Genomic DNA, 45,935 nt, shown 5'->3' on the forward strand with positions numbered 1-45,935 from the left:
CCTGACCAACCGAGGTTGCGCGAGTATGTTCTTCTGATGGCATAACAGGTCGGACCGACGCCCCGAATCCCTGCCAAGCCGCTAGGCCCGATTGAGGCCGCGTAGGAGATAAGCATCGGGGGGGGCAGATACCATCAAGGCTGGGCACAAACGCCCGTTGCAAAGCCGGATATAAGGAAGCAGTCCTTCGCCTGTTGTACAAAGGAAACGTGCTTGCCAACACGGGTGGGTCCATATAAGGGGCTTTAGCCGCGACCTTCTCACCCGAAAGCCGCGGCCCATAAGGCTCATCAAGCGTATCTCCGACGCTTCTCCCGGATCGATCGCCGCTCAATTGGCAGAAAAACAAACTCAGCCCGGATGCTGGATGGCACCCTTCTTGTAGTGGCGGGTTTCGTCAATCAGGAATTTCAGCCATTTCAGGTAAGGCGTGCCGCCGGTGCCCTGCGGGTCGCTGCTGCGGCGGGCGATATACTTGATCGCCCAGTGATAGTGCAGCTCGCGGAACAGCGCCATCTGCTCCAGCGCATTATCGAACGCGTCCTCCGAGGCCAGCTCACGAAAATCGGGCAACTGGTCGACCCACTCCAGCCACTGGCGGTGGCTGGCCGGCATATAGTTGCGCATATCCAGCAGGTGGCGGGTCAGCTTGTTCTGCTCATGGGGGATTTTCAGCAGCGAGGTCAGCACCGGCATAAAGGTACTCTGGGCACCGGTCTCGCCGCGGTAGCTGATCGGCGGCTGATGGGTCCCCTCGTAACGAACGTCGTGGAACTGACTGATATAGGGGCGGAAGCGGCTGTAGTAGAGTTCATCGGACATCCGCTCGGGGATCCGCTCCAGCGAGTCGATCATCCGCTCCATCACTTCGGCGATGGTCAACAGCAGCGCGTCGACCTGGCCGGCATCGTCAAATCCCTGCCGCTGATCGAGCTGGATGATCTCGTCGAAGATTTTTGCCGCCAGCGCCTCGATCTCGACATGCACCAGGATGAACCAGTGCTCGTCATACAGATGGACGAAATTCTGCAGGGTATCGATATTGCCCAGTGCGATCGGCCCGGCCGGATCGAACCGCTTCCAGTTATAAAGGGTGTAACCGTCATAACTGAGCATCGGTGGCCGCTCCAGCAGGCCGGCGATCTTACACAGCGGCACCGCCAGGTTGACCGGCAGCAGATGGCAGGGCGGCTGGCTGATCTGGTTGATATAACCGGACGCCAGGAAGCCGAGCCGCACGTAATACAATCGGGCCTGCGGCTCCAGCCCCTCGGGAATATTGTCGTAGGGCCAGTCGGGCAGCGTCTGCTGCCGCATGAAATCGCGGAAACCTGGTTCCAGCAGCAGGCTGGGCAGATCATGGCCAAGCTGATCCAGCAACCGGAACGGCTCACCCAGCGTCAATTCGGTCGCTGGATCCTCACCGGGCAGGAACCCCCGGGTGGCAAAACAATCCTTCATTTTCAAACCTCCGCAGAGCGTTTCTCAGGCCGGCGCCGTCAGTCAACGAGCGGCGGCCGGCTTCGCGTCCTGCGATCTCTGTTCCTTTAAACCTAGGCGAGATTTGAAATTGGGCTAGCAGCCGGTCCCCTTCTCCAGCTACATTCCAGCCCTCGAAAACGCTATACTTCCGCGATTACGCGATTTGCATTACAAAGCCAATCCAGACCGAATTTCAGCCTTAAAGAATCAGAGCGAAATGGATAAGACCTACCAGCCGCACGCGATCGAGAAATCCTGGTACCAGACCTGGGAACAGAACAACTACTTCGCCCCGTCCGGCGAAGGCGATTCCTACTGCATCATGATCCCGCCGCCGAACGTCACCGGCAGCCTGCACATGGGGCACGCTTTCCAGCACACCATCATGGACGCTCTGACCCGCTACAAGCGCATGCAGGGCAAGAACACCCTGTGGCAGGTGGGCACCGACCATGCCGGCATCGCCACCCAGATGGTGGTTGAGCGCAAACTGGCCGCCGAAGAGCAGAAATCCCGCCACGACCTGGGCCGCGACGCCTTTATCGAGAAGATCTGGGAGTGGAAGGAGCAGTCCGGCGGTACCATCACCGGCCAGATGCGCCGGCTGGGCAACTCGGTCGACTGGCCGACCGAGCGCTTCACCATGGATTCCGGCTTCTACAGCGCGGTGCAGGAGGTCTTTATCCGCCTGTACGACCAGGGGCTGATCTACCGCGGCAAGCGGCTGGTCAACTGGGACCCGAAACTGCACACCGCGATCTCCGACCTGGAGGTGGAAAACCGCGAAGTCAAAGGCAAGATGTGGTACCTGCGCTACCCGCTGGCCGACGGCGTTAAAACCGCTGCCGGTGAAGACCACATCGTGGTCGGCACCACCCGGCCGGAAACCATGCTGGGCGACACCGGCGTGGCGGTGAACCCGGAAGACGAACGCTACAAGGACCTGATCGGCAAGGAGATTATCCTGCCGCTGGTTGGCCGTCGCATCCCGATCGTCGGCGACGAGCACGCCGATATGGAGAAAGGCACCGGCTGCGTGAAGATCACCCCGGCGCACGACTTCAACGACAACGAGGTCGGCAAGCGCTGCAACCTGCCGATGATCAACGTGCTGACCCTGAACGCCGATATCCGTCAGCAGGCGGAAGCGTTCAACAGCGACGGCAGCCCGAACAGCGAGATCGACACCAGCATCCCGGAAAAATACCGTGGTATGGAGCGCTTCGCGGCGCGTAAGGCGATCGTCGCCGACTTCGAAGAGGCCGGCCTGCTGGTCAAGATCGATGAGAACGACATGACCGTGCCGTACGGTGACCGTGGCGGCGTGGTGATTGAGCCGATGCTGACCGACCAGTGGTTCTGCGACGCCAAGACCCTGGCCAAGCCGGCGGTCGAAGCAGTTGAAAACGGCGACATCAAGTTCGTGCCCAAGCAGTATGAGAACATGTACTTCGCCTGGATGCGCGACATCCAGGACTGGTGTATCTCCCGTCAGCTGTGGTGGGGCCACCGTATCCCGGCGTTCTACGACAACGACGGCAACGTCTATGTAGCCGCCGACAAGGACTCCGCGCGCGAAAAGTACGGCCTGGACCTGGAAACCGAACTGCGCCAGGACGACGACGTGCTGGACACCTGGTTCAGCTCCGCGCTCTGGACCTTCGGCACCCTGGGCTGGCCGGAAGCCACCGAGCGGCTGAAGACCTTCCACCCGACCGACGTGCTGGTAACCGGTTTCGACATCATCTTCTTCTGGGTGGCGCGCATGATCATGATGACCATGCACTTCATGAAGGATGACGATGGCAAACCTCAGGTACCGTTCAAGACGGTCTACGTCACTGGCCTGATCCGCGACGAGAGCGGCGACAAGATGTCCAAGTCCAAGGGCAACGTACTCGACCCGCTCGACATGATCGACGGCATCAGCCTGCCGGAGCTGCTGGAGAAGCGCACCGGCAACATGATGCAGCCGCAGCTGGCCGAGAAGATCGGCAAGCGCACCGAGAAGCAGTTCCCGGAAGGGATCTCGGCGCACGGCACCGACGCGCTGCGCTTCACGCTGGCGGCGCTGGCCACCACCGGCCGCGATATCAACTGGGATATGAAGCGACTGGAAGGCTACCGTAACTTCTGTAACAAGATCTGGAACGCCGCCCGCTACGTGCTGATGAACACCGAAGGCGAGGATTGCGGCCAGAGCGGCGGCGAGGTCGAGCTGTCGCTGGCCGACCGCTGGATCATCGGCGGGCTGCAGAAGGTCGAGAAAGAGGTCACCAAACACCTGGACGAGTACCGCTTCGACATGGCCTCCTCGGCGCTGTACGACTTCATCTGGAACGAGTACTGCAGCTGGTACCTGGAACTGTCCAAGCCGGTATTGTGGGACGACAACGCGTCAGCGGAAGCCAAGCGCGGCACCCGCCGCACCCTGGTACGGGTGCTGGAAGCGCTGCTGCGGCTGGCCCACCCGATCATGCCGTACATCACCGAGGAGATCTGGCAGTCGATCAAGGGCCTGGCCGGCACCGAAGGCGATACCATCATGCTGCAGCCGTACCCGGAAGCCGACGACAGCAAGCTGGACGAAGCCGCTGCCGCCGATATCGAATGGCTGAAAGGGGTGATCACCGGTATCCGCAACATCCGCGGCGAGATGGGCATCTCCCCGGCCAAGGAGCTGGAAGTGCTGTTCAACAACGGCAGCGAAGCCGACAAGGCCCGCCTGGACGCCAACCGCACCTTCCTGTGCAAGCTGGCCTCCGTCGAGTCGATCACCTGGCTGAACCCGGGCGACGAGGTACCGATGGCCGCCACCCAGCTGGTCGGCAAGATGGAAGTACTGGTACCGATGGCCGGCCTGATCGACAAGGACGCCGAGCTGAGCCGCCTGCAGAAATCCCTCGAAAAGCTGCAGAAAGAGATCGGCCGCTTCGAAGGCAAGCTGAGCAACGAGAAGTTCGTCGCCAACGCGCCGGAAGAGGTGATCGCCAAAGAGCGCGAGAAGCTGGAAGACGCCAAGTCTGCCCACGCCAAGCTGGCGGAGCAGTACGCGAAAATTGAAGCCCTCTAAGGGCTTCAATTTAGCGGCAAGCTAAAAGCGTTAAGCTGCAAGAACAAGAAAGCCCGGCAAACTCTGCCGGGCTTTTTTAGTCTTAATCCGTAGGTTTGGGCGGGGCGCGCAGCTCGAGCGAAACGAATCTCAAGCTACGCGCGGTAAAGGCTTCGAACCTTTTGTAGAAGGGGCTTCAGCCGCGACCGACGTAGCACTGCACTATCTTTTCGCCGCGGGGTGCGCCTTCCACACCGCAAACCTAAAGCAAACCCGACTTAATCCGATTGAACGGCTCCAGAAGCCGAGGTGCGATTCCAGCTATGTCTTGATCTGGGAAAGCTTGCCCGCTTTCTCTCGCCGTTTACTCAGCCAACCGTGGCTGCTAACCAGCAGGATGCCGGCAATAATCAGACCTGAGCCTACGACAAAGTTGGCTTCTATGCGCTCACCCAAAAGCCAATTGCCCAGCAGCACGCCAAACAGCGGGGTCATAAAGGAGAGGATACCCAGCTGGGAGGCTTTGTATCTGGTTAGCAACCAGAACCAGACCAGAAAGCTGAGGAAAGCGACACCGATGCCGTGGAAAGCCAGGCTGGACCAGACCTCCGGCGTGGGATTAATCTCGGTCTGATCGGTTGCCAACGACCAGAGAGTAAGAAGGATAAAAGCCCCCAGCAGTTGATAGAGCAGCGTCTGCCGGGCTGGCAACGCACTCAAGCCGGTAGCACGGACAACCACGGTGGTTAGCCCCCAGGAGGCACCGGCCAACAGCGCGAGCAGATCGCCCCACAGCACAGCGCTGCTGAGTGTGTCCGACGAATTACCGCCCAGAAAGGCCAGCACAACACCCGCGAATGCCGCCAATATACCCAACCACTGCATCCGACTCATACGCTCATTGGGGATTTTCAGGTGCAACCCGATGGCAGCAAAGATCGGTGACGTATAGAGGAACACGGTCGCATGCCCGGCGGTGGTATGGTTCAGCGCCTCCCCCAGAAACAGGTACTCCAGCGTGAATAACAGGCCGATCAGGATCGCCGGGATACGATTCTCCGGCGCCAGCGGCATCTTCTGGCGCTGCAGCAGGATCAGCATGATCAGCAACGCAGCCGCGATACCTGAACGCAGCGCGATCTGAAATACGGGCACGATATCCTCGGCAACGGCTTTCAGCACCACCTGCTGTGACGCCATGACCATGCAAAAGATAACCATGCAGCCAAAGGCAAATAGATCCAGCGGTTGTCGAGTACCCATGGCCCCCTCCTGAATTTCGATGAACTGAAAGGGGATTATCATTTTGTCTGCATTTCCATATATAGCTAGAATCAGACAAACGATAGTGCAGATCAGCCAGCCGTCCATGAGCCCAAAGCCGTTTATCCACCAGCCCATTGTCTTCGAGCAGCTGCCGGAGCCGGTGTTTTACCTGTCGCGAACGATGCCTTGCGATACGATCTATCCGCCGCACATTCACCGGTGGGGGGAGTTTGTCTACTCCTTCTGCGGCGTGCTTGAGCTTCAGGCAGAAGGCTCGCTTTTCCGGGTGCCGCCCAACTACGGCTTATGGCTACCGCCCGAAACAGAACATAAGGGCCTCAATCGCCACGCCTCAATTCACTGCTCGCTTTACATCGAGCCTGACCTCGCGGCGTATAAAGGTTTACCAACGGTCACTTGCGCCCTCACCATCAACGCGATGGTCCGGGCGATGCTGAATCATCTGTGCCTACAGCCGCCACAGACACCCTATACGGCGGATGAAAGTCGCTTGCTGGAGGTGATTGTGGATCAACTGGCGGTGGCGCCCTGCGCGGGTAGCTACCTGCCCACATCCGATGATCCGGCCCTGTCGAAGGTGCTGGCCTATCTGGAGGATCATCCCGGCAACAACAGCCCGGTCCGGCAGCTGGCGGAACGCTTCGGCACCACGGAGCGCACCCTGGCCCGCAAAGCCCAGCGCGATCTGGGTATGCCGTTAAGCGAATGGCGACAACGATTGAAGGTGGTGCAGGCTATGCCAATGCTGCAAGCAGGCGCAACCGTCGAAAGCGTGGCATTAGATCTGGGCTACAGTACGGCATCGGCATTTATTGCCATGTTCCGCAGGCTGTTGGAAATGACGCCGGACGAGTACCGCAAGAATGCGGAATAAACGGCTTCACCTGCCTTGGCAGACATGAGGAAGAAAAAATAATTGTGGCCGGAGAAAAATTTAGTTGAATTGATTCAGGCCCGGCAGAGTCTGCCGGGCTGTTGATTTCAACAGCTGTAGCAAGCCAGCTCGCGGCTCACTCCTCCACCAGCTTCTTCAACTCCTTATCGATCCCCGCCTCATTGAGCAGGCTATCGACCAGCGGTGCCATGGCGCGATGACGCAGGGCGCTGTTGACCAGCGCTTCCGGCAGGCTTTCGCTCTGGCCGTTCGCTTTTCGGTCGCCCGAGTGTCCGTTGACCGGCGCGCCATTATTGAGCCCTTCAACGCTGATGATCTTCATGCCGTCGATCTTCTCCACCGGTTTGACGCTTTCGCGGATGATGTGCGGCAGGTTTTCATACAGGCTGATCACCCGCTTGAGGCTGATCTGCGCCTGCTGTTCCGCTTCACGGATCTTCAGCTCGCGTTGCTGTTCGATCTCCGAGTAGCGCTGCTGCTTCTCGATCTCCCACTGCTCCTGAGCGGTGCGCAGGTACTTGCGTTCGATATCCAGCAGGGCGTCCTGCTCTATGTCGTTGACCTCCTTGCAGCGGGTCTCGATCGCCATGGTCATCTTGGCCAGACCTTCGGCGTCGAACACATTGTCGGCGGGAAGAACGCCTTGTCGGTCTGGTCCAGCCCGGTCAGCGAGACGCTCTCCAGCTCCAGACCGTTTTTCAGCAGGTCCTCCGACACCACCTGCTGCACTTTCTGGACGAAACTGGAACGCTGCTCGTGTAACTCGTCCATCGCCATCTCGGCGGCCACCGAACGTAGCGCATCGACGAACTTACCTTCGATCACCTCCTTCAGCGCTTCCGGGTCCAGCGTACGCCGGCCCAGCGTCTGGGCGGCATTGGCGATCGCATCGGAATCCAACTTACCCGCAGGTAGAACTCCGCCAGCACATCGACCCGCATAAGGCGGTGGCCGTTACCAGCGATCAGCGCCGATTTGTAAGCCTGACTCGATAGCTATCCTGTTTCGTCAAGCATGGGGCGGCCTCTGATCCAGAGGCACAACAGCTTTCTTCCGTGACCTGATTGCAGGTCGGACTGCCTCGCCGCGGGCCGGCTCCACACTGCAGATATCCCGAAACCTGCCGCGGACCTCATCCGCCGAGAATACGGCTTGAACCGGAAAACGAAGCAGTATCAAGCCGACCGCCCGGCAGGTTTCATCGAGAAAGCGATCCCGCTCCTGCCGCTTCGGACTACGGTGACTGCTGTCATCCAATTCGACAGCACAGACTACGCTCAAATCATCACGGCGACAGACCACATAGTCGAAATGCTTGGCCTTGATCCGGCCAAAGGCACTGGCCCAAGCGGAGCGCTTGGCCATCGGCTTCACCTCGATCAGGTCGGCAACCCGCACCTTGCCGAACACCCGGTAATCGTCGCCGGCCGCTTGATCGAGTATCGACAGGAATTCCCGCTCGGCCGGTGAAAACAGCAGCGGCTTCAGCCGGTAGCTATCGCTGGCTGTATCGGTCGACTCGGCTGAATCAGCCTCTTTATCACCGCTGGTAACGGGCTTGCTGAACGACAGCGCCGCCTTTAAAACCAGTAGGCTGACCAGCGTGACCGCCAGCAGTAACAGCGTCCACTCCATGGCTTATTCCCCCACCGCAACAGGCGCTGAGTTGACCAGCAGGGATACGCCAACGGGGCTGAAAGAGCCTTGGGGGCATGAGAGTCCGACAAGAGGGTTGGCGAAGACGTAGCAGAAAGGATGCATCCGTTGCATTGTTCCTGTCCTTGTAAAATCCATTTTAGGACATCCGTTAAAACCCGAGTGTGCCGCGTATCGGCAGCCGGAGCAAGGGAACAGTTCTGGACTTTTGGCCCAGATCACGCGGACCGTTACCGCAAATACTCCTCCCTTTTTATAGACGACAAAGCCCTGGACTGGCCAGGGCTTTGTGGTCGTGCTGGAGGCGCCGGTAGCGGCGCACCAATTAGTGGCTACCGAAGTAGAGATCGTCGGTGTAGTACAGATCCGCCGCTGCATCGTCGCGGCTCTCGAACTGGGCACTATCGGCACGCAGCTCAACCTGTTCCTTATCGATATAGCGGGTAGTGGTCTGAAACTCGGTACCGGCACCGATCCGGGCCTCGACGCCCAGGCTCGGTTCCAATGTGGCGGCGGAGGCCGCACCAGCGATCAGGGTGGCACCTAGGACAGCGGTTGTCAGTAGTGTTTTCATCGGTAATTCCTCTTTATTCAATCAAAGGGCGCAGCCGGTCAAAATGAAATAAAACTGAAAATTAGACCTCGACCTTGTTTATAGCTACGCTTTATCAATTAATTTTTTACAATCACTTTCAGAAACAGTTCGTTGCTTTTTTAATAAGTAACTGAACACATTTCTGGTTAATTATTCAGCGGCTTCGCTTAACGGCTACCGATGTAAAGGTTATCGCTGTATCCGGCTGCATCGCTGTGCAGCTGTGACCCGGCGTTGGCGTTCAGAACAACACGTTCCTGGTCGACATAGGTCGTGGCACTCTGGAACGCAAGGCCTGCGCCCATGTGTGCTTCGGCCCCCTGCAGCGGCTCCTGGAAACCGGCAGAAGCGACACCGGCAGTCAGGGAGCTGGTCAGTACGATTGCAGTCATCAGGGTTTTCATAATCTTTTCCTCGTTCCAATTCGTCTTGATGAGTGCAAATTTACAGAATAAAACTGAAACGAAACTGAAAATATTAGAAGACATTAATACAGGATGGGTGACAGACTGTTGCGATATCTTAAACAACTAGGTCATCAATCACTAAGTCCAATATCTGGCATTTAGAATCCACCAGCGCGCATAAATATTAAACAGTTATTTATTGAACACTTTTATTTACCAAAAAGCATGGGGGCTCTATGGCTCTCTGCCAGCGATCGCTGGTACACAGGGTAACGGGAGGAAACAGGGCGAGCAGCAGGCAACAGGAACCATACCGCATGGGCCACTCACAGCGGCGAGGTGGCTAACCGAGCAGGGCTGTCTGATGGCTGTCAGGAAGAAGTAGGGCGAACGAAACAGGGGCTGCATCACTGCAGCCCCTGTTGGAAGACAATCGGCAGAGAGATCCGCTTACTTCTTGGGATCTTCGTTGATCAGCTTTTTGATCTTGAAGAACGCCCAGACCATCACGGTGGACATTGCCGCAACCATTACCAAGCTCGGCAGCAAAGTTTCCGCAGTATAAGCATCAACGCCAAACATAATCAGCACCTCGAAGCATGTTCATCAGAGTTGCTGTGAGGTTACCTCCGAACACATTAGGGGATATTGATATAGCTCAAGAGATCAGAAGTTGAGCAGTCACAGGGAGCGGCCTGAATGCTTGCAAAAATCCCAGCCCTGAACCATACATAACAGGACCCAGTATCAGCAGGAGCAGACCGATGCCCCACCGACAGAAGATCTGGACACGCGAGCAGCTATGCAAGATGAACGAGGAAAACTTCCTGGTTGAACTGCTCGATATGCTGAAATTCTCCCCCGAGATCAGTGACTCGGACAGCGACGTCGAATCGATGAAATCCAAGCTGGAGGCGATCGAAGAGAATATCAAAGGGCGTCTCGATTCCATCTGAGCTGACAAGCGCACAGCAGACAGGCGCGGCTTGCGAGTCGCGCCCGAGAACCCGAAATCCCGATATATAGAAACAGCATACTGCAGCTCTGGTGACCGGGTTGCCGATTATTCCGGCGGCTGATCATCCCGCCAGCTGAAGCCGACCTCCACGGCAGCCCCGCCATGGCTGTACTCAATCGATTCACAGAGCGCCACCACCAGACGAATCCCCCGCCCCGCCAGACCATCACCGTAACCGGCTTCGGTGCGGTCCGCCTCCGCCAGCCAACGCTGAAAATCGAAACCCTTGCCGCTGTCATGCATACGGACCAGCAGACGCCCTCCACCCTCCAGTGCGGTATAGGTCAACTGAATACGGATGAAGCCTTCGGTAAGGTGATTCAGCTTCGCCTCTCGTGACGAGAAGTAACGGGCAAAGCCCTGCGGCGTCGATTTCATCTCCGACTTCAACTGCAATACGCCATGGTCCAGCGCATTGACGTACAGCTCGGTCAGGATCGTAAAGAGACTCTGCCAGTGGGCGGCATTGCCTTGCATCTCCTGCAGCTGGCTCAGCATCATCGGCACCGGATTGACCCGCTGCAGGCTGGCGCCACGCAACTCAAGCGACCACAGCCAGCTATCCCGGTCAAAGACCAACTCGGGGCTATCCTGATTGACGACTACCCGGCCCTGGTTGCCGCCCTTCGCGCGTATATTGCAGGGGATCTCCAGCAGCGAGACATCGTCATCCTGCAGGCAGCCGTCCATGAAATCGTCCAATGCCTGCATCAGGTGGGCGGCCAACTCCCCCGAGTGCGCCGCTTTGACGACGGTTTCAATCAGCCGGTCATCGCCGAACATCTCTCCGACAGGATTACGCGCTTCCACCAATCCATCGCTGTACAGCAGAATCCGATCGCTGGATGCGACCGGCAGCACATCGACGCCGGTCGGTTCGAAATCGGTCATGATCCCCAGCGGCGGATCGGCCGAACTGATGCGGTGACGAATATCCCCATCGCGGGGCGAGATCACCAGCACCTCCGGCATGCCGCAGTTCCAGACATACAACTGCCCCGCCTCGGCATCCAGGGTCACCAACGTGGCGGCCAGGAACTTGCCGGTCGGCAGCAATTTCATCAACTTCAGGTTTATCTGACGGAGTATCTCATCACCGCTGAACCCCTTTTGAGTCATCGCCCGGAAGGTTTCCGATAGCGGTAGCGCCCCCACCACCGACGCCAGACCATGGCCGGTAAAGTCGCCCAGCAAGACATTCAAGTTGCCGTTCGGCCGAAAAGCGCTGAGCTGTACATCGCCACAAAAGGTTTCCGCCGGCCGTTTCAGCGAGCGGATCCGGTTCAATGCACTGTTGTCGCCCTCGATCGCGCCGCGCAACAGCTGCTCGGCGATCTCCTCGTCCCGCTGCAGCAGGCTGTGCAGCTGCTGTACCCGTGAATACAACCGACGGATCCGCTGCATCGACAGCAGCTTCGCCTTCAGCGCTCCCAGGCTGATCGGCCGCCGGAAAAAATCATCGGCCCCCGCCTCGATGCAACGCTCCATCAATTGCTCATCATCTGAACTGGTAACGAACAGAATCGGCACGAACCGGTCGCCGCACATTGCCCGGATCTGCTTGGCCGTCTCGATACCATCCATCACCGGCATCAATACATCGATGAGAACGATCCAGGGCGAATGCTGCCGGAACAGCGCCACGCCACGCGCGCCGTTGTCCGCCAGCAGCACCTCGAACCCCAGATGCTGCAGCATTCCCTTTAGCAACAGCCGGTTGGTTTCCAGATCATCCACCACCAGTACCGTATCATTGACCTGCTCCGGTCGCGTTCCGGTCAGTTCCACCCGCTTACCCCTCGATGGTGATAAAGCGTTCGAACTTGGCGATATCGAGGATCTTGCGGATGGTCTGGTTGGGATGGCGGATCACCAGATTCCCCCCCAGGGTTTCGGCGTGCTCCTTGAGCAACAGGATCATCCCCAGCGCCGAACTGTCCATATAATCCGCATCCTGCAGATCCAGTGCGAAGCTGGTCCCCGGCGCTTGCTCGCTCTGGTAGCTGTCCCGAAAATCCTGGTGCAACGAAAAATCGAACCGGTCACTGACACGGATGATGATGCTGTTTCCTTCATCGGATCTGCTGGTTGAAATCGCCATGTTCCCTCTCCTTGATATACGTAATCGGCCAAGCCGGCGCTGTCCGATTGTCCACCTGTTCGTTTGCTTATCCTGCCGGTACGCACCGCAGCCAACCCGGCCGGTAGAACTACCTGCGCTCAGCATACCGCCGCCACAGCCGGAAACGCCATAAGAAAGCGGATGAAACCCGCCTGATTCAGCAGCCGGGTGCACCGTCTTACACCGACTGCGGGCTGCACAGGCCGCGGGCCTCCAGCCGGAAAACGGTCGGACAGTGCTGATAAGTAATAGCAGCCGTTCGGCAATACGCCACTGCCGGCCTGCTGAATCGGCTCCGCTTTCCGCTATCACAACGTAGTGGTTTCCTATCGTTCATAGATTTCAAGCAATCAAAAAACACTTATCGAGATATCAAAAATAAATTTACGATCAATCAAAAGTTATAAAAAACATCCCTTAACAACAAATCGATATAAAAACAGGAAAATAAAAACCCTTAAGAATCAAATAGTTATAACGACAGTTTCTCTTCTGACAGAATCCCGCCATTCTTTTGAAAAACCCTTTAAGTTCAAACAGTTACAGCTACAGATGAGAAACAACCGACTTTTGATTGATCATTTTTTGATATAAAATCATCAATACAAATAGGAGATAACTCAGAACTGGATATTCGATATGCAAGAAAGGGAGATAAAACTGCTGTTCAAAGCGGGCGTATTCGACTCCTGTCAGGCGATTCCGGTATCGATGGCACGTGGCTGGACGTTGAAGTTCGTTACCAAGCAGGACGAAGTCATTACGCTGAACCTGCAGCGCAGCAAGGAGGAGCGGGAGTTCAAGAGCCTGGATGGCGCAGCGGCGGTCGCACGGCGGATCGGCTTCGAATGGCTGAATGTACAGATCGGCGATCTGAAATGGCGTGAGAAGGTCTGATCAACTGAGCAGTGTCAGCGGGTGCCGGCAAATCCCGAGATCTGCCGGCGATAGTCGTGAGCGGCCAAGAGAACCGCAGGCCCGGACGGGATGGGCGAAAGCTTAAAGCGCGGTACGGCCCTGTGCCAGCTCGTCGGTAGTGGCGTCGCGCACGCTGACCACTTCGATATCGTAGGTCAGGGTATGGCCGGCCAGCGGATGATTGCCGTCGACGGTCACCTCATCATCGCTGAGCTCGACGATCTCGACCAGCTGTTGTTGGCCCTCTTCATCCTGCACCTGGTAGTGCATCCCGACGGCCAGCTCGGCATCGCCGAACTCGCTGCGCTTGATGGTCTGCACCAGGCCGTTATCGCGGCGGCCGTAGCCTTGATCCGGATGGATTTCGACACGGAAGCTGTCACCCGCTTCCCGCCCCTCCAGCGCGTTCTCCAGCCCGGGAATAATATTGCGGTGGCCATGCAGATAGGGCAATGGCTCGCCATCATGGGAATCGTCCAGTACCTGTTGCTGGGCATCGGACAGGGTGTAGTGGAACGCCACCACTTTATCGGCGGAAATCTTCATCGGTATTCCTCTAAAGCTGGTTCGGGTCAAGCCGGGCGTTTATCCACAGCCCGAGATCGGTTATTTCATCCGCACAGACCTCATGGGCCATCGGATAGCTCTGCCACTGAGGACTGAAGCCCAGAGATTGCAGACGCTGCAGTGCGTTTTCCCCAAGTGCGTAAGGGACCACATCATCCACAAGACCGTGCGCTATCCACAGCGAAAAATCCACCTCACGTCGCAGTTTCGGCGCCGGATCGGTCGCCAGGTAGGTGGACAACGCGGCCACACCGGCCAGTCCTTGTGGGTAACTCAAGCCGAGCTGATAGGCCACCGCACCACCTTGAGAGAACCCCACCAGCAGGATCCGCTCAGGCGCGATTCCGCCGGCAATCTGCTCGGCGACCAGCGCACCGATCTGCTCGACCGACTGCTGCAGGCTGGCCTCGTCGATCTCCCGCCCCTGGCCCATCGACAGGATGTCGTACCAGGCACGCATCGGCCAGCCGTTGTTGACGGTTACCGGCCGTACCGGCGCCTGTGGAAAGATAAACCGTACCGCCAGCTGTGGCGGCAGCTTCAACCAGGGCACCACCGGCACGAAATCATGGCCGTCGGCACCGAGGCCGTGCAGCCAGATCACCACCGCATCGGCTTGACCGGGCGGCTCCAGGCAGACCGCCTGTTCGCTTTCGATCAGCTTCATGGCTGCAACCGGTCGATCTGCCAGCCCTGTTCGGTCAGGGTATAGCGGAAACGATCGTGCAGCCGGTTTTCCCGCCCCTGCCAAAACTCGAACTTGCTGGGCACCAGCCGATAGCCGCCCCAGCGTTGCGGCCGTGGCAGGTTTTCGTCCGGGTGCCGCTGCTTCAGCTGCTCAACCTGACGCTCCAGCGTTGCACGGCTATCGACCACCTGGCTTTGATGGGAGGCAGCGGCGCTGAGTCGACTACCGAACGGCCGCTCGTTGAAATACTGCTCGGCCTGCGCCGGTGACAACCGCTCCACCCGGCCCTGGACACGCACCTGGCGCTCCAGTCCGTACCAGTAAAACATCAGTTCCGCCTGCGGGTTCTCCGCCAGTTCACGGCCCTTCTGGCTTTCATAGTCGGTGTACCAGGCGAAACCTTCCTGATCGAAATGCTTCAGCAACACGATGCGGGCCGACGGCATGCCGCTGGCACTGGCGGTCGCCAGGGTCATCGAGGTGGCATCATCCGGCGATACCTCGGTGGCCTGCTGCAGCCAGTGGGCGAACTGGGCGACCGGATCATCCTGCAGGGTTTCACGCTGCAGGGGTTCGGCCAGGTATTCCCGCCGCAGCGCTTTGTAATCGTGACTGTTGCTCATCGGATGCACTCTCTAGTCAGTCGTTTGATGGCGCCATCATACCACTAGCGCACGCCACACCCGAGCCCCGTCGATAAGGCAAAACTATCAACGACAGATAAACAATTAATTATATATAAAGAAATATTTTGCCTAGTATCGTCTCCATCGAAAGCAAACACTTCCCGACGAATTTCCAAAGGAGCTGAACCATGTTCAACGATATGACCGGCAACCGCGTTCCCCAGGTTACCTTCCGTACCCGCGCCAACAACGACTGGCATGAGATCACCAGCAACGAGCTGTTCGACGGTAAAACCGTGGCGGTATTCGCCCTGCCGGGTGCTTTCACACCCACCTGTTCCTCCACCCATGTGCCACGCTACAACGAGCTGGCCGGCGTGCTGAAGCAGAACGGTGTCGACGATATCCTCTGTGTTTCGGTCAACGATCCGTTCGTCATGGAAGCCTGGCAGCAGGATCAGAACGCCGAAAACATCCGCTTCATCCCGGATGGCAATGGCGAATTTACCGATAAGATGGGGCTGCTGGTCGACAAGAGCGAGCTGGGCTTCGGCAAGCGCTCCTGGCGCTACTCGATGCTGGTCCGCGACGGGGTGATCGAGCAGATGTTTATCGAACCGAACAAGCCGGGCGACCCGTTCGAAGTATCCGATGCCGACACCATGCTGAACTACCTGAACCCGCAGGCCAAGGAGCCGGAGTTCGTAACCCTGTTCAGCAAACCGGGCTGCCCGCACTGCGCCCGCGCCAAGGCACTGTTGAGCGACCGCGGTATGCCATATGAGGCGATCGAACTGAGCGACCGGGTGACCTCCCGTTCCCTGCGCGCCGTCACCGGTCAGGGCACCTGGCCGCAGGTCTACATCAGCGGCAATCTGATCGGTAGCGCCGACGACCTGGAAGCCTACCTGGCGGCCCGCTAAGCCGCCCTCGCCAATCCTTTACGCGTTCGCCCGGCCCCGTGCCGGGCTTTTTTATTTTTGCGGTAACGACCACCTACCCGCTTGTAGCTTGTAGCTTGTGGCTTGTGGCTTGTGGCTTGTGGCTTGTGGCTTGTGGCTTAGGGCTTATGGCTTGTGGCTTGTGGCTTATGGCGTGAGGCTTATGGCTTGAAGCTTGAAACAAGCAAAACCTTCCCTTGTTCGTCCGGATCGGGCAGCATGACGAGAAAGCCGCAGTGGGAGGTGTAGATGCGCAGTCTGACAATCATGATGCTGGCGCTGCTTTTGACAGCCTGTGCCAGCCAGCCCGATAAACCCTTCCACTTCAAGAACCTGGCCAAGTCCGATATCGATATGGTGGCGGACCGCCATCACCAGGCGATCAGCGGGCTGACCCGTCAACTGGCGATAAAACTGTACAAGCGCAACCCCCGCGAACTGGCCAAGGCCAACGGCGTTACCCTGGAACGACGCTTGAAACTACTATTCCCGATCAATCGCGCCAGCCGCAAGCATGCCGAACTGGCAAAACGCGACAGCGTCGCGGCGGTGCAGTTGGCGTTCGATCCCGAGTTCAACGGCGATCGGGTATTCGCGTTGATGGTCGGTGTCACCGGAATGCTGAATGCCGCCTACAACGGCCAACGGGAGTTCTTCCTGACCGACGAACTGGACCAGCAGAAGCTGTACCACAGCGCCCGCAACCTGGAGGTGATCGCCTGGCAGCTACGTAATAAGCGCGGCGAAGACGGTAAGCTGCTGATCCTCAGCAACGGCAGCACACCGGAAGGGATTGAGAACCTCAGCTACGAGCGGCTGTTCGGTAAAATGATCGCACTGCAGGATATGCTGGCCCAGGTGGTGGCCGACAAATCGAGCCGCGCCATCAACCGGGTGGTGCACAGCGCCGCCTCAATGACCCTGCTGCCGATCTGAGTGTTTCGGCAACCTCCTGATCCGGCTGTTGGAAGCAAAAAACAAGTCGCCCGCGGAGCGGGCTACGGACCACAGGAACCCTGTAGGGCGTCACCCGGGGCGCCACCGCCGCTGGCGGTTAAAACGCCTATCGGCGTTTGGCCGGCCAGGCCTACCCGGCCGGGTCCGGCCCTACATTGGCGTGGTGAAGAACCCGCGGGAGTTCCAGCCTAAAACCTACTGCCGGTTCTCCAGGGTCTGGATAAAACGGTCAGACTCTGCAATGGCCTGCTGCATATCGCGCACCAGCAGGTCGATATTCTGTTTGATACCGGCGAACTCGCCCTTCAACGCGCCAATCGCCCGGGCATTGAGGTTGTGCTTCAGGTACAGCACGTTGTCCTGCAACGACGCCAGCACCGGCGCCATACGCCGCTCGGCCCGCTGCATTGAGGCCAGCAGCTGGCGGTAACGTGCCTGGGTGCTGCGTAGCTGACGGGCGCTCTGACTCCGCAGCTTGGCGTTGCTGTACAGCTCCAGCTCCTGCTGCCACTCCTCGAACAGCGCCTCGGCCACATCCTCCACCTTGTCGATCCGCTCGCTCACCGCGTCGGCCGCCGCCTTGCTGTCGTCGTACTCCGCCTGCAGTCGATCGTACAGGTTCTCCAGTTCGCCACCGTCGAACTGTACCACCGAGCGGAACTGGCTGAGCGCGTCGCGGAACTGCTGCTGCGCCTCCTGCTGGGCATCGCGCGCCTCGCCGACCCGGTCGACCAGGATCTCCCGCTTATGCACACCGACCTGTTCCATTGCCGAGTAGTAGGCACTCTGGCAACCACTGAGCAGTACCGCCAGCGACAGCGCCGCCAACACCTTTTTCATTAACATCTGATCGTTTTCCCCAGGGCCTATTCGCACTCTGTTCGATAGCCGCGTTACCGCCGCGGTCATCGAATTTAGTGTGAACAGGTCCTATTTACAATCGGCCAGGGGTGCGTTGATACGGATATCGCACACCTTGTGGTTTTCGTTCAGGCAGAGGGTAATATCGGCCCGCTGCGGCATCTCCTCCAACATATGGCGGGTCAGCCGCTCATAATGCTGGATAAAGCGCTTGATCTGCTGTTCGTCCATGATCCGCAGGTGGTCGGTCGGCTGCTGGGTGTCGTAGATATACTTGACCCGCTCGGCCAGCTTCATCTCCTGCAACGAGCGCCACTCGAACACCGCATCCATGCTCGGCACCTTCAGCATCAGCAGCACGTCCAGCATGCTGAACAGCTCCTGATAAACGCCCTTGAGCTGCTCGTTGGCATGGCGGCGCCAGGCACCGTCGGCATCCTCCTGCGACTCCAGCTCGTTGATCGGCCCGGCCAATGCCTTATCCGGCTGCGGCACGGCGCCGACGCACCAGCCCTCCATCACGATGATGTCGGCCGGCCCGACCCACTCCTGCCAGACCGCCGACTGGCAACGGTCGTCGATCGACTTGTCGAATACCGGGATCTTGGTGACGCTGTTGTCGTCGCTGGTCCTCAGCGACTGCAGAATCGAGATCCCCAGATCGACGTCGTGGGTACCGGGTACCCCGCGGGTCTGCAGCAGCGGATGAACGCTATGCGCCAGGCGGGTGCGTTCCTCATAGGTCTTGTAGAGATCGTCGATCGAGAAACCGACCACCCGCAGGCCGAAGCCCTCGGTCAGGATCACCTCCAGCAGGTTGAACAGGGTCGACTTGCCGGCTCCCTGGGCACCGTTGATACCGACCACCAGCGGCCCCGGCTGTTGCTGCTTGCGGCAAGCCAGCCAGGCGCCCAGCGGCACATAGATATGCTCGAGCAGCTCTACCAGGCCGATATCGACCTTCAGCGACTCCAGCGTCGAAGCAAACGCCTGCTCCACCGAGCGCACCGCCTGGCGGCGGGTCTGGAAATCAAGACAAAGCTGGTCCTTGGGCCAGCTGATCAATAGGCTCATGAAGGTCCTTATATGTAAATAATCAGGGCTGCCGGTGACGGCGTAACCAGTCCTGTACCCACTGGATATGTTCCGGCTCCATCAGCGAAGGCGCATGCTCTATACCGCACAGCTGCAACACTTCCAGCTCGGGATTCTCCCGCTGCATCTGCGCCACCGTGTCGGCATCGAGCACGTCGGAACGATCGCCCCACAACAGCGCCTGCGGACAACGGACCGAGCGCCACACCGGCCACAGGTCGATATCCTGATCGGCAGCGGCGGCGGTCGCCGCCGAGATCGCCGGGTCGTAGTGCAACGCCAGCGAACCGTCCGGTTGTTCACGACTGCCATGGCGGGCCAGGTGGCGCCACTGGTGGTCCTCGAGATTGCGTAGCGCCAGGTAGTTGCGGCGCATGAACTGCTCCACCTCGGTTAACGATTCAAAGCGGAAGTCGCCGAGGTAACCGGTGATCCGCTTGAGCGAGCGACTGGGGATAAAGGCGCCGATATCATTCAACACCAACGCCCGCACCGGCGAATTGGCCATCGATGCCAATGCCATGCCAAGAATACCGCCCATCGAGGTGCCCACCCAGTCGACCTGCTCAACATTGAGCCGACCGACCAACACCATCAGATCCTGCAGGTACTGGCTGATCTCGTAGCCGCTGCCGTTGGGCAGCCAGTCGCTGTGGCCGCGGCCGACAATATCGGGACAGATCACCCGGTAGTCGCGCGACAACGCCCGCGCCAGGTCATCGAAATCCCGACTGTTACGCGCCAGTCCGTGCACGCACAGCAGCACCCGGCTGTTATCGGCGCTGCCCCATTCGTGGTACACCATCCGGTGCACCCCCTGCGGGTTCAGGCAAAGCACAGAATCGGTACGCATCGGCCACCTCCTGCTCCATCAGTCTGTCGATACCCTAGCAGCCTGTCGGACTTAACACTAATCTACTCGGCTCTGGCTTCCTGCTTCGCCCTAACTCCTGCATCCATGCAGTCGTGCGGAAAAGCGGGATTGGTCATCTTTTCCGATCGATTTCGTTAAATAGCGTGCTATTCGCCTCAATCGTTCGAAAAATCTGCCTCATTCAATCGCCGGGAGCGATTGAACGTGCAAACCCCGAAGGGGTGAAGCACATGGATGTGCTGAACAATCCCTCTTTCCCTCGCTACGATCGGTCAAGCCCGAAAGGCTGCTGGCATGAGCCGCCATTCGCTGCCCAATTTGAACCTGTTAACGACAATAAACTCAACAGGTTAAGAAATGTAAATTTGCCCGACCGGCCGGCTAAAAGCCGATATGATTAAATGACTCGAAAACGAATGGAATTCGCCCCCGATCCCGAGGACCCCGGCCCCGTATGAATACTCCAGTGGACCCCCAGATGACTTCAGAGCGTACCCGTACCGGCAGCAAGCTGCTGCGCTGGATAGTGCCGATCCTGTTGCTGCTGGCCGGTGTGGCGGTGTATTCGGCGCTCAAGGCCAGCAAACCAAGCGCCCCCGCCCGGCCGGCCCAGGAGAAGGTCTGGACCGTCCACGCCATCAACGCCGAACTGACTAGCCACCGACCGGAGCTTACCCTGTACGGCAAGGTGGAGTCGCCACGCCGCACGACGCTCAGCGCCGCGGTAACCGCCTTCGTCAGCAAGGTGCAGACGGACGAGGGCCGGGTAGTTTCCGCCGGCGATCCGCTGATCCAATTGGACCCGCGTGATGCGGAACTGCTGGTGCAGGAACGGGAAGCAGAGCAGAAAGCAATCGAAGCCCAGATCAAGGCCGAACAGGTGCGCCACCAGGCCAACCTGAAAGCACTGCAGATCGAACGCGAGCTGCTGGCGCTGTCCGAACGCACCGTACAGCGTTACCAGAACCTGGCTTCGCGCAAGGTCGGCAGCGAAGACCAGCTCGACAGCGCCCGGCGCACCTACCAGCAGCAGGCCCTCTCTCTAAACACCCTGCAGCAGGAGCTACAGGATCACCCCAACCGACTGGCCCAATTGGAAGCCAACCGGCAGCGCGCCGAAGCCCAGCTGGCCAGCGCCCGGCTGGATCTCGAACGCACCCTGGTCAGTGCCCCCTTCACCGCCCGCATCGCCAAGCTTTCGGTGGCGCCGGGCGACCGGGTGACCAGCGGCAGCACACTGCTGATCCTGTATGCATTGGACAATATCGAGGTACGCGCCCAGATCCCGTCGCGCCACCTGGCGATCGTCCGCCAGGCGCTGGCCGAGCAGGGTTCGATGAGCGCCGAGGCGCGGCTGGACGGTCAATCGATCCAGCTGCAGCTGGACCGTCTGGCCGGCGAAGTCGATGGCGGTCGGGCCGGCATCGATGCGCTGTTCCGGGTTGGCGGCCAACAACCGCTGGAGCCGGGCCGGGCCCTGCAACTGAGCCTGACCCTGCCGGCCCAGCCGGGCAGCGCCGCACTGCCGCCGCAGGCGCTCTACGGCCTGGACCGGATCTACCGGATCAGCGACGGCCGGCTGGAAGCGCTGCAGGTTGAGCGGCTCGGGGATATCAGTGGCAGCGACGGCCGGCCCTACGTGCTGGTCCGCGCTGACAACCTGCGCGATGGCGACCGGATCATCACCACCCAGTTGCCCAACGCCATCTCCGGCCTGAAAGTGAACGAGGCCGGCGCCCGATGAATAGCCTGATCGCCCTGTTCACCGGCCACCGGGTGGCCGCCAACCTGCTGATGATGCTGATGATCCTGGCCGGCATCTGGGGGGTGAAGACGCTCAATACCCAGTTCTTTCCAACCTTCGAACTGGACGTGATCACCATCCAGGTGACCTGGTCCGGCGCCGCCGCCGAGGATGTCGAGCGCTCGGTGATCCTGCCGATCGAGGAGGAGCTGAAATCACTCAGCGATATCGACACCCTCTATGCCACCGCCAACCAGGGCATGGCCTCGCTGCGGCTGGAGTTGAAGGAGGATGCCGATCTCGACTACCTGCTGGACGAGGTCAAGCAGAAGATCGACAGCATCCGCAGTGACCTGCCCAGCGATGCCGAGGAGCCACTGGTACAGAAGGTGATCCGCTACGAGAGCATCGCCAGTCTGCTGCTGACCGCCCGCAACGGCAGTCTGGAGGAGCTGCGCCCGCTGGCCTACCAGTATGAACGGGAGCTGCTCGACCTGGGGATCAGCAAGATCGACTACGAAGGACTGCCCGACCAGGAGATCTCGATCCAGATCCCCGCCGCCCAGCTGCATGAGCTGGGCATGACGATGGGCCAGATCGCCGACACCGTGCGGCTGCGCAGCCTCGATCTGCCGGCCGGCACCGCCGCCAAGGGCGACGGCTCGCGGCAGATCCGCAGCCTTAGCCAGCAGCGCGACGTGGAGGGCTTCCGCCAACTGCCGCTGATCACCGAACAACAGGGCCGGCTGGTGCGCCTCGGTGACGTGGCCGATATCCGGTGGCAGGCCAAAGAGGGTCAGACCTACCTGACCTACCGCGGCCAGCCGGCGCTGATCATGGCGCTCAAGCGCACCGAAAATGACGACACCCTGACGGCCGCCGGTATTCTCAACGACTGGCTGTTCAAGACCCGTCAGACCCTGCCGCCGGGCATCGAGCTGGTGCCCTATGACGAACGCTGGCAGCCGATCCGCGACCGTATCAACCTGTTGCTGAAAAACGGTCTCAGCGGCCTGGTGCTGGTGATCTGTATCCTGTTCCTGTTCCTCAACGCCCGGGTGGCGTTCTGGGTCACCGTCGGCATCCCGGTCTCCTTCCTGGCCACCCTGGCGGTGCTGTACGGCATCGGCGGTTCGATCAACATGATCAGCCTGTTCGGCCTGATTATGGCGCTGGGGATCATCGTCGACGACGCCATCGTAGTCGGCGAGGACACCCTGACCCACCTGCAGATGGGCGAACCCGGCCTGGAAGCGGCGGTCGGCGGCGCATTGCGGATGCTACCACCAGTCACCGCGTCGTCGCTGACCACTATCGCCGCCTTCCTGCCGCTGCTGCTGGTCGGCGGTGTCATCGGCAATATCCTGATCGATATCCCGACGGTGGTGATCTGCGTAATCGTCGCCTCGTTGGTGGAGTGCTTCCTGATCCTGCCGGGCCACCTGCACCACAGCCTGCACCGCGCCGCCGACCTGCATCCGAGCAAGACCCGGCTGCGGCTGGACGCCGCCTTCAACCGGTTCCGCGACGGGCCGTTCCGCCGGCTGGTAAGCAACGCGATCAGTTTCCGCTGGATCACCCTGGCGGCGGCCCTGATGATGCTGATCGTCGTTATCGGCCTGCTGGCCGGCGGGCGGGTCAAGTTCACCTTCTTCCCGGTGGTCGAGCGCGAATCGCTGACCGCCAACGTACAGTTCGTCGCCGGCTCACCGCCGGAGCAGGTCAGCCACTTCCTGGCCCACCTGGAAGAAACCCTGCAGCAGGCCGACAGCCAATTGCAGGAAAAGCTGGTCAAGGTCAGTTACCGCCAGCACGGCAGTGCCAATTTCTCGCGTAGCAGCGCCACCAGCGGCAATGGCGACGAGTTCGGCAGCCTGATCGTCGAACTGACCCCGCTGGACGACCGCGAGACCCGCAATGCCGAACTGATCCGCCGCTGGCGACCGCTGATTCAGCTGCCGGCCGGCATCGAGAAATTCACCATCGATATCGACCAGGCCGGTCCGCCGGGCAAGCCGATCGAGGTCAAATTGACCGGCGCCGATATCGTCACCCTGAAAGCGGCGTCGATGGAAGTGCAGACGCTGCTGAAAGGCTATCAGGGGCTCAGCAACGTCGACGACGACCTGCCATTCGGCAAATCGCAGCTGATCTACCAACTGACCCCGGCCGGCAAAGCCAGCGGGCTGACCCTGTCCAGCGTCGGCCGCCAGCTGCGGGCCGCCTTCGACGGTCTGGAGATCCAGTCGTTCTATCAAAGCCAGGACGAGGTGGAAGTGCGCCTGCAGCTCCCGAAAGCCGAGCGTGACCGGCTCAGCGCGCTGGAGCAGCTGCCGATCATCCTGCCGGACGGCAGCAGCACGCCTTTGGCCAACGTGGTTCAATTCGATGCCCAGCGCGGACTGGACACCCTGGCGCGGATCAACGGCCAGCTGGCGATCAACGTCTCCGCCGACCTGGACGACCTGCAGACCAATGCCAACGAGGTGATCGAATCGCTGCGCGCCGGCCAGCTCGATGCGATCGGCGCCCGCTACGGTGTGAATTTCAGTTTTGAGGGCAAGAACAAGAACCAACGCGAAACCCTGGCCGATATGCGCAACGGCCTGCTGCTCGCATTGGCGCTGATCTACATCATTCTGGCCTGGGTATTCAGCTCCTACAGCTGGCCGCTGGCAGTGATGTTGGCAATTCCGATGGGGCTGACCGGAGCGGTGCTGGGCCATTTCCTGCTGGGCCAGAACCTGACCATCCTGTCGCTGTTCGGATTGTTCGGCCTGTCGGGGATCGTGATCAACGACTCGATCGTGTTGATCACCTTCTACCGCAAGTTGCGCCAACAGGGCCAGACAGTGGAAGAGGCGATCGTCAACGCCGCCTGCCAGCGGCTGCGGGCGGTATTGCTGACCTCGCTGACCACCATCGCCGGGCTGACGCCGATCCTGTTCGAGACCTCGATGCAGGCGCAGTTCCTGATCCCGATGGCGATCTCGATCGTATTCGGGTTGGCCTACGGTACGGTGCTGATCCTGCTGGTGGTACCGGCTCTGCTGACCCTGGTGGAGGGACTTCGCGCCCGACTGGGGCTGAAATCCAGCTCGGCCACGCTGCTGACCGAGCCGGCCGGCCCAGCCGGAGAGATCAAAACATCTTGAAATGAATCGTGACGCCTGAGTTGCGCGTGTTCAGTTGATACGCCCTGGCTAATTTGGGTTGATTACGGAAAATGTTACCGGTAAAGTGCAATTGTTACCGGTAACAAGTCGTGTTTTTGCAAAGCGGACCACCTGTGCCGGATCCACTCTCAAAATAACAACAGGAAGAGAAAGATGCGCATTTTCAGCAAACTCTTGACCGCCGTCTTTTCAGGTGCCCTCTCCATTTCCGCGTTCGCCGCCGACTTCACCTTCAAGGTGCAGTCATCGGACCCGTCAGGAGACAAGAACTTCCAGATTCAACAGCAGTGGGCCGAGCGTGTCGGCAAGATGTCCGGCGGCCGGCTGGAGATCAAACTGATGCCGGTTGGCAGTGTGGTGAAGCACACCGAGACCCTGGATGCTATCAAGATGGGTATCCTGGACGGTCATGTCACCGCTACCGGCTACTTCTCCGGCAAGGACCCCGGGTTCGGCCTGATCGGCAATACGGTCGGAGCCTGGTCCTCCACCTCCCAACTGCTGCAATACATCAACTACGGCGGCGGCTATGAGCTGATGAGCGAGTTGTACGCCCCCTACGGCGTCAAGTTCATCGGCGGTTCGACCACCGGCGTCGAGTCCTTCGTATCCAAGGTGCCCCTTGACGGTGTCGACGACCTCAAGGGGCTGAAACTGCGTGCGCCAGAGGGGCTGGTACAGAAGGTGTTTGCCGCCGCCGGCGCCGCGCCCGTCAACCTGCCAGGTTCAGAAGTGTTTACCTCGTTGAGCAAGGGCGTTATCGATGCCGCCGACTACACCGTGTTCTCCACCAACCAGAAAGCGGGTATGAACGACATCGCGCAGCACCCGGTACAGCCCGGCTTCCACTCGCTACCGCTGATCGATATCTCGGTCAGCCAGAAAAAGTGGGACAAGCTGCCTGAGGATCTGCAGGAGATCCTGACCGTGTCGGTGCGTGACTTTGCTCAGGATATCACCACGCAGCTGCGTATCGCCGACCAACAAGCGGTGAAGGAAGCGCGTAATAACGCAGATATCACCATTCACGATTGGAGCGCCGAGGAGCGCAAGAAATTCCGTGCGATCGCCCGTTCCCAGTGGGAGGAGTTCGCCAAGGAGTCCGATAACGCGATGAAGGTGTATCAGTCGGTCACCGCCTACCTTGAAGAGAACGGCCTGCTCTAAGGTCCGCTCGCATCTCTCGCCGATAGACCCGGTGGAGCGTTCTGCTCCACCACACTCCCTGGATTAGTGTCATGAAAGCTCAAGACCGCATTCACGAAGCGGAGACTCATGAGGTGGAGGCGCATGGTCGGACCCACCTTGATCGCGCGATCATTCGGATCGGCAATCTACTGAGCCTGCTGTTCATCTTTACCGTGGCGATCTCGTTTTTCGAGATTCTGATGCGCTACCTGTTCAACGCCCCCACGATCTGGGTGCACGAGTCGGCGGCGTTTATCGGTGGATCGCTGTTCGTCATTGGTGGTGCCTATGCACTGGCCAACAATAAGCATGTACGGGTGGTGCTGATCTACGATCAGGTGTCCCCCCGTGTGCGCTGCTATCTGGATTTATTCCATGGGTTGGCCGGCTTACTGTTTACCGGCATGCTGGCCTACGGCGCCTGGATGATGACCAGCAACGCCTGGTTGTCGCCGCTGGGCGACCTGCGCCTGGAAACCTCGGGTTCTGCCTGGAACCCGCCATTCCCCGCGCTGTTGAAGGCGCTGATCCTGCTGGTTTTCTGTGTAATGTTTGTTCAGTTTCTGTTCCATCTGGCAGCGGATTTCCGTCTGCTCAGGCGGTTGAAGCGCGGAGGTAGCGCTCATGTTTGATCTCTCCGCGATCGGTATCGCCTATGGCAGCCTACTGATGCTGGGGCTGTTGATCCTGCTGCTATTGACCGGCATGCAGTTGGCGTTTGCCACCGGCTTGGTGGCACTGGCCTTTACCATTGGCTGGTTCGGCGTCGATGCGCTGCCTTTGATCACCAGCCGTATGTACAGTTTCGTCAACGGTTACGTGTTCCTTGCGGTGCCGATGTTCGTATTAATGGCCGCCCTGCTGGACCGCTCCGGTATCGCCGTAGACCTGTTCGACGCAATGAAGAAGCTGGCCCGCAAGCTGCGTGGCGGGGTGGCGGTACAAACCCTGGTCGTGGCTGTGATTCTGGCCTCCATGTCCGGCGTCATTGGCGGTGAAACCGTATTGCTGGGCATCCTCGCACTGCCGCAGATGCTACGCCTGGGCTACAACCGCAAGCTGGCGATCGGCACTACCTGTGCCGGGGGTGCGTTGGGCACCATGATGCCGCCCAGTATCGTGCTGATCATCTACGGAATGACCGCCAGCGTGTCGATCGGCGACCTGTTCAAGGCGGCGTTCCTGCCGGCGGCGATCCTGGCTTCGTTCTACGTCGCCTATGTTCTGATCCGCTGCTATATGAACCCTTCGCTGGCGCCGCTGCCCACCGCCGAAGAGCTGGCAGCGGACGACGAACGTGACATCAACTACCTGAAGGCGCTGTTCTTCCCGGGCCTGACCGTAGCGATCGTGCTTGGCAGCATCTACACCGGCGTTGCGTCGGTGACCGAAGCCTCGGCGTTGGGCGTAGTCGGCATTCTGCTGAGCGCACTGATCCGCGGCGAGATTAACCTCGAGATGATCCGTGACAGTGCCAAGGCAACGATGCAGACCTGCGGCATGATCATCTGGATCGGCATCGGCGCCAGCGCCTTGGTCGGCGTCTACAACCTGATGGGCGGTATCGACTTCGTCGAATCGCTGATCCTGTCGCTTAGCGACGGCCATGCCATGACCACGGTGCTGATCATGATGCTGATCCTGCTGGTGCTCGGGATGTTTCTGGACTGGGTCGGTGTAGCTCTGCTGACCATGCCGATCTTCGTGCCGATCATCACCAACCTCGGGCTGGATCCGATCTGGTTCGGCGTAGTGTTCTGTCTGAACATGCAGGTCTCCTTCCTGTCTCCGCCGTTCGGCCCCGCTGCTTTCTATCTGAAATCGGTGGCGCCTAAAGAGATCAGCCTCGGTGAGATCTTCTCCGCGCTGGTGCCCTTCATTGCGCTGCAGATCCTGGCGCTGACACTGGTGGTGCTGTTCCCGCAGCTGGCGTTGTGGTGGCAGTAGGGAGGCTTACGATGCAGAAGAAGTTCATTGTGATGGGGGTTTCCGGTTGCGGAAAATCACTGATCGGCTCGATGTTGGCGGAGCGTCTCGGACTTGCATTTTTCGATGGCGACGACTTCCACCCGCGGGAGAACGTAGAGAAGATGCGTCAGGGAACACCGCTTAACGATCAGGACCGTTACGGCTGGTTACAGACGCTGAATGCATTGCTCAACCGGGAGGAGACTGCGGTCCTGGCCTGCTCCAGCCTGAAGCCTCAATATCGCAAGCAACTGCGCCACGGCAACGATGCGCAGCTGATCTACCTGAAAGGGGATATCGAGACGATATGGAGCCGGCACAGCTGTCGCGAGGGCCACTACTTCAACGGTCGCGAGATGCTCGAAAGCCAGTTTCGTGAACTGATTGAACCAGGGGCCGACGAGGCGATTCAGGTCGGTATCGACCAGCCCGCCGACCAGATCATTGCCGAGATTCTCGCCGCTTTGGCGGGCAGCGCTGGGGAGGTTCGTTAGCGGCGGCCGTTTCCGCTGTCAGGCAGGGAGTTATTCTCCTTGCCTGATCCGCTTGAAACGGTAACATGTTACGCGTAACAGGATGCCGGACACCAGAATGACCGCAAAAAGAAGAAGACCTACCCTCCAGGATGTCGCGGATCGCGTCGGCATCACCAAAATGACCGTAAGCCGGTACCTGAAGAGCCCCGAACAGGTGTCGGCGGCCCTGCAGGAGAAGATCCAGAAGGCGCTCGATGAGCTGGGCTACATCCCCAACAAGGTGCCCGATATCCTCTCCAGCTCAAAGAGTCATGCCATCGGACTGCTGGTGCCGTCACTGACTAACCAGGTGTTTGCCGAGGTGATCCGTGGATTTGAATCGGTGGCAGAACCGGCGGGTTACCAAACCATGCTGGCCCACTATGGCTACAGCCAGAGCGCCGAAGAGGCGCGTATTGCCACCCTGCTAGCATACAACGTGGATGGTTTAATCCTCTCCGAGAGTATTCATACCGATCGCGTACGCCGGATGATAAGGACCGCCGGTGTACCAGTGATCGAAGTGATGGACTCGGTCTCACCGGCTATCGAACAGGCGATAGGGTTCAATAACACCGCCGCCGCTCACGCCATGACCGAGTTGATGATCGCGCGCGGGCACCGCAATACCGTCTATTTCGCCGCCCGCATGGATGCGCGTACCCGACTCAAGATTCGGGGGTATGAGCAGGCGATGCGCGAACACGGCCTGGAGCCGTTCAGCCTGCAAACCGAGGAGGCCTCCTCGTTTACCCGCGGGGCCTTGCTACTGCGTCAGGCGCTGGACAAGCGCCCGGACCTGGACGGTATATTCTGCACCAATGACGACCTTGCCATCGGCGCCTTTTATGAGTGTCAGCGCCAGGGTATCCCGGTGCCACAGCAGATCGGCATCGCCGGTTTCCATGGCCACGATATCGCCGGCGCAATGGTGCCGCGTTTGGCGACGGTGGTCACGCCGCGCGAGGAGATGGGGAGACTGGCGGCTGAAAACCTGCTGGCACGGTTGCGGGGCGAACCAGTCAGGCAACCGGTTATCGAGCTGCCATTCCGCCTGGAAGCTGGGGAGAGCCTGCGACCGGAGATCTGATCGCAAGCTCAAGGGGGAGCGAAAGTGGGGTCAGCCATGGCCGATCTTATATAGCTGGGTTATTTGGTGACCAGCAACCGCTGGTCGACATATTCAGTCAGTCGATTGCGGGTGTAATCATCCAGCCAGCAGAACTGCAGCCCGAACTCGAAAGCACTCTGCGACAACCTACGCTTGTAGACCACCCGGCAATCGAACAGCAGCGGCTGCCCCTCCAGCGAAAAGCTCACCGTCAATGACTGTCCACTGCCCATCTCGGGCGAGTAGAGTTCCGCCAGCCGCTGATCGCCGCTGACCAGCAGACCGCCAACACTGAGGTTGACCAGTTGGGCGACCACGGTCGCCCCCCAACTATTACAAACCTCCACCGGCAGCGAAACATCTACCCGGGGGTGTAGTCGTCGTTCAGCACTCATCAGCGTCCTGCCTCCCCGGCATACAAATGGGAATCAATCGCAAAAAACCGATTGACAGCACCGGCCAAGATATTGATAATCATTATCACTCTCATTGGCAATATATCTGCAGACAGGAGGCGGCTGATACCGAAATTTGTTCACGCACGATCTCACCTCACCTCATTTATTCGGCAACCCCTCGGGTTGCCGTTTTTTTATTATTCCGCCGCTATTACAACACATCCGAACAAACGTTCAATTCAGAAAGTGTTCAGTATAGCCCTGCTAAGTGGCTGTTAATTGCGCCAACGCAGCCCGATCTATCCATCGCTGACGCTGACCGAAGAGAGCCGCCGGCACGAACCCGCCCCGCCAAATGTCGTAGCCAGACCAAGTTTCGTCCTACCGGCAATGGGTACAGGGCTTAATCGATTGCGCCGTCTTCGATATACTTCCAGCCCTATTGCGTGGAGAAACCCCGCCAAATTGTGGGTAAATACGGGAATTGTGCATGAACCACGAACTGCAGAAGCTGCAACCCTATCCGTTCGAGAAACTCAGCCAGCTGAAGGCGGCGGTGACGCCTCCCGCCGAGCTTGAACATATCGCGCTGTCGATCGGTGAACCCAAGCATCCGGCGCCGCCGTTCGTGGCCCAGGCGCTGGCCGACAACCTGGACAAGCTGGCCAATTACCCGACCACCAAGGGTCTGCCGGAGCTGCGCCAGGCGATTGCCAGCTGGTGCGAGCGCCGTTTCCAGCTGACCGACGGCAGCCTGGACCCGGAGCACAATGTCCTGCCGGTCAACGGCACCCGTGAGGCGATCTTCGCCTTCACCCAGGCGGCGGTAAACCGCAGCGACGATGCCCTGGTGGTATCGCCGAACCCGTTCTACCAGATCTACGAAGGCGCCGCCTACCTGGCCGGCGCCCAGCCCCACTACCTGAACTGCACGGCCGACAACAACTTCATCCCGGATTACGACGCGGTACCGGCCGAGATCTGGCAGCGCTGCCAGATTCTGTTCCTCTGCTCACCGAGCAACCCGACCGGCGCGGTGACCGACCTGGCGACGCTGAAGAAACTGATCGCCCTGTCCGACCGGTACGACTTCATCATCGCCTCCGACGAGTGTTATTCCGAGATCTACCTGGACGAGAGCCAACCGCCGGTCGGCCTGCTGCAGGCCTGCGCCGAACTGGGCCGTGACGACTACAAGAACTGCGTGGTGATGCACAGCCTGTCCAAGCGCTCCAACCTGCCGGGGCTGCGCTCCGGGTTTATCGCCGGCGATGCGGCGCTGCTCGGCCCATTCCTGCAGTACCGCACCTACCACGGCTGCTCGATGCCGATCCAGACCCAGTTGGCCTCGATCGCCGCCTGGCACGACGAAGATCACGTGCTGGAGAACCGCAGTCAGTACCGCCGCAAGTTCGACGCGGTACTGAATATCCTGTCGCCGGTGCTGGACGTGAACAAACCGGATGCCAGCTTCTACCTGTGGGCGCCGACGCCGATCGCCGACGACCAGTTCGCCCAGGGGCTGTTCGCCAGCCAGAATGTCACCGTACTACCGGGCCGCTACCTGTCCCGTGAGGCCGACGGCCAGCTGCCGGGCGCCAACTATGTACGGATGGCGCTGGTGGCCACACTGGAGGAATGTACCGAGGCGGCCGAGCGCATTCGTCGCTACGTGGAGGGGCTGCAATGATCACGATGTACGGCATCAAGAACTGCGACACCATCAAGAAAGCACGCAAGTGGCTGGAAGCCCGGGGTATCGACTACCGGTTCCACGACTACCGGGCCGACGGCCTGGACGAAGCCCAACTGCGCGGCTGGTGCGACGAACTGGGCTGGGAGCAGCTGCTGAACAAGCGCGGCACCACCTGGCGCCAGTTGCCGGACGCGGTCAAGGCATCGATCGACGGCGACTCGGCGATCCAGGTGATGCTGGACAACCCGGCGGCGATCAAGCGCCCGCTGCTGGACAGCGGCGCGCAGCGTACACTGGGTTTTAAAGAGGCCGAGTACCAGACCCTGTTTGCCGAGTGATTTTCTAAGTAAGTTTGCTGAATAAAAAGGCGGTAGCAAACCGCCCGCAACCAATAACCTGCCGCCGGCCTATTGCGCCGGCGGCCGACAGAACAAGTTTATGGAGTGAGTAATGGCGAATTTTGCATTTGGCCTGGGTGTAGGCACCAAGTCTTCGGACGGCGACTGGCTGGAGGTTTACTACAACGCACCGCTGCTGAACGCTTCCGAAGCGCTGGTCAAGGCGGCAGGCGATGCGGTCGGCTATGACGGCGGCAACGCGGCGATCGAACTGAACGCCGACGCCCTGGCCGACCTGGAAGCGGCCTTCCTGGCGGTCGACGCCCAGGACCAGGCGGAGATCAGCGAAGTGTTGAAAGGCACCCAGCAGCCGCTGGTACTGTGCATCCTGGAATCCGACAGCGCGCCGTCCAGCACCGCCGAGGTCTACCTGAAGCTGGCGCTGCTGTCGCACCGCCTGGTCAAGCCGCACGGTATCGATCTGAGCGGTATGTTCGGCCTGCTGCCGAACGTCGCCTGGACCAACGAAGGCGCCATCGCGCTGGAAGACCTGCCGAAGCGCCAGCTGGCCGCCCGCGCCCAGGGCCGGGTGCTGGATGTCCAGTCTGTCGACAAATTCCCGAAAATGACCAACTACGTGGTGCCGGCCGGTATCCGCGTCGGCGACGCCGCCCGCATCCGCCTGGGTGCCCATGTCGGCGAAGGCACCACCGTGATGCATGAAGGCTTCATCAACTTCAACGCCGGTACTATGGGCGTGTCGATGGTCGAAGGTCGTATCTCCGCCGGCGTGGTGGTCGGCAACGGCTCCGACCTGGGCGGCGGCTGCTCCACCATGGGCACCCTGTCCGGTGGTAACGACGTGGTGATCTCGGTCGGCGAGAACTGCCTGCTGGGCGCCAACGCCGGCCTGGGCATCCCGTTGGGCGACCGTTGCACTCTGGAAGCCGGCCTGTACCTGACCGGCGGCTCCAAGGTCACCCTGCTGGACGACCAGAACAACGAGGTCAGCGTGGTCAAGGCGGCCGAACTGGCCGGCAAACCGGACCTGCTGTTCCGCCGCAACTCGCAGAACGGCCGCATCGAAGTGAAAACCAACAAGTCCGCGATCGAACTGAACGAAGAGCTGCACAAGCACAACTAAGCCACGCTTAGCTGTCTCTTATGCCGGGTACAATCGTACCCGGCTTCTGTTTATAGGCTAACAGAGCCCCTCTGTTATCTGGATACTGTTAACTGGATACTCACATGCCCCACACCACCCCGACCGTTGAACTGACCCAGGAACTGATCAGCCGCCGCTCGGTCACCCCCGACGATGCCGGCTGTCAGGCACTGTTGATCGAACGGCTGGAGAAGCTTGGCTTCCATTGCGAGACCCTGCAGTTCGAAGAGGTCACCAACCTGTGGGCACGGCGCGGCAATGAGGGGCCGCTGTTCTGCTTTGCCGGCCATACCGACGTGGTGCCGAGCGGGCCGGAGGAGCGCTGGACGCACCCGCCGTTCGAGCCGACCTTGAAGGACGGCTTTCTGTGGGGCCGTGGCGCCGCCGATATGAAGGGCTCGATCGCCGCCTTCATGACCGCACTGGAACGCTTTCTCGATCACCACCCGGACCACCAGGGCTCGATCGCGCTGCTGATCACCTCCGACGAGGAGGGCCCGTTCATCAACGGCACCACCCGGGTGATCGACCACCTGGAGGCGCGCAACGAGAAGATCGACTGGTGCATCGTCGGTGAGCCGACCAGCACCGCCAAGGTCGGCGACGTGATCAAGAACGGCCGCCGCGGCTCGCTGAGCGGCAAGTTGATCGTCCGTGGCAAGCAGGGCCACGTCGCCTACCCGCACCTGGTGCGCAACCCGATTCACCTGGCCGCGCCGGCGCTGGCCACACTGGCCGCCGAAGTCTGGGATCAGGGCAATGATTTCTTCCCGCCGACCAGCTTCCAGATCTCCAACATCCATGCCGGCACCGGTGCCACCAATGTGGTGCCCGGCGAAGTGGAGGTGGATTTCAACTTCCGCTTCTCCACCGAGGTGACCGCCGAAGCGCTCAAGAGCCGGGTCCGCGAGATCCTCGAGCGGCACGAACTGGACTGGGATATCGACTGGGTGCTGTCCGGCAATCCGTTCCTGACCGCCGCCGGCTCGCTGGTCGATGCCTGCCAGCAGGCGATCAGCGCCATCACCGGCCTGGAGACCGAACTGTCCACCTCGGGCGGCACCTCCGACGGCCGTTTTATTGCGCCGACCGGCGCCCAGGTGGTCGAACTGGGGCCGATCAACGCCACCATCCACCAGATCGACGAACGGGTCAGCGTGCGCGACCTGAACACCCTGTCCGATCTGTATGAAAACATCCTGGCGCGGTTGCTGAGCCAATGAGTCATCCACAGCCGCCGCAACCCGCGCTCTGCTGCCCGGTCTGTCGGGCCGCCCTGCATGCTGTGGATAACCAACTGCAGTGCGACCAGAAGCACAGCTTCGACCGTGCCCGGCAGGGTTACTGGAACCTGCTGCTGGCGCACAAGAAACGCTCCAAAGACCCGGGCGACAATGCCGCCATGGTACAGGCCCGGCACGAGTTCCTGGAGCAGGGCTACTACCAGCCGCTGTCGGATGCTGTGAATAAGCTGGCCTGTGAACAACTGAAAGATATTCACAATCCACAGCTGTTGGATATGGGTTGTGGCGAAGGCTACTACAGCGACCGGCTGCAGCGCGCCTTATCCACAGCCGGGCTGAAACCGAGCTTCAGTGCGCTGGATATCTCCAAGCACGCGGTCAAGGCCGCCTGCCACCGTAACCGCGATATCCACTGGCTGGTCGCCTCCGGCGCCGATATGCCGCTGACCGACGGCTCCCAGGACCTGCTGACGGTGCTGTTCAGCCGGCTGATGCCGGAGCCGTTCGCCCGGCTGCTGCGACCGGGCGGCAAGCTGCTGCTGGCCTGGCCCGGCCCGGACCACCTGCTGGAGCTACGGCAGATGATCTATGACCAGGTTCGGCCGTCCAACTTCCAGCCGGCCGAACAGCTGGCCGAGTATTTCAGCCTGATCGACCAGCAGCAGGTCCACTACCCATTCACCCTGACCCGTCGGCAGGATATCGAGGCGCTGCTGGGTATGACCCCGCACAGCCAGCGGATGCAAGCGAATAAACGGGAAGCCCTGCTGTCACTGGACAGCCTGCCATTGACGCTGGATGTCCGACTGGGGCTTTTCGAACGCCGATGAGCCGAGTGAATCGAATAAACCGCCAATGCGCATGAAACCGCTCAAGCGCTGGCTGCAACGCCGGGCCGACAACTATCAGCAGAATATCCGGCTGCTGATCACCGGCTTCGTGCTGTTCGCTGTCGGCGGCGGCCTGGTGGTCGCCGGCGAGTTCCTGCTACGGCCGTCGTTGATGCAGGAGCTGCTGGCACTGCTTGGCTTGATCCTGCTCGGCGGCGGCCTCATACTGGCGCTGCTCGGCTACCTGAGCCTCAGCCTGCTGAGACTTTTCCGCTTCTTTAACGATGAATCGATCGATGACTGAACAACGCCACCCCGATATCGAAATCTACGTCAAGGACCGCTCCATCGAGCAGATCGAGCAATGGCTGGACGCCATCGGCGATTCGCTGCAGAAGAGCGTCGATCAGGGCCTGGTGCACGAATACCGTTTAGAGATCAACGGCAGTCGCGTGCCGGTAATGATCCACGAGAAGGTGGCCGGCAAGGCCTGGTTCAGCGTCTGGTTCAAGCAGAACCCGACCGACTGGCCACAGGACCTCGACTGCGCCAAGGCGGCATCCGAGGCGATGGCCACCCAGATCCGCTGCATCGCCGGCGGCTGGAACGACGGCGACGAGCCCGACGAATACTGGAAAGTCGAGAACGGCCAGCAGGAAAAGATCGTCTGGCGAACCTGATTTATCCTCCGTAGCCCTACCTTACAGCCCCTGAATATCGTCGCCCGCGGAACCGGCTGCTACAAAGTTACCGTAGCAGCCCGCTTGGTATGCCTCTTGGGTGCCGAGGGCGACACCGGCAGAATATGCCAACCCTGTCGCGGTCGGAGCCCGCTGCTACAGGGTTCGGTGGTCCGTAGCGCCCGCTCTGAGGGCGACATCCACCGAGCTGCGCCAACCTTGTCGCGGATAAATCCGCTCCTGCAAGGGCATATCTGGTCACCAGCCTTTCAGCCGCACAACCTATTCTTTCGCGGGACTCAGCGCTTCGCCCTTTGCGCCGCCCACTGCTGGAACCCCACCGCGGCGACGATCAATACCAGGCCGATATAGGTGGCCGGATGGATCTGTTCGCCCAGCAGCTGGTTGATAAAGATCAGCGAGATAAACGGCGACAGGAAGATCAGGTTGCTGACCCGGCTGGTATGGCTGGCCTTCTTCATCGCCGACAACCACAGCATAAAGGTCAACCCCATCTCGAACAGGCCGACGTAGGCTGCCCCAAGCAGCCCCTGCGGCGCCATATCGAAGCCGTCGGTCAGTGCGGTCAGTAATATCACCAGCGGCAGGCTGTTCAGGAAACAGAGCAACAGCCCCACCGTGGCCGGCGCGTCATTACGGGCGTTGAAAATCCAGTACAGCGCCCAGATCACCGTACTGACCATCGCCAGCAATACCCCCAGCGGGCTGTCGAACTGCAAGCCGGTCAGGTCGCCGCGGGTGGAGATCACCAGCACTCCGAGATAGCCCAGCGCCATCGCCAGCAGGTCGGAGCGACGCAATGGCTGGCCCAGTAGCGGCACCGCCAGTAACGACAGGGTCAGCGCCCAGGTGTAGTTCAGTGGCTGAGCCTGCTGGGCTGGCAACAGGTCGTAGGCCTGGAACAGCACCGCATAGTAGAGGCAGGGGTTGATCGCACCGAGCAGCAGGTAGCGCCCCGGAGTACGACGCCAGTAGTGCAGCAGCGTCGACCACTGTTTGTTGATCGTCACCGCCAGCGCCAGCACCAGGGTCGACACCACACTGGCCGCCGCCACCAACTGGAACGGCGTCAGGTACTGCAGCGACAGCTTGAAGGCCGTCGCCACGGTCGACCAGAGCAGCACGGCACAGAGCCCCAGCAGCATCGCCTGACGTTGATTTTTCTCAGTGGTGATCGACCGATCCATCGAGCGGACTCCTAGGTGGCAACAAACAACGGCGATCCGGCTTGATAGCCAAGTCGCAGAAAGACGCGCCAGTGTAGGGATCAGGGCACAGGCTGGCAATGCCGCAGCATGCAACAACGGGTCGCAATATTCGAAATGACTAAACGCGAGGCGGTCAGGCGTGGGCGCTGATCTGCTGGCGGGAGCTGTCGATCTCGTCCAGCATCAGCCTGCCGGTCGACATCAGCGCCACCTTGGCGAAGTAATCGGCACCGCGGCGAGCATCGCGTGGCATCATCGCCTCGGTATGGATATGGCTGACCAGGTAGGCGTAATCACCGCGCCGCTGTTCGTTGATCGAGTGATTCAACCGGTCGACCACCGCCGGGGTATTCAGTTCGTCGAAGTCCGGATAGGCACTCTGGCTTTCCGGCAACTCGAACCTGGCATCGCTGGCCGGCCGCGCCTCGATCGGGCGGTACAGATCCTGATTGGCCGAGATCATGCTAAGCAGCATGGAGAACTGCGCACCGCTGCCGCCCTGAACCGCCTGGCTCAGGTTGGAGGTGTAGTTCTCGATGCGGGATTCTATCCGCTCTGCTTTCATCGCTGCTCAATCAGTTAATTACAGTTCCCCTTTAGATCGGCCTGGCGCTAGAATTCTTTAGCATAAACAACCGATTAGTTTTCAAGGTATTGGCTGAATCATGAGTCGCTGGCGTCCCCCGCAACCGAAAAGCTCCAACTACATCACCGCCGAGGGCTACAAGCGCCTGAACGACGAGCTGAAATACCTGTGGAAGGTGAAACGGCCGGAGGTCACCCAGGCGGTCAAGGAAGCCGCCGCCCAGGGCGACCGCTCGGAGAACGCCGAGTATATCTACGGCAAGAAACAGCTGCGCGAGATCGACCGCCGGGTGCGTTACCTGTCCAAGCGGCTCGATCATCTGAAGGTGGTCGACCGTATCCCCGATAACCGGGATACGGTGTTCTTTGGCGCCTGGGTCACCCTGGTCGACGAACAGGACCAGCAACAGCGTTACCGGATCGTCGGCCCCGACGAGATCGACCCGGCGCAAAGCTATATCAGCATGGACTCGCCACTGGCGCGGGTACTGCTGAAGAAACAGCTCGGCGACGAGGTGATGCTGCGCAAGCCCAATGGCGATGAGGTCTGGTACGAGATACTGCAGATCGACTATGAAGCTTACGATAGCGGTTTGTAGGTAGTGCTGAGTTGACAGTGGATAGTTGCCAGTGGCTGCCGCTCCCGTAGCTGGCGACTGTTAACCGGAGACTGATAACCGTTAAGAAAGAGGCATACAGCCTGGCTGCCAGACTGTGGATAGAAAAGAACTATCTCAACGGGATCAAACAGTTAGCCTGTGAATTAGCTGTTAACCCAGCAGCCCGAAAGGACCCACGGATCTACTGTTAACCGTCAATTATTCACTGGAAACTTGAGAAGAAAAGATGGTGGGTCGTATAGGACTCGAACCTATGACCAATTGGTTAAAAGCCAACTGCTCTACCAACTGAGCTAACGACCCCCACTTTAAAAACAACCACTGCCTGGGGGAGGAAGTGGTGGGTCGTATAGGACTCGAACCTATGACCAATTGGTTAAAAGCCAACTGCTCTACCAACTGAGCTAACGACCCGGAGTGGCTCCTCGAGCTGGACTCGAACCAGCGACCAATAGATTAACAGTCTACTGCTCTACCAACTGAGCTATCGAGGAACAACCTGTTCCATCCTTTTTAATGGCGGAGGGACAGGGATTCGAACCCTGGGAGGGCTATTAACCCTCGCTGGTTTTCAAGACCAGTGCTTTCAACCGCTCAGCCATCCCTCCAAAGGATGGGCGCATATATTACCGCCAAACTTTTTCACGTCAACCGTTAAAACGGAATTTTTTCAATTTTTTTCAATTGGTTAACTGCTGATCAACAGTGCCCACAGCCATTCGCATCGAGCCGTCCGGCGACTGTACGAAAGGACGGCCGGCTTGCAGCCGGTGGCAGATCGACTTAACTCAGTATATCGAGGCAACCGAGGTAGCCGTTATGCAACAGCAGATTCATCCCGAGTCTCACTATGTCATCTTCCGGGACACCAGTTCCGGCGCGATGTTCAAGGTACTGTCGACCTGCGAGTCCGACCAGACCATCGAATGGGAGGACGGTAACCGCTATCCGCTGGTCAACATCGAGGTCTCCAGTGCCTCCCACCCCGCCTATACCGGTATCCGCCGTCAGGCGGCCAGTGAGGGCAAGGTCGCGCGCTTCAAGGCCCGCTTCGGCGAGCGTTCGTTGAAGGGGCATTGACCGCCCGGCCAGTCAAACGGAATTATAAAACGGCAGCCTCATGGCTGCCGTTTCAGCTTGGCGCTTAGGCGTTAGCGCTGCAGATAGCGATCCAGGCTCAGACGGCCGGCCCCATTGACGCTATAGGCCAGCAGGCCGCCGGTGATCGCCAGGTTCTTGAAGAACATCAGGAACTCGGTCTGGTCGGCCAGGTTGTTGTGGAAGATCAGCCCGGTAAGCAGGGTGAAACCGGCCATCAGGAAGGCCGCTACTCGTACCTGGTAGCCGACGATCAGCGCCAGCCCGGCACCGATCTCGAAGGCGATTACCAGCGGCAGCAGTGCCCCCGGTACGCCCATGGCATCCATCCAGCCGGCGGTGCCTTCATACTGCTGGATCTTGTTGATACCGGCCAGCACAAAGATCAACGCCAGCAGGATGCGGCCGGCCAGATCGGCAGCGGGATTGTAGAGGGCCTGGACGCTGGTCTGGCTGACGGCGGTGTGGCTAGTCTGAGTCATGGTGTTTACCTCGTTTTGAATCGGTCTGTGTTCGCTTTCGATGACTCCATATTAATTCTCACAAACCGAAATAAAATCGCATAAAATCACACATAACATTCGCAAATACCGAAAACACGACAACCGATATCAAATACAATGAACTGACGTCAACGGACATACTGACCATGAAATCAACTCTCGAGCAGTGGCGCATGCTACAGGCGGTGGTCGAACACGGCGGCTTCAGCCAAGCCTCTGAGGCGATCCACAAGAGCCAGTCCACCATCAACCAGGCAGTCCATAAACTGCAGGATCTGATCGGCGTACCGCTGCTCGAAGTGCGCGGCCGCAAGGCCTACCTGACCGACCAGGGCAAGTTGCTGCTGCGACGGGCGCAGCAGCTACTGGAAGAGGCGGAAAAGCTGGAGGAGGTAGCCGACAGCCTGCGCCAGGGAGCCGAAGCGGAGATCAATATCGCGGTTAACCGGGCGCTGCCGCCACGGGTACTGCACGAGGCGCTGAGCCGTTTCGCCGCCAACTTCCCGCATACCCGGATCGAACTGCATGAAACGGTGCTGGGTGGTAGCAACGAGTTACTGCTGAACGGCCAGGTGGAGCTGGCGATCACCGACCAGTTGCCGGACGGTTATCTGGGCGACCCATTGCTGGAGATTCACTTTATCGCCGTCGCCGCCCCAGACCACCCGCTGCACCGGATCGACCGGCCACTGACGCTGCAGGACCTTAAACCCTACCGCCAGATCGTGGTACGGGATTCCGCCCAGGACCGTCGTCGAACCGCCGGCTGGCTCGGTGCCGAGCAGCGCTGGACCGTCACCGACGTCAGCACCTCGATCGCAATGATCTGCAATGGCCTTGGCTATGCCTGGCTGCCACAATCGTTGATCGAGCAGCAGCTGGCACAACAATGTTTGCTAGCGCTGCCGCTGCGTGAAGGTGCCGAACGTAGCCAGCACAGCTATATCGTCGCCGCCGATCCGGACCGACTTGGCCCCGGCGCGCGCTACCTGCAGCAACAGTTGATCGAATGCTGCCAGAGCATTCGTTAAAAACGAAAGGTAGCGTCGGATTTAAACGATATAAATCCGACGTTGCCGAACCTAGAGTTTCTCCATCGCCATTTCCAATCGGCTTAGTACCCAGGAGAAACCATGCTTACCCTCAGACCTGCCCGGCAACGGGGCCGTGCCAGTTTCGGCTGGCTGAACAGTTATCACAGCTTCTCGTTCGGCCGTTACTACGACCCGCGCCATATGGGCGTTTCCGCGCTGCGGGTAATCAACGATGACTTCGTACGCCCCGGCAGTGGCTTCGAAAGCCACGGCCATCGCAATATGGAGATCATCTCCTATGTTATCCAGGGCACCCTGGAGCACCGCGACAGCCTCGGCCACGGCGGTCTGATCGAAGCCGGCGAGTTCCAGTTGATGTCCGCCGGTCGTGGCATCCGCCACAGCGAATTCAATCCGTCGAACAGCGAGTCACTGAATTTTCTGCAGATCTGGATCGAGCCGAACCAGCTGGATAGCGAGCCCGGTTACCAGCAGCAGCCGTTCGAGCAACCGCAGGTGCAAACCCTGATCGCCTCGCCGGATGGCCGCAACGGCAGCCTGAGATTGCGCCAGGATGCCCTGCTCTACCGTATCCGGCTGTCGCAACCGGGTGATGAACACCGTATTGAACTGGCCGCCAGCCGAACCGGCTACCTGCATGTGGTGAAAGGCGCGCTGTCAGCGGATGCTCAGCCGGTCAGTTCCGGCGACGGCCTGACCGTGCAGCAACAGCGCGGTGTGACGCTGCGTGCGGCAAGCGAGGATAGCGAGCTGCTGCTGTTCGATCTCCCTTAGGGAACCTGCCCTATCCAACGGTACCTCGCCGGCCCCCACTACAGCCGATGCTGGGGTTGGGTTACACTGCCGGCTGCTGAAAAGAGGCCGGGGGGATAGACACGAACATGCAACTGCAACAGATCGACAAGGACACCTACAGCAAGCACTACAAGTTGCTGTTTATCGGCGTAGCGGGGCTGATGCTAGCGGTGGCACTGGGCTCCTCCACGCTGATGATCCAACTGTTCACCGACGGTGAAGGCTCACACTTCTGGCTCAACCTGGCCGGCGTGGTGATCGCTGCGCTGGCCACCGGCAGCATTCTACGCCGCTATCGACACCACCCATTCATGCATGAACTGCTCTATGTCTGGCAGCTCAAGCAGCAGCTGAACAAGATCTACCGCAAGCAGAAGGCGATCAAGTCGGCAGTCGAAGCCGGCGACCGGGATGCGATGGTGATCATGCACTTCAACTATCAGGGATCACGCCAGCTCTACCTGCTGGACAACAATACCCTGACCCTGGAGGAGCTGGACCGCTCGATCGCCGAACTGGACGCCACCCTGCAACGGCATGGCATCGAGGTCAGTCTGGAAGAGTACCGGCCGGAATTGCTGGACAAGTTCTGATCAAGTATTAGGTTCTTCGCGCATTAGCGATAAAGCCTCCGTCCCGTCGATGAAGCGTTAAGCACTAAGTGCCAGGCCACATACAGTCCGCCGGGTCAGATGGCTCGGAGCTACGCCTGCGAGGATGGCGCCCCAGTTGGCGCCCTACCGGGCTCGGAGTGCAGAGCGTTCCGGTGGCGACGCCGCAGACGAAACCACCCCAATCGCGGTCGGAGCCCGCTGCTACGGCGCCGTGCGTTGTAGCCGCCCGCTTGGCATACCCGGGTACTGCGGGCGACTCTTGCGGACTACGTCAACCTGGTCGCAGCCAAAGCTCCCTTCTACGGGGGCACGCTCGGGACGCTCAGAGTCGGCGCCGCGGCAAAGTCATGACTGACGTTCCCCCGAATCCGCGATACCCCGAAGAACAGCGGTTGGAGACGACGTTCAGGCGCTGCCTGCCTTTACCTCCGCCTCGCCAACGCCGGCCAGCCGCATGATGACTGCAGGCACGTCTCCTGCCGGCAACGGCTTGCTGTACAGATAGCCCTGGCCGTAGTCACAGCGCTGCTGCCGCAACAGCTGCAACACCGCCTCGTCCTCGATCCCTTCGGCGACCACCCGCATACCCAGGTTGTGGCCCAACTGGACCATACTCTCCACCAACCGGGTAGCATGTTCATCGCGGCCGATATCCTTAACAAAACTGCGGTCGATCTTCAGCGTCTGCACCGGCAGATCTTTCAGATGGCTCAGTGACGACAGCCCGGTGCCGAAATCGTCCAGTGCAATATCGATCCCCATCCGGTGCAGCTGCGGCAGGATATCCATCGAGTTCTGCAACACCTGCATGGTGGTATCTTCGGTTACCTCGATCGCCAGGCATTCCGCCGCCAACTCCGACTCACTCAGCGCCTGGGCGATCAGGTCGACCAGCTCTGAGCGGTACATCGACGGTGAGATGTTGACTGAAACCCGACTCGACACCAGTCCCTGTCGCTGCCAGATGCGGTTCTGTCGGCAGGCCTGATGGACCACCCAGCTACCCAGCTGCATCCCCAGGCCATACTGCTCGGCCACCTCGATAATCTCTGGCGGCGGGACCATGCCCAAATCGGGATGCTGCCATCGCAGCAGCGCCTCCAAACCGTGCAACCGGCCGCTGGTCATATCGACGATCGGCTGGTATTCCAGCCAGAGTTCATCGCGCTGCAGCGCATCACGCAGGTCGCGATGCAATCGCTGGCGCCGTTTCAGAGCCTGGTTCATTTCACGCCGGAAGAAACAGCAGGCCGATTCCGGCGCTTGCTTCTTGGCCTCATACATCGCCATGTCGGCACGACTGAGCAGATCCTGCGTGCGACTGCCATGTTCCGGATAGAGTACCGTGCCAATACTGCCGCCGATATAAAACGGGTGCCCCTCGACTTCGAAGGCCGGCGCCAGCGCATCGATTATCCGCTGGGCGGCTTGCCGAGCCTGGTCGCCCCGGCCCACCGGATACTGCAACACCGCGAACTCATCGCCACCGAGCCGGGCCACCTTGAACCCCTGCCGTTGAACCTGGCTCTGCTGGAGACGATCAGCCACCATCTGCAACAGCCGGTCTCCGGCATGATGGCCGAGGGTATCGTTGACCTCCTTGAAGCCGTTCAGGTCCAGCAGGTGCAGCGCGAACGACGTATCCCCGTCACAAAGTTCATTGAGCCACTGGCGCAGATAGGTGCGGTTCGGCATCGCAGTCAGGCTGTCATGCAACGCCTGGTGCCGGTTGCGGCGGTTCTCCCGGAGCACCATCAGCAACAGGCAGCCACCGCTGACCAACACCCCCAGCAGACTGAATCCCAGCTGCGTCTGCAGATTCAGCAGATGCCGGTCGTTATGGTCGAAGAACTCGTTGTTCTGATGAAAATTACGCAGCGCCAGCTCGTGGACCGACGGGTAATGGGGCTCCAGCCGAGCCTTGATCGCATGGACCGCATCGGGCTGACTGGGCCGCAACGCGATCACCCGCCCTTCCACCGAGCGCAGCGCCGCAAAGGCTTCCTCGATCGTCTGCCGCCCCCGCTCTATATCCGCCAACTGCCGGCCATCCTGCCCCTCCAGCAGGATCGGGAAACGGCTCCACAGCAGGTCATAGCTGAGCAGCAACTCATCACGACTGATGATCCGGTACTGGTAGAGGCGCAGGTAATCATCGAACCGGCGCCATTCGTTCTTCAGCTGAAACAGCGACCAGATACTGGAACCATAGGATTGATTAAGTAGATTAATCCCCTGCTGCAACTGATGGACGCTGAACAACGCACTGCCGGCAAAAACCACCACCACCAGCAGCAACCAGCGCGGCATTCGCCGTTTGGAATCCGCTGATGCGGCGTAGCGATCCATCAACGTACCTCGATGGTGGACAGCTGCCAGATCATGCGAGAGCTGTTTTCCGGCGTCGTCAGCTCAGGGAAGCGGTGCAGCGGCAGAACCAGCCAAAGCGGTCCCTTATTACGTACCGTCATGGTCCGGTCATCATCCTGCCAAGCCAGAATCGGCTGGTAGCGGTGGACGAAATCGACATCCAGATCGACGGTATAGTCGTTCAGCGCCCGCAGATAGAGTGTCTTGCCCTTGGCACCGACCCGCTCCAGCACGGCACTGAGCAACGGCCCCTTGTACACGTGGGGCCGGTCGGTCCATTCGGTCTGCAGCTCAAAGGTATCGGACGGCAACTCGCGCAACTGCACGAGATCGAACATTGCCCGCTGACCGTCCTGACTGTGGCTGATCAGGCCACTGAGGGTCAGCACCACCCGCCCCTCGGGGGCCGGCAGGGTATCCGCCACGGCAACGCTGCCGGCCAGCAAAACCAGGCTGAGCATCAGGCGAAACAGTCGCATTAGTCACCCATCCTTTGATCCGGGTCAATATTGAACGTCCAATCAGATTAACTGCCACGTCAACGTTTTGCCACCGCCAAAAGAGGATTTAGCCATCAAAATCAGAAACTTAAACATTTGTTTTAATTTCTTCCAAGCCATCGACCCGGCAACCGGCATGCCGCGACTGGCGCACTCCGGCAGCAATCGGTGCGTTTAACCCGCCTGGGTAGCACCTCCAGAAAACGAGCGAAATTTCGCTTACTGTCGCTCGATTAGAGCCATCCAGTCGCGCTGTCATCACTGTTAACTCAAAATCGAGTAGGAGGAGGCCTCACGGCCTCCGTCCTCTCACACCACCGTACGTACGGTTCCGTATACGGCGGTTCATGTCATACATTTGAGCCGATGGTATTGTCCCATCAGCGATACCAGTCCGATTCGATCAAACACCTTCTTCGACAGCGCCTGATTCAGGTGTGGGGCGCCTGAGTTCCACCACGGGCCCCGCCCG

47 protein-coding genes and 4 tRNA genes are annotated in these 45,935 nt (G+C 59.8%); 25 read left to right on the top strand and 26 right to left on the bottom strand.

Features of this window, described 5'->3' with window-relative positions:
• Positions 1-351: 351 nt before the first annotated feature.
• Complete coding sequence (locus K6T12_RS15485; protein WP_222223775.1) at positions 352-1,461, bottom strand: indoleamine 2,3-dioxygenase; 1,110 nt, start codon at positions 1,459-1,461, stop codon at positions 352-354.
• Positions 1,462-1,699: 238 nt separating this feature from the next.
• Here K6T12_RS15485 and K6T12_RS15490 point away from each other — a divergent pair, with 238 nt between their 5' ends.
• Positions 1,700-4,555 (top strand): valine--tRNA ligase, encoded by a 2,856-nt coding sequence (locus K6T12_RS15490; protein WP_222223776.1) that lies wholly within the window; start codon positions 1,700-1,702, stop codon positions 4,553-4,555.
• 300 nt (positions 4,556-4,855) lie between these two features.
• On the opposite strand, the gene K6T12_RS15495 is transcribed toward K6T12_RS15490, so the two are convergent.
• Positions 4,856-5,797 carry a DMT family transporter gene (locus tag K6T12_RS15495; RefSeq protein WP_222223777.1) on the bottom strand — a complete coding sequence of 314 codons (942 nt, stop codon included), beginning with the start codon at positions 5,795-5,797 and terminating at the stop codon, positions 4,856-4,858.
• A gap of 85 nt (positions 5,798-5,882) precedes the next feature.
• Between K6T12_RS15495 and K6T12_RS15500 the strand changes: the two genes are divergently transcribed.
• A complete protein-coding gene (locus tag K6T12_RS15500) occupies positions 5,883-6,695 on the top strand; it encodes an AraC family transcriptional regulator (protein WP_315853617.1) in 813 nt (270 codons plus the stop codon).
• A 136-nt stretch (positions 6,696-6,831) separates the two neighbouring features.
• On the opposite strand, the gene K6T12_RS15505 is transcribed toward K6T12_RS15500, so the two are convergent.
• From K6T12_RS15505 to K6T12_RS21585, 6 genes are all read right to left on the bottom strand, one after another.
• Positions 6,832-7,311, bottom strand: a complete 480-nt coding sequence (locus tag K6T12_RS15505; RefSeq protein WP_222223778.1) for a flotillin domain-containing protein — start codon at positions 7,309-7,311, stop codon at positions 6,832-6,834.
• The gene (locus K6T12_RS15510) at positions 7,308-7,616 is read right to left on the bottom strand and encodes an SPFH domain-containing protein (protein WP_222223779.1); all 309 of its coding nucleotides are present in this window, start codon (positions 7,614-7,616) and stop codon (positions 7,308-7,310) included. The genes K6T12_RS15505 and K6T12_RS15510 overlap by 4 nt, the downstream gene beginning before the upstream one ends.
• 108 nt (positions 7,617-7,724) lie before the next feature.
• The gene (locus tag K6T12_RS15515) at positions 7,725-8,351 is read right to left on the bottom strand and encodes a DUF2726 domain-containing protein (protein WP_222223780.1); all 627 of its coding nucleotides are present in this window, start codon (positions 8,349-8,351) and stop codon (positions 7,725-7,727) included.
• Positions 8,352-8,697: 346 nt separating this feature from the next.
• Positions 8,698-8,946 (bottom strand): hypothetical protein, encoded by a 249-nt coding sequence (locus K6T12_RS15520; protein ID WP_222223781.1) that lies wholly within the window; start codon positions 8,944-8,946, stop codon positions 8,698-8,700.
• Between the two features lie 188 nt (positions 8,947-9,134).
• Complete coding sequence (locus K6T12_RS15525; protein ID WP_222223782.1) at positions 9,135-9,371, bottom strand: hypothetical protein; 237 nt, start codon at positions 9,369-9,371, stop codon at positions 9,135-9,137.
• Positions 9,372-9,824: 453 nt separating this feature from the next.
• A complete protein-coding gene (locus K6T12_RS21585; protein WP_255611791.1) occupies positions 9,825-9,956 on the bottom strand; it encodes a hypothetical protein in 132 nt (43 codons plus the stop codon).
• A 182-nt stretch (positions 9,957-10,138) separates the two neighbouring features.
• Between K6T12_RS21585 and K6T12_RS15530 the strand changes: the two genes are divergently transcribed.
• The gene (locus K6T12_RS15530) at positions 10,139-10,330 is read left to right on the top strand and encodes a hypothetical protein (protein ID WP_222223783.1); all 192 of its coding nucleotides are present in this window, start codon (positions 10,139-10,141) and stop codon (positions 10,328-10,330) included.
• 107 nt (positions 10,331-10,437) lie between these two features.
• On the opposite strand, the gene K6T12_RS15535 is transcribed toward K6T12_RS15530, so the two are convergent.
• Both K6T12_RS15535 and K6T12_RS15540 read right to left on the bottom strand, forming a co-directional pair.
• Positions 10,438-12,180 (bottom strand): fused response regulator/phosphatase, encoded by a 1,743-nt coding sequence (locus K6T12_RS15535; RefSeq protein ID WP_222223784.1) that lies wholly within the window; start codon positions 12,178-12,180, stop codon positions 10,438-10,440.
• Positions 12,181-12,184: 4 nt separating this feature from the next.
• The gene (locus K6T12_RS15540) at positions 12,185-12,493 is read right to left on the bottom strand and encodes an STAS domain-containing protein (protein WP_222223785.1); all 309 of its coding nucleotides are present in this window, start codon (positions 12,491-12,493) and stop codon (positions 12,185-12,187) included.
• Positions 12,494-13,153: 660 nt separating this feature from the next.
• On the opposite strand from K6T12_RS15540, the gene K6T12_RS15545 reads away from it, so the two are divergent.
• Positions 13,154-13,411, top strand: coding sequence for a hypothetical protein (locus tag K6T12_RS15545; protein ID WP_222223786.1), 258 nt, complete (start codon positions 13,154-13,156; stop codon positions 13,409-13,411).
• A 102-nt stretch (positions 13,412-13,513) separates the two neighbouring features.
• Here K6T12_RS15545 and K6T12_RS15550 read toward each other — a convergent pair whose 3' ends face one another.
• Genes K6T12_RS15550 through pdxH form a run of 3 tightly spaced genes read right to left on the bottom strand, consistent with a single transcriptional unit; the run spans position 13,514 to position 15,310 of the window.
• Positions 13,514-13,978, bottom strand: coding sequence for an FKBP-type peptidyl-prolyl cis-trans isomerase (locus K6T12_RS15550; protein ID WP_222223787.1), 465 nt, complete (start codon positions 13,976-13,978; stop codon positions 13,514-13,516).
• Positions 13,979-13,988: 10 nt separating this feature from the next.
• Positions 13,989-14,666, bottom strand: a complete 678-nt coding sequence (locus tag K6T12_RS15555; protein ID WP_222223788.1) for an alpha/beta hydrolase — start codon at positions 14,664-14,666, stop codon at positions 13,989-13,991.
• Positions 14,663-15,310, bottom strand: a complete 648-nt coding sequence (pdxH, locus tag K6T12_RS15560; protein ID WP_222223789.1) for a pyridoxamine 5'-phosphate oxidase — start codon at positions 15,308-15,310, stop codon at positions 14,663-14,665. The genes K6T12_RS15555 and pdxH overlap by 4 nt, the downstream gene beginning before the upstream one ends.
• 191 nt (positions 15,311-15,501) lie before the next feature.
• Here pdxH and K6T12_RS15565 point away from each other — a divergent pair, with 191 nt between their 5' ends.
• Together K6T12_RS15565 and K6T12_RS15570 are read left to right on the top strand one after the other, a co-directional pair.
• Positions 15,502-16,236, top strand: a complete 735-nt coding sequence (locus K6T12_RS15565) for a glutathione peroxidase (protein ID WP_222223790.1) — start codon at positions 15,502-15,504, stop codon at positions 16,234-16,236.
• Positions 16,237-16,503: 267 nt separating this feature from the next.
• Positions 16,504-17,190, top strand: coding sequence for a hypothetical protein (locus tag K6T12_RS15570; protein WP_255611792.1), 687 nt, complete (start codon positions 16,504-16,506; stop codon positions 17,188-17,190).
• 216 nt (positions 17,191-17,406) lie between these two features.
• On the opposite strand, the gene K6T12_RS15575 is transcribed toward K6T12_RS15570, so the two are convergent.
• The 3 genes from K6T12_RS15575 to K6T12_RS15585 form a co-directional block, all read right to left on the bottom strand.
• Positions 17,407-18,057 (bottom strand): DUF2959 domain-containing protein, encoded by a 651-nt coding sequence (locus tag K6T12_RS15575; protein ID WP_255611793.1) that lies wholly within the window; start codon positions 18,055-18,057, stop codon positions 17,407-17,409.
• A gap of 84 nt (positions 18,058-18,141) precedes the next feature.
• The gene (locus tag K6T12_RS15580) at positions 18,142-19,146 is read right to left on the bottom strand and encodes a hypothetical protein (protein WP_222223791.1); all 1,005 of its coding nucleotides are present in this window, start codon (positions 19,144-19,146) and stop codon (positions 18,142-18,144) included.
• Positions 19,147-19,168: 22 nt separating this feature from the next.
• Positions 19,169-20,020, bottom strand: a complete 852-nt coding sequence (locus tag K6T12_RS15585; RefSeq protein WP_222223792.1) for an alpha/beta fold hydrolase — start codon at positions 20,018-20,020, stop codon at positions 19,169-19,171.
• Between the two features lie 499 nt (positions 20,021-20,519).
• Here K6T12_RS15585 and K6T12_RS15590 point away from each other — a divergent pair, with 499 nt between their 5' ends.
• The 7 genes from K6T12_RS15590 to gntR all read left to right on the top strand — a co-directional run bounded on the left by K6T12_RS15590 (position 20,520) and on the right by gntR (position 29,722).
• Complete coding sequence (locus K6T12_RS15590; protein WP_222223793.1) at positions 20,520-21,785, top strand: efflux RND transporter periplasmic adaptor subunit; 1,266 nt, start codon at positions 20,520-20,522, stop codon at positions 21,783-21,785.
• Positions 21,782-24,940 carry an efflux RND transporter permease subunit gene (locus tag K6T12_RS15595; RefSeq protein WP_222223794.1) on the top strand — a complete coding sequence of 1,053 codons (3,159 nt, stop codon included), beginning with the start codon at positions 21,782-21,784 and terminating at the stop codon, positions 24,938-24,940. The genes K6T12_RS15590 and K6T12_RS15595 overlap by 4 nt, the downstream gene beginning before the upstream one ends.
• A 174-nt stretch (positions 24,941-25,114) precedes the next feature.
• The gene (locus K6T12_RS15600) at positions 25,115-26,128 is read left to right on the top strand and encodes a TRAP transporter substrate-binding protein (protein WP_222223795.1); all 1,014 of its coding nucleotides are present in this window, start codon (positions 25,115-25,117) and stop codon (positions 26,126-26,128) included.
• A gap of 71 nt (positions 26,129-26,199) precedes the next feature.
• Positions 26,200-26,781, top strand: a complete 582-nt coding sequence (locus tag K6T12_RS15605) for a TRAP transporter small permease subunit (RefSeq protein ID WP_222223796.1) — start codon at positions 26,200-26,202, stop codon at positions 26,779-26,781.
• A complete protein-coding gene (locus K6T12_RS15610; protein ID WP_222223797.1) occupies positions 26,774-28,096 on the top strand; it encodes a TRAP transporter large permease in 1,323 nt (440 codons plus the stop codon). The genes K6T12_RS15605 and K6T12_RS15610 overlap by 8 nt, the downstream gene beginning before the upstream one ends.
• Before the next feature lie 11 nt (positions 28,097-28,107).
• On the top strand, positions 28,108-28,611 hold the full coding sequence (locus tag K6T12_RS15615) for a gluconokinase (RefSeq protein ID WP_222223798.1): 504 nt from the start codon (positions 28,108-28,110) through the stop codon (positions 28,609-28,611).
• 97 nt (positions 28,612-28,708) lie between these two features.
• The gene (gntR, locus tag K6T12_RS15620) at positions 28,709-29,722 is read left to right on the top strand and encodes a gluconate operon transcriptional repressor GntR (protein ID WP_222223799.1); all 1,014 of its coding nucleotides are present in this window, start codon (positions 28,709-28,711) and stop codon (positions 29,720-29,722) included.
• Between the two features lie 59 nt (positions 29,723-29,781).
• Here the strand turns inward: gntR and K6T12_RS15625 are convergent, their stop codons facing one another.
• A complete protein-coding gene (locus K6T12_RS15625; RefSeq protein ID WP_222223800.1) occupies positions 29,782-30,138 on the bottom strand; it encodes a PilZ domain-containing protein in 357 nt (118 codons plus the stop codon).
• Between the two features lie 493 nt (positions 30,139-30,631).
• On the opposite strand from K6T12_RS15625, the gene dapC reads away from it, so the two are divergent.
• From dapC to K6T12_RS15660, 7 genes are all read left to right on the top strand, one after another.
• Positions 30,632-31,831, top strand: a complete 1,200-nt coding sequence (gene dapC, locus K6T12_RS15630; RefSeq protein ID WP_222223801.1) for a succinyldiaminopimelate transaminase — start codon at positions 30,632-30,634, stop codon at positions 31,829-31,831.
• Entirely contained in the window at positions 31,828-32,175 is a 348-nt protein-coding gene (locus K6T12_RS15635; RefSeq protein WP_222223802.1) for an ArsC family reductase, read from the top strand. The genes dapC and K6T12_RS15635 overlap by 4 nt, the downstream gene beginning before the upstream one ends.
• A gap of 112 nt (positions 32,176-32,287) precedes the next feature.
• Positions 32,288-33,319: a 2,3,4,5-tetrahydropyridine-2,6-dicarboxylate N-succinyltransferase gene (gene dapD / locus K6T12_RS15640; protein ID WP_222223803.1), complete on the top strand. Its 1,032-nt coding sequence runs from the start codon at positions 32,288-32,290 to the stop codon at positions 33,317-33,319.
• A gap of 104 nt (positions 33,320-33,423) precedes the next feature.
• A complete protein-coding gene (dapE, locus tag K6T12_RS15645; protein ID WP_222223804.1) occupies positions 33,424-34,563 on the top strand; it encodes a succinyl-diaminopimelate desuccinylase in 1,140 nt (379 codons plus the stop codon).
• Complete coding sequence (locus K6T12_RS15650; RefSeq protein ID WP_222223805.1) at positions 34,560-35,414, top strand: putative RNA methyltransferase; 855 nt, start codon at positions 34,560-34,562, stop codon at positions 35,412-35,414. The genes dapE and K6T12_RS15650 overlap by 4 nt, the downstream gene beginning before the upstream one ends.
• A gap of 25 nt (positions 35,415-35,439) precedes the next feature.
• Complete coding sequence (locus K6T12_RS15655; protein ID WP_222223806.1) at positions 35,440-35,718, top strand: hypothetical protein; 279 nt, start codon at positions 35,440-35,442, stop codon at positions 35,716-35,718.
• A complete protein-coding gene (locus tag K6T12_RS15660; RefSeq protein WP_222223807.1) occupies positions 35,711-36,094 on the top strand; it encodes a hypothetical protein in 384 nt (127 codons plus the stop codon). Before K6T12_RS15655 ends, K6T12_RS15660 begins: the two co-directional genes overlap by 8 nt.
• Positions 36,095-36,393: 299 nt before the next feature.
• Here K6T12_RS15660 and K6T12_RS15665 read toward each other — a convergent pair whose 3' ends face one another.
• Positions 36,394-37,302, bottom strand: coding sequence for a DMT family transporter (locus tag K6T12_RS15665; protein WP_222223808.1), 909 nt, complete (start codon positions 37,300-37,302; stop codon positions 36,394-36,396).
• 154 nt (positions 37,303-37,456) lie between these two features.
• On the bottom strand, positions 37,457-37,888 hold the full coding sequence (locus K6T12_RS15670; RefSeq protein ID WP_222223809.1) for a hypothetical protein: 432 nt from the start codon (positions 37,886-37,888) through the stop codon (positions 37,457-37,459).
• Between the two features lie 100 nt (positions 37,889-37,988).
• Here K6T12_RS15670 and greB point away from each other — a divergent pair, with 100 nt between their 5' ends.
• Positions 37,989-38,507: a transcription elongation factor GreB gene (greB, locus tag K6T12_RS15675; protein ID WP_222223810.1), complete on the top strand. Its 519-nt coding sequence runs from the start codon at positions 37,989-37,991 to the stop codon at positions 38,505-38,507.
• 248 nt (positions 38,508-38,755) lie between these two features.
• Here the strand turns inward: greB and K6T12_RS15680 are convergent.
• The 4 genes from K6T12_RS15680 to K6T12_RS15695 form a co-directional block, all read right to left on the bottom strand.
• Positions 38,756-38,831: transfer RNA gene (locus K6T12_RS15680), tRNA-Lys, on the bottom strand.
• Between the two features lie 35 nt (positions 38,832-38,866).
• Positions 38,867-38,942 (bottom strand) — tRNA-Lys (locus K6T12_RS15685).
• A gap of 4 nt (positions 38,943-38,946) precedes the next feature.
• A tRNA-Asn gene (locus K6T12_RS15690) sits at positions 38,947-39,022 on the bottom strand.
• Positions 39,023-39,045: 23 nt separating this feature from the next.
• Positions 39,046-39,136: transfer RNA gene (locus tag K6T12_RS15695), tRNA-Ser, on the bottom strand.
• Positions 39,137-39,347: 211 nt separating this feature from the next.
• Between K6T12_RS15695 and K6T12_RS15700 the strand changes: the two genes are divergently transcribed.
• Complete coding sequence (locus tag K6T12_RS15700) at positions 39,348-39,608, top strand: type B 50S ribosomal protein L31 (protein WP_222223811.1); 261 nt, start codon at positions 39,348-39,350, stop codon at positions 39,606-39,608.
• 71 nt (positions 39,609-39,679) lie between these two features.
• On the opposite strand, the gene K6T12_RS15705 is transcribed toward K6T12_RS15700, so the two are convergent.
• The gene (locus K6T12_RS15705; RefSeq protein ID WP_222223812.1) at positions 39,680-40,108 is read right to left on the bottom strand and encodes a DoxX family protein; all 429 of its coding nucleotides are present in this window, start codon (positions 40,106-40,108) and stop codon (positions 39,680-39,682) included.
• Between the two features lie 167 nt (positions 40,109-40,275).
• On the opposite strand from K6T12_RS15705, the gene K6T12_RS15710 reads away from it, so the two are divergent.
• The 3 genes from K6T12_RS15710 to K6T12_RS15720 all read left to right on the top strand — a co-directional run bounded on the left by K6T12_RS15710 (position 40,276) and on the right by K6T12_RS15720 (position 42,572).
• The gene (locus K6T12_RS15710; RefSeq protein ID WP_255611802.1) at positions 40,276-41,160 is read left to right on the top strand and encodes a LysR family transcriptional regulator; all 885 of its coding nucleotides are present in this window, start codon (positions 40,276-40,278) and stop codon (positions 41,158-41,160) included.
• Between the two features lie 102 nt (positions 41,161-41,262).
• Positions 41,263-41,958 carry a pirin family protein gene (locus tag K6T12_RS15715; protein ID WP_222223813.1) on the top strand — a complete coding sequence of 232 codons (696 nt, stop codon included), beginning with the start codon at positions 41,263-41,265 and terminating at the stop codon, positions 41,956-41,958.
• Between the two features lie 107 nt (positions 41,959-42,065).
• A complete protein-coding gene (locus K6T12_RS15720; RefSeq protein WP_222223814.1) occupies positions 42,066-42,572 on the top strand; it encodes a DUF3087 domain-containing protein in 507 nt (168 codons plus the stop codon).
• Between the two features lie 426 nt (positions 42,573-42,998).
• Here K6T12_RS15720 and K6T12_RS15725 read toward each other — a convergent pair whose 3' ends face one another.
• Both K6T12_RS15725 and K6T12_RS15730 read right to left on the bottom strand, forming a co-directional pair.
• The gene (locus tag K6T12_RS15725; RefSeq protein WP_222223815.1) at positions 42,999-44,942 is read right to left on the bottom strand and encodes a putative bifunctional diguanylate cyclase/phosphodiesterase; all 1,944 of its coding nucleotides are present in this window, start codon (positions 44,940-44,942) and stop codon (positions 42,999-43,001) included.
• Positions 44,942-45,442, bottom strand: a complete 501-nt coding sequence (locus tag K6T12_RS15730; RefSeq protein ID WP_222223816.1) for a hypothetical protein — start codon at positions 45,440-45,442, stop codon at positions 44,942-44,944. The genes K6T12_RS15725 and K6T12_RS15730 overlap by 1 nt, the downstream gene beginning before the upstream one ends.
• Between the last annotated feature and the right edge of the window lie 493 nt (positions 45,443-45,935).

Origin of the sequence: Marinobacterium arenosum (genome assembly GCF_019795155.1) — a bacterium.
Lineage (GTDB): Bacteria > Pseudomonadota > Gammaproteobacteria > Pseudomonadales > Balneatricaceae > Marinobacterium_C > Marinobacterium_C arenosum.

Excerpts from the sequence above, each read along its gene's own strand:
- K6T12_RS15525 (WP_222223782.1), bottom strand. The coding sequence starts at position 9,371 with ATGAAAACCCTGATGACTGCAATCGTACTGACCAGCTCCCTGACTGCC.
- K6T12_RS15590 (WP_222223793.1), top strand. The coding sequence starts at position 20,520 with ATGACTTCAGAGCGTACCCGTACCGGCAGCAAGCTGCTGCGCTGGATA.
- K6T12_RS15485 (WP_222223775.1), bottom strand. The coding sequence starts at position 1,461 with ATGAAGGATTGTTTTGCCACCCGGGGGTTCCTGCCCGGTGAGGATCCA.
- K6T12_RS15515 (WP_222223780.1), bottom strand. The coding sequence starts at position 8,351 with ATGGAGTGGACGCTGTTACTGCTGGCGGTCACGCTGGTCAGCCTACTG.
- K6T12_RS15530 (WP_222223783.1), top strand. The coding sequence starts at position 10,139 with ATGCCCCACCGACAGAAGATCTGGACACGCGAGCAGCTATGCAAGATG.
- K6T12_RS15715 (WP_222223813.1), top strand. The coding sequence starts at position 41,263 with ATGCTTACCCTCAGACCTGCCCGGCAACGGGGCCGTGCCAGTTTCGGC.
- K6T12_RS15505 (WP_222223778.1), bottom strand. The coding sequence starts at position 7,311 with ATGACCATGGCGATCGAGACCCGCTGCAAGGAGGTCAACGACATAGAG.
- K6T12_RS15610 (WP_222223797.1), top strand. The coding sequence starts at position 26,774 with ATGTTTGATCTCTCCGCGATCGGTATCGCCTATGGCAGCCTACTGATG.
- K6T12_RS15635 (WP_222223802.1), top strand. The coding sequence starts at position 31,828 with ATGATCACGATGTACGGCATCAAGAACTGCGACACCATCAAGAAAGCA.
- K6T12_RS15660 (WP_222223807.1), top strand. The coding sequence starts at position 35,711 with ATGACTGAACAACGCCACCCCGATATCGAAATCTACGTCAAGGACCGC.
- K6T12_RS15710 (WP_255611802.1), top strand. The coding sequence starts at position 40,276 with ATGAAATCAACTCTCGAGCAGTGGCGCATGCTACAGGCGGTGGTCGAA.
- pdxH (WP_222223789.1), bottom strand. The coding sequence starts at position 15,310 with ATGAGCAACAGTCACGATTACAAAGCGCTGCGGCGGGAATACCTGGCC.
- K6T12_RS15545 (WP_222223786.1), top strand. The coding sequence starts at position 13,154 with ATGCAAGAAAGGGAGATAAAACTGCTGTTCAAAGCGGGCGTATTCGAC.
- K6T12_RS15605 (WP_222223796.1), top strand. The coding sequence starts at position 26,200 with ATGAAAGCTCAAGACCGCATTCACGAAGCGGAGACTCATGAGGTGGAG.
- K6T12_RS15540 (WP_222223785.1), bottom strand. The coding sequence starts at position 12,493 with ATGGCGATTTCAACCAGCAGATCCGATGAAGGAAACAGCATCATCATC.
- K6T12_RS15595 (WP_222223794.1), top strand. The coding sequence starts at position 21,782 with ATGAATAGCCTGATCGCCCTGTTCACCGGCCACCGGGTGGCCGCCAAC.
- K6T12_RS15520 (WP_222223781.1), bottom strand. The coding sequence starts at position 8,946 with ATGAAAACACTACTGACAACCGCTGTCCTAGGTGCCACCCTGATCGCT.
- K6T12_RS15720 (WP_222223814.1), top strand. The coding sequence starts at position 42,066 with ATGCAACTGCAACAGATCGACAAGGACACCTACAGCAAGCACTACAAG.
- K6T12_RS15580 (WP_222223791.1), bottom strand. The coding sequence starts at position 19,146 with ATGAGCCTATTGATCAGCTGGCCCAAGGACCAGCTTTGTCTTGATTTC.
- K6T12_RS15565 (WP_222223790.1), top strand. The coding sequence starts at position 15,502 with ATGTTCAACGATATGACCGGCAACCGCGTTCCCCAGGTTACCTTCCGT.
- K6T12_RS15600 (WP_222223795.1), top strand. The coding sequence starts at position 25,115 with ATGCGCATTTTCAGCAAACTCTTGACCGCCGTCTTTTCAGGTGCCCTC.
- K6T12_RS15490 (WP_222223776.1), top strand. The coding sequence starts at position 1,700 with ATGGATAAGACCTACCAGCCGCACGCGATCGAGAAATCCTGGTACCAG.
- K6T12_RS15555 (WP_222223788.1), bottom strand. The coding sequence starts at position 14,666 with ATGAAGCTGATCGAAAGCGAACAGGCGGTCTGCCTGGAGCCGCCCGGT.
- K6T12_RS15655 (WP_222223806.1), top strand. The coding sequence starts at position 35,440 with ATGCGCATGAAACCGCTCAAGCGCTGGCTGCAACGCCGGGCCGACAAC.
- K6T12_RS15575 (WP_255611793.1), bottom strand. The coding sequence starts at position 18,057 with ATGTTAATGAAAAAGGTGTTGGCGGCGCTGTCGCTGGCGGTACTGCTC.
- K6T12_RS15625 (WP_222223800.1), bottom strand. The coding sequence starts at position 30,138 with ATGAGTGCTGAACGACGACTACACCCCCGGGTAGATGTTTCGCTGCCG.
- K6T12_RS15670 (WP_222223809.1), bottom strand. The coding sequence starts at position 37,888 with ATGAAAGCAGAGCGGATAGAATCCCGCATCGAGAACTACACCTCCAAC.
- K6T12_RS15705 (WP_222223812.1), bottom strand. The coding sequence starts at position 40,108 with ATGACTCAGACTAGCCACACCGCCGTCAGCCAGACCAGCGTCCAGGCC.
- K6T12_RS15585 (WP_222223792.1), bottom strand. The coding sequence starts at position 20,020 with ATGCGTACCGATTCTGTGCTTTGCCTGAACCCGCAGGGGGTGCACCGG.
- K6T12_RS15730 (WP_222223816.1), bottom strand. The coding sequence starts at position 45,442 with ATGCGACTGTTTCGCCTGATGCTCAGCCTGGTTTTGCTGGCCGGCAGC.
- dapD (WP_222223803.1), top strand. The coding sequence starts at position 32,288 with ATGGCGAATTTTGCATTTGGCCTGGGTGTAGGCACCAAGTCTTCGGAC.
- dapC (WP_222223801.1), top strand. The coding sequence starts at position 30,632 with ATGAACCACGAACTGCAGAAGCTGCAACCCTATCCGTTCGAGAAACTC.
- gntR (WP_222223799.1), top strand. The coding sequence starts at position 28,709 with ATGACCGCAAAAAGAAGAAGACCTACCCTCCAGGATGTCGCGGATCGC.
- K6T12_RS15650 (WP_222223805.1), top strand. The coding sequence starts at position 34,560 with ATGAGTCATCCACAGCCGCCGCAACCCGCGCTCTGCTGCCCGGTCTGT.
- K6T12_RS15495 (WP_222223777.1), bottom strand. The coding sequence starts at position 5,797 with ATGGGTACTCGACAACCGCTGGATCTATTTGCCTTTGGCTGCATGGTT.
- K6T12_RS15615 (WP_222223798.1), top strand. The coding sequence starts at position 28,108 with ATGCAGAAGAAGTTCATTGTGATGGGGGTTTCCGGTTGCGGAAAATCA.
- K6T12_RS21585 (WP_255611791.1), bottom strand. The coding sequence starts at position 9,956 with ATGTTTGGCGTTGATGCTTATACTGCGGAAACTTTGCTGCCGAGCTTG.
- K6T12_RS15665 (WP_222223808.1), bottom strand. The coding sequence starts at position 37,302 with ATGGATCGGTCGATCACCACTGAGAAAAATCAACGTCAGGCGATGCTG.
- greB (WP_222223810.1), top strand. The coding sequence starts at position 37,989 with ATGAGTCGCTGGCGTCCCCCGCAACCGAAAAGCTCCAACTACATCACC.
- K6T12_RS15570 (WP_255611792.1), top strand. The coding sequence starts at position 16,504 with ATGCGCAGTCTGACAATCATGATGCTGGCGCTGCTTTTGACAGCCTGT.
- K6T12_RS15700 (WP_222223811.1), top strand. The coding sequence starts at position 39,348 with ATGCAACAGCAGATTCATCCCGAGTCTCACTATGTCATCTTCCGGGAC.
- dapE (WP_222223804.1), top strand. The coding sequence starts at position 33,424 with ATGCCCCACACCACCCCGACCGTTGAACTGACCCAGGAACTGATCAGC.
- K6T12_RS15725 (WP_222223815.1), bottom strand. The coding sequence starts at position 44,942 with ATGGATCGCTACGCCGCATCAGCGGATTCCAAACGGCGAATGCCGCGC.
- K6T12_RS15550 (WP_222223787.1), bottom strand. The coding sequence starts at position 13,978 with ATGAAGATTTCCGCCGATAAAGTGGTGGCGTTCCACTACACCCTGTCC.